45 protein-coding genes and 1 pseudogene (1 of these 46 cut by a window edge) are annotated in these 57,671 nt (G+C 64.3%); 18 read left to right on the top strand and 28 right to left on the bottom strand.

Annotated elements, in window-relative coordinates; all coding sequences use genetic code 11:
- Positions 1-311: 311 nt before the first annotated feature.
- The gene (locus C1A30_RS25720; protein ID WP_101951138.1) at positions 312-1,235 is read right to left on the bottom strand and encodes a LysR family transcriptional regulator; all 924 of its coding nucleotides are present in this window, start codon (positions 1,233-1,235) and stop codon (positions 312-314) included.
- 598 nt (positions 1,236-1,833) lie between these two features.
- Here C1A30_RS25720 and C1A30_RS25715 point away from each other — a divergent pair.
- Positions 1,834-3,261, top strand: a complete 1,428-nt coding sequence (locus C1A30_RS25715; protein ID WP_142392662.1) for an ATP-binding protein — start codon at positions 1,834-1,836, stop codon at positions 3,259-3,261.
- Positions 3,262-3,458: 197 nt separating this feature from the next.
- Here C1A30_RS25715 and C1A30_RS25710 read toward each other — a convergent pair whose 3' ends face one another.
- Positions 3,459-4,859 (bottom strand): phosphatase PAP2 family protein, encoded by a 1,401-nt coding sequence (locus C1A30_RS25710; protein WP_101951136.1) that lies wholly within the window; start codon positions 4,857-4,859, stop codon positions 3,459-3,461.
- A gap of 513 nt (positions 4,860-5,372) precedes the next feature.
- On the opposite strand from C1A30_RS25710, the gene car reads away from it, so the two are divergent.
- Both car and C1A30_RS25700 read left to right on the top strand, forming a co-directional pair.
- On the top strand, positions 5,373-8,885 hold the full coding sequence (car, locus tag C1A30_RS25705) for a carboxylic acid reductase (protein WP_101951135.1): 3,513 nt from the start codon (positions 5,373-5,375) through the stop codon (positions 8,883-8,885).
- 68 nt (positions 8,886-8,953) lie between these two features.
- Positions 8,954-9,979, top strand: a complete 1,026-nt coding sequence (locus tag C1A30_RS25700) for a methyltransferase (RefSeq protein ID WP_101951134.1) — start codon at positions 8,954-8,956, stop codon at positions 9,977-9,979.
- 52 nt (positions 9,980-10,031) lie between these two features.
- Here C1A30_RS25700 and C1A30_RS25695 read toward each other — a convergent pair whose 3' ends face one another.
- Positions 10,032-12,071 (bottom strand): AMP-binding protein, encoded by a 2,040-nt coding sequence (locus C1A30_RS25695; RefSeq protein ID WP_160112791.1) that lies wholly within the window; start codon positions 12,069-12,071, stop codon positions 10,032-10,034.
- A gap of 353 nt (positions 12,072-12,424) precedes the next feature.
- Positions 12,425-13,141 (bottom strand): SDR family oxidoreductase, encoded by a 717-nt coding sequence (locus tag C1A30_RS25690; protein ID WP_101951132.1) that lies wholly within the window; start codon positions 13,139-13,141, stop codon positions 12,425-12,427.
- 331 nt (positions 13,142-13,472) lie between these two features.
- Between C1A30_RS25690 and C1A30_RS25685 the strand changes: the two genes are divergently transcribed.
- The 3 genes from C1A30_RS25685 to C1A30_RS25670 all read left to right on the top strand — a co-directional run bounded on the left by C1A30_RS25685 (position 13,473) and on the right by C1A30_RS25670 (position 19,845).
- Positions 13,473-14,486 (top strand): LysR family transcriptional regulator, encoded by a 1,014-nt coding sequence (locus C1A30_RS25685; RefSeq protein ID WP_101951131.1) that lies wholly within the window; start codon positions 13,473-13,475, stop codon positions 14,484-14,486.
- A 333-nt stretch (positions 14,487-14,819) separates the two neighbouring features.
- Positions 14,820-17,660, top strand: a complete 2,841-nt coding sequence (locus tag C1A30_RS25680; RefSeq protein ID WP_369974180.1) for an AAA family ATPase — start codon at positions 14,820-14,822, stop codon at positions 17,658-17,660.
- A gap of 934 nt (positions 17,661-18,594) precedes the next feature.
- Positions 18,595-19,845 (top strand): cytochrome P450, encoded by a 1,251-nt coding sequence (locus C1A30_RS25670; protein ID WP_101952877.1) that lies wholly within the window; start codon positions 18,595-18,597, stop codon positions 19,843-19,845.
- A gap of 147 nt (positions 19,846-19,992) precedes the next feature.
- Here C1A30_RS25670 and C1A30_RS25665 read toward each other — a convergent pair whose 3' ends face one another.
- The 3 genes from C1A30_RS25665 to C1A30_RS25660 all read right to left on the bottom strand — a co-directional run bounded on the left by C1A30_RS25665 (position 19,993) and on the right by C1A30_RS25660 (position 23,040).
- Complete coding sequence (locus C1A30_RS25665) at positions 19,993-21,252, bottom strand: TetR/AcrR family transcriptional regulator (protein ID WP_235010197.1); 1,260 nt, start codon at positions 21,250-21,252, stop codon at positions 19,993-19,995.
- Between the two features lie 414 nt (positions 21,253-21,666).
- On the bottom strand, positions 21,667-21,831 hold the full coding sequence (locus C1A30_RS35850; protein ID WP_200828432.1) for a hypothetical protein: 165 nt from the start codon (positions 21,829-21,831) through the stop codon (positions 21,667-21,669).
- 306 nt (positions 21,832-22,137) lie between these two features.
- Positions 22,138-23,040, bottom strand: a complete 903-nt coding sequence (locus tag C1A30_RS25660) for an SAM-dependent methyltransferase (RefSeq protein WP_101951128.1) — start codon at positions 23,038-23,040, stop codon at positions 22,138-22,140.
- Positions 23,041-23,205: 165 nt separating this feature from the next.
- Between C1A30_RS25660 and C1A30_RS36185 the strand changes: the two are divergent.
- Positions 23,206-23,299: pseudogene (locus C1A30_RS36185) on the top strand (dUTPase); the annotation flags it as partial.
- 177 nt (positions 23,300-23,476) lie between these two features.
- On the opposite strand, the gene C1A30_RS25650 reads toward C1A30_RS36185, so the two are convergent.
- Positions 23,477-23,860, bottom strand: coding sequence for a nuclear transport factor 2 family protein (locus C1A30_RS25650; protein WP_101951127.1), 384 nt, complete (start codon positions 23,858-23,860; stop codon positions 23,477-23,479).
- A 146-nt stretch (positions 23,861-24,006) separates the two neighbouring features.
- Here C1A30_RS25650 and C1A30_RS35675 point away from each other — a divergent pair, with 146 nt between their 5' ends.
- Positions 24,007-24,165 carry a hypothetical protein gene (locus C1A30_RS35675; RefSeq protein WP_160112790.1) on the top strand — a complete coding sequence of 53 codons (159 nt, stop codon included), beginning with the start codon at positions 24,007-24,009 and terminating at the stop codon, positions 24,163-24,165.
- A 389-nt stretch (positions 24,166-24,554) separates the two neighbouring features.
- Here the strand turns inward: C1A30_RS35675 and C1A30_RS25645 are convergent, their stop codons facing one another.
- The 12 genes from C1A30_RS25645 to C1A30_RS25590 form a co-directional block, all read right to left on the bottom strand.
- Complete coding sequence (locus C1A30_RS25645; protein WP_101951126.1) at positions 24,555-26,012, bottom strand: MCE family protein; 1,458 nt, start codon at positions 26,010-26,012, stop codon at positions 24,555-24,557.
- Between the two features lies 1 nt (position 26,013).
- Positions 26,014-27,147 carry an MCE family protein gene (locus C1A30_RS25640; protein WP_101951125.1) on the bottom strand — a complete coding sequence of 378 codons (1,134 nt, stop codon included), beginning with the start codon at positions 27,145-27,147 and terminating at the stop codon, positions 26,014-26,016.
- A 2-nt stretch (positions 27,148-27,149) separates the two neighbouring features.
- Positions 27,150-28,427, bottom strand: coding sequence for an MCE family protein (locus C1A30_RS25635; protein ID WP_101951124.1), 1,278 nt, complete (start codon positions 28,425-28,427; stop codon positions 27,150-27,152).
- 1 nt (position 28,428) lies between these two features.
- Positions 28,429-29,730 carry an MCE family protein gene (locus C1A30_RS25630; RefSeq protein ID WP_101951123.1) on the bottom strand — a complete coding sequence of 434 codons (1,302 nt, stop codon included), beginning with the start codon at positions 29,728-29,730 and terminating at the stop codon, positions 28,429-28,431.
- Positions 29,727-30,755 (bottom strand): MCE family protein, encoded by a 1,029-nt coding sequence (locus C1A30_RS25625; RefSeq protein WP_101951122.1) that lies wholly within the window; start codon positions 30,753-30,755, stop codon positions 29,727-29,729. Before C1A30_RS25625 ends, C1A30_RS25630 begins: the two co-directional genes overlap by 4 nt.
- Positions 30,756-30,783: 28 nt before the next feature.
- Positions 30,784-32,160, bottom strand: coding sequence for an MCE family protein (locus C1A30_RS25620; RefSeq protein WP_235010195.1), 1,377 nt, complete (start codon positions 32,158-32,160; stop codon positions 30,784-30,786).
- A 2-nt stretch (positions 32,161-32,162) separates the two neighbouring features.
- Positions 32,163-33,008, bottom strand: coding sequence for an ABC transporter permease (locus C1A30_RS25615; protein WP_101951120.1), 846 nt, complete (start codon positions 33,006-33,008; stop codon positions 32,163-32,165).
- Between the two features lie 10 nt (positions 33,009-33,018).
- Positions 33,019-33,789: an ABC transporter permease gene (locus C1A30_RS25610; RefSeq protein WP_101951119.1), complete on the bottom strand. Its 771-nt coding sequence runs from the start codon at positions 33,787-33,789 to the stop codon at positions 33,019-33,021.
- Positions 33,790-34,195: 406 nt separating this feature from the next.
- Positions 34,196-34,687 (bottom strand): VOC family protein, encoded by a 492-nt coding sequence (locus C1A30_RS25605; RefSeq protein ID WP_235010370.1) that lies wholly within the window; start codon positions 34,685-34,687, stop codon positions 34,196-34,198.
- 73 nt (positions 34,688-34,760) lie between these two features.
- Positions 34,761-35,075, bottom strand: coding sequence for a 2Fe-2S iron-sulfur cluster-binding protein (locus C1A30_RS25600; RefSeq protein ID WP_101951117.1), 315 nt, complete (start codon positions 35,073-35,075; stop codon positions 34,761-34,763).
- A 132-nt stretch (positions 35,076-35,207) separates the two neighbouring features.
- A complete protein-coding gene (locus C1A30_RS25595) occupies positions 35,208-35,885 on the bottom strand; it encodes a response regulator transcription factor (RefSeq protein ID WP_101951116.1) in 678 nt (225 codons plus the stop codon).
- On the bottom strand, positions 35,882-37,093 hold the full coding sequence (locus C1A30_RS25590; protein WP_101951115.1) for a sensor histidine kinase: 1,212 nt from the start codon (positions 37,091-37,093) through the stop codon (positions 35,882-35,884). Before C1A30_RS25590 ends, C1A30_RS25595 begins: the two co-directional genes overlap by 4 nt.
- A 166-nt stretch (positions 37,094-37,259) precedes the next feature.
- Between C1A30_RS25590 and C1A30_RS25585 the strand changes: the two genes are divergently transcribed.
- The 9 genes from C1A30_RS25585 to C1A30_RS25545 all read left to right on the top strand — a co-directional run bounded on the left by C1A30_RS25585 (position 37,260) and on the right by C1A30_RS25545 (position 46,495).
- A complete protein-coding gene (locus tag C1A30_RS25585; RefSeq protein WP_101951114.1) occupies positions 37,260-38,120 on the top strand; it encodes an NmrA family NAD(P)-binding protein in 861 nt (286 codons plus the stop codon).
- 65 nt (positions 38,121-38,185) lie between these two features.
- Positions 38,186-39,265: an aromatic ring-hydroxylating dioxygenase subunit alpha gene (locus C1A30_RS25580; protein ID WP_101952876.1), complete on the top strand. Its 1,080-nt coding sequence runs from the start codon at positions 38,186-38,188 to the stop codon at positions 39,263-39,265.
- Positions 39,262-40,272, top strand: a complete 1,011-nt coding sequence (locus tag C1A30_RS25575) for a PDR/VanB family oxidoreductase (protein WP_101951113.1) — start codon at positions 39,262-39,264, stop codon at positions 40,270-40,272. The genes C1A30_RS25580 and C1A30_RS25575 overlap by 4 nt, the downstream gene beginning before the upstream one ends.
- 24 nt (positions 40,273-40,296) lie before the next feature.
- Complete coding sequence (locus C1A30_RS25570) at positions 40,297-41,820, top strand: aldehyde dehydrogenase family protein (protein WP_101951112.1); 1,524 nt, start codon at positions 40,297-40,299, stop codon at positions 41,818-41,820.
- Positions 41,817-43,058: a flavin-dependent oxidoreductase gene (locus C1A30_RS25565; protein WP_101951111.1), complete on the top strand. Its 1,242-nt coding sequence runs from the start codon at positions 41,817-41,819 to the stop codon at positions 43,056-43,058. The genes C1A30_RS25570 and C1A30_RS25565 overlap by 4 nt, the downstream gene beginning before the upstream one ends.
- Positions 43,055-43,837, top strand: a complete 783-nt coding sequence (locus C1A30_RS25560; RefSeq protein ID WP_101951110.1) for an SDR family NAD(P)-dependent oxidoreductase — start codon at positions 43,055-43,057, stop codon at positions 43,835-43,837. The genes C1A30_RS25565 and C1A30_RS25560 overlap by 4 nt, the downstream gene beginning before the upstream one ends.
- An 88-nt stretch (positions 43,838-43,925) precedes the next feature.
- Entirely contained in the window at positions 43,926-44,945 is a 1,020-nt protein-coding gene (locus tag C1A30_RS25555; RefSeq protein ID WP_101952875.1) for a cupin domain-containing protein, read from the top strand.
- 3 nt (positions 44,946-44,948) lie between these two features.
- Positions 44,949-45,782, top strand: coding sequence for a fumarylacetoacetate hydrolase family protein (locus tag C1A30_RS25550; RefSeq protein ID WP_101951109.1), 834 nt, complete (start codon positions 44,949-44,951; stop codon positions 45,780-45,782).
- An 11-nt stretch (positions 45,783-45,793) separates the two neighbouring features.
- The gene (locus tag C1A30_RS25545) at positions 45,794-46,495 is read left to right on the top strand and encodes a maleylpyruvate isomerase family mycothiol-dependent enzyme (RefSeq protein WP_235010193.1); all 702 of its coding nucleotides are present in this window, start codon (positions 45,794-45,796) and stop codon (positions 46,493-46,495) included.
- Between the two features lie 19 nt (positions 46,496-46,514).
- Here C1A30_RS25545 and C1A30_RS25540 read toward each other — a convergent pair whose 3' ends face one another.
- The 7 genes from C1A30_RS25540 to C1A30_RS25510 form a co-directional block, all read right to left on the bottom strand.
- Positions 46,515-50,009 carry an indolepyruvate ferredoxin oxidoreductase family protein gene (locus tag C1A30_RS25540; protein ID WP_101951107.1) on the bottom strand — a complete coding sequence of 1,165 codons (3,495 nt, stop codon included), beginning with the start codon at positions 50,007-50,009 and terminating at the stop codon, positions 46,515-46,517.
- Positions 50,009-50,875: a fumarylacetoacetate hydrolase family protein gene (locus C1A30_RS25535; protein WP_160112788.1), complete on the bottom strand. Its 867-nt coding sequence runs from the start codon at positions 50,873-50,875 to the stop codon at positions 50,009-50,011. Before C1A30_RS25535 ends, C1A30_RS25540 begins: the two co-directional genes overlap by 1 nt.
- Before the next feature lie 65 nt (positions 50,876-50,940).
- Positions 50,941-52,227 (bottom strand): NAD(P)/FAD-dependent oxidoreductase, encoded by a 1,287-nt coding sequence (locus tag C1A30_RS25530; RefSeq protein ID WP_101951105.1) that lies wholly within the window; start codon positions 52,225-52,227, stop codon positions 50,941-50,943.
- A gap of 117 nt (positions 52,228-52,344) precedes the next feature.
- Positions 52,345-53,499 (bottom strand): acyl-CoA dehydrogenase family protein, encoded by a 1,155-nt coding sequence (locus C1A30_RS25525; protein WP_101951104.1) that lies wholly within the window; start codon positions 53,497-53,499, stop codon positions 52,345-52,347.
- Positions 53,500-53,519: 20 nt separating this feature from the next.
- Positions 53,520-54,785: a cytochrome P450 gene (locus tag C1A30_RS25520; RefSeq protein WP_101951103.1), complete on the bottom strand. Its 1,266-nt coding sequence runs from the start codon at positions 54,783-54,785 to the stop codon at positions 53,520-53,522.
- Between the two features lie 122 nt (positions 54,786-54,907).
- Complete coding sequence (locus tag C1A30_RS25515) at positions 54,908-55,762, bottom strand: NAD(P)-dependent oxidoreductase (protein ID WP_101951102.1); 855 nt, start codon at positions 55,760-55,762, stop codon at positions 54,908-54,910.
- 720 nt (positions 55,763-56,482) lie between these two features.
- The gene (locus C1A30_RS25510; protein WP_101951101.1) at positions 56,483-56,935 is read right to left on the bottom strand and encodes an Lrp/AsnC family transcriptional regulator; all 453 of its coding nucleotides are present in this window, start codon (positions 56,933-56,935) and stop codon (positions 56,483-56,485) included.
- A 79-nt stretch (positions 56,936-57,014) separates the two neighbouring features.
- On the opposite strand from C1A30_RS25510, the gene C1A30_RS25505 reads away from it, so the two are divergent.
- Positions 57,015-57,434 carry a DUF2000 domain-containing protein gene (locus C1A30_RS25505; protein ID WP_101951100.1) on the top strand — a complete coding sequence of 140 codons (420 nt, stop codon included), beginning with the start codon at positions 57,015-57,017 and terminating at the stop codon, positions 57,432-57,434.
- 194 nt (positions 57,435-57,628) lie between these two features.
- Here C1A30_RS25505 and C1A30_RS25500 read toward each other — a convergent pair whose 3' ends face one another.
- Positions 57,629-57,671, bottom strand: the end of a protein-coding gene (locus C1A30_RS25500; protein ID WP_101951099.1) for a VOC family protein. The gene runs 386 nt beyond the window's last position; only the last 43 of its 429 coding nucleotides appear in the window; its start codon lies beyond the right edge, outside the window; it ends in the stop codon at positions 57,629-57,631.

Below are 57,671 nucleotides of genomic sequence, written 5' to 3'. Positions count from 1 at the left end.
GCCTTTCGTCGAATGACCACTCAGGCGCGATCCGCACGGCTTTGTTATGGCGGGCTCGATGTGCCGAATTCGTTCGTAGCAAGGTTGCGATCGTCGTTCACCTCTGGCTCTTCTCCCGCCCGCTTGAAGAGATCAGGCTGCAACTGACTTGGCCGGTGCACGCCGCGTCACCAGTTCACGACTCACATCAACGGGGCCAGGCATCCGTTCATAAAGGCGTCCGACTGCGAGGCGCCCGTGATGGATGTCGTTCGTCGCGTCTGGCTCCTGACGAGGTCGAGAGTTCCTCAAGCGCCACCGCCGGAGAGGGATCAACTGGCGCAGGCAATCTCGCCGCCGTATGTGGATTGGTCCTCTAACAACGCGACCAGGTGCCCGAGATCGCGCCGACGCGACGACGCTGACCATGCCGCCCACGTGCGTCGGCGAAGGGGATTGCCCAACAGCGGTCTCCACGTCAGTGGCGCTGGCAACGTATCTTGGCAACCTGGTGGGGCGAGCGCAAATGATCGACCGAGGCTCACAGCGGCGTGGACAACTTCAGGCATGAGCCGTTCGGTATACGACGACAATGGTTCGATGTGTAGTCCATAACTGCGCAAGGTGCATGTCAATTCGTCGTACCAGATCGGACTGCTTTCACGGGAGAATCCCTGCCAGTCCAGCCCAACGAGGGCTTCCAATCCCACCGGTTCAGACGGGGGGCCCAACCGCTCGGCTTGCGAGACGCTGACGATGATCCCTAAGGACTCGTCGGCAACCAACGTGGCATCGAGATGCGGTTCGGGCGGTCGATGGCGAAGCAACCCGAGGTCCAACTCCCCCGCCGTCAGCAGGTCCAGCTGACGGGCAGTGCAAAGGCTGCGCACATCGACGGCCACCGATGGATACGCGCGGGCAAGAGCGGCCAAGGCGCTGCTCGGCATTCCCATTGGCATCCCGACCGGCACGCCGATGCGAAGAAGGGTGTCTTCGGCCCAGCCACGCGACATCACTTCGACAGTCTGGTCGTATCGCGCTAGCACCGCCCGCGCTTCCGACAACAACACCTTGCCTGCCGGTGTCATCACCACACCGGCATTCGTACGCTCGAGAAGCACTGATCCGCATTGCTTTTCGAGTCCGCGTATCGTATGCGACACTGCCGGCTGACTGAGATTCAACCGTTGCGCTGCGCCTGCGAAACGGCCCTCCTCCACGACCGCGACGAAGGTTCTCAATTCACGCAGGTCCACGATGCGCGCTCCAATCGGCCGTCACCACGAGTAAGAGTGGAAGAACTGCCATACCTGTCCAATATCGGACCGGCTTCGTCTCGGAGCACCCGGCCGAGCACAGCCGATTCGAGAATTGGCGTGCATCGCTCGCCGCATCAGATGACAAGCACATTGCACAACACCGCGATCCGGACAGCGCGCAGACTTTTGACAACCGTCTGGAATGTGTGGCGATATGGGCCATACAACCCATTCTGCCCACGGCGGCAGATTTGTGCCACGTGGACTCGATTTGCCGCATTAAACGAACCGCAATCGTTTGAAACGTGATTCTTCACCCGATATCAACGCAGACGCAGCACGTGAAACACCCAATGTGGAAGTGCAACGCAGGCGGGCGCATAGCGTCTTCAATCGCTTCCGGGCAGAGCAGAGCGCCGGGCTCAAGCGCTCCGGACTGCCGTCCTATCTTGACTCGACGGCGGAGAGCTATGGACGCCCAACACCAGTGACGCTGGCCAGGTGCCGCGCTGCGGGCTAAGGTCTGAATTGGGCGGCACAACCCAATGAGAGGTCAAAGCGCGTGATACTCCCACCCAGCACAGCGGCATCAGCCGTGGATCCGCAATTGCTGCAATCTCTGTTCCTGTTCGAGGCGTTGCCCACGGAACATTTGCGTTTGGTGGCGGCCAACAGCGTCGTCATTGACTATGCGCCGGGCCTGATATTCGCCGAGGGGGATCCGGCGTGTTACTTCTATGTGCTGGTCGCCGGCGAGCTTGTGCTCAGCAAGCGTGCCGGCGAGCACGATGTCGAGACGAGCAGAACGGCCCACCGCGGAGCATACTGCGGCGCGACGGCATCGTTCATCGACAATCCGCCGGAGCGCTACACCTTCTCGGTTCGAGCCAGCCAACAAACCAGCCTGTTACGTATCGATGCCGATTTCTTCGGTCGCTTCGTGCGCGCACAGTACCCGATGGCCGTACATCTGCTCCAAGGCATGATCGTCGATCACGAAGGCGTCCATCAGATACTTGGTCAACAGCACCGCATGCAGGCGGCGGCGACGCTGACAGCTGGTCTGATGCATGGGTTGAACAATCCCGCCGGCGCGATCCGCCGCATCGCCGCACAACTGCGGACCAGTCACGAGACTGCGGACCTGGACCATACGAACGGCGCCCTGTCACCAAAAGCCAAGAAGGTGCTGGATCGACTTCGTCACGAGTCGAGAGTTCGGCTACAGGCCGCGCAGCCACGCTCTTCGCTGCAGATGGCCGACGACGAAGATCAGATCGGCGACTGGCTCTCGTGTCGGCGGGTGGAGCAGGCCTGGGACGTCGCACCGATCCTGGCAACGGCGGGGCTGGACATCGGGGTGCTTAACGATGCAGCGCAGGCCCTTGAGCAGGGGGACGCATCCGCCGAAATAGGAACTGTCGTCACGGCGGTCGCGGTGGAGGTGGAGAGGCTGCTGTTGGTCGATGAACTCGCCAGCGCAAGTCGCGAAGTGACCGCACTGGTGGAGTCCGCGCAACAGTACTCACAGCTGGACAGCACGCCGCTGGTACAAGCCGATGTGCATGAGTTGCTGGACAGCACCCTCACCGTGATGTCTGCCGTCATCGGTGAGGGTATTGCGGTGAAGCGAGACTACGCGCGCAACTTGCCCGTTCTAATGTGTTACGCGGCTGAGCTCAATCAGGCATGGACCAACATCGTCCACAATGCCGTCGACGCGATTCGGGCAACTGATGCCAAACAGGGAGTCGTCACGATCAAAACCTCTCAAACCCGCCGCGGAGTGATCAGGGTTCAGATTTGCGACAATGGAATCGGCATTCTGCCGGAAGTCCGCGACAGGATCTTCCTGCCATTCTTCAGCACCAAGCCGGTCGGCCAAGGCGTGGGTATGGGTTTAGATCTGGCATGGCGTGTCATCGTCGGGAAACATCGCGGGACACTCGGTGCCGTCTCCGGTCCAGGCGACACCAGGATCACGGCGTGCCTACCGGTGCACGGAGCCGAATCGAGGGAGTGACCACACCGCGAACCGGCTCCGGAGTTACGACCCAGCAGACTACCCTCGAGTCAACACGGTGCGTAGCGTGAGCGGCTCGATTAGTGCCACGTCACCGATCGCTATTGCCATTGTGCGGGATCGAATACACATCAAAGCCGCAGCCTCACCGCTCAATTGGGGAATGCTAGTCGTGGCGGCCGGATGTGCGGAGGCCACTACGCCGATGGGACAGTCGCGGCGGCGTCCAGGCCTGGTGCCTGCGCGATGGCTTCGCTGGCCGCGCGATACAGATCCAGGCGCGAATAGATCCCGAAAGCACCGCCGTTGTCAAGGAAACCACCGCCCGGCCCGAGCGTCGACGTCAGGATGGCGTCGGCCTGGTCCAAGGAAAGATAAGGATAGGCGGCCGTCAGCAGATACCCGGCCTCCGGCGCCAGCTTGCCAACGTCGGAATCAGCGTCAGCAGTGTGGGTGTATACCGCTGGCAGATCATATGTTTGGGTAGTGGCGACAAACTTCTCGTCGGCGCCCGGATCGGCGAAGCGGCCGTGATCGTCGCTCGCGCACGCCACCACAGTGTGGCCACATGCACTCGACAGCGCCTCGTCGACATCTGATCGCGCCTGAGCCAATGCCTGACGGAAATCGTCAATGCGTACGTCGCCACGCTGCACACCGACATACCCTGTCGAATTCGCCAGAAGGTGTGCCAGGTCGTAGATGGCCAGCGTACGGCCGCCGAGCACATCCATGGCGTAGTGCGCACCAAGGATGATGCGGTCGTTGCCGTATTCGGCGGCCCGCGCCATCATCTGCGGATACCGTTCGGGTATCAGCAGCGCCAACAGCAGCGACTCGGTGTAGCCGTGGGTCGTGTGACCACTGGGATAAGACGGGCTGTCGATCAGGTTCTGCGACGGGCCACGCAGCCAGGCAAGACTTTCAGAATCCGCGCCGAAGAAGTCCTTGCCGCTGTAGGTGAGCAGATGCGGGAGGGTTTGGAACGGACGGGGATTGCCGTAGGCATCGCCCTTTACGCTGCCGGCCGGCAGGTCATAGGCCTTGCCGAAAACGTCTGTGACGCCGCCCGCCTCGGACAGCACGGCCGCCACCTCCGCGGGGGCCGACGTTTTCCCATCCGTCGTCGCGTTGGCAAAAAGGAACTTGCCTGAATTGGCGTCAGCTTTGGTGGTGGCCGAGGTGAAAGCAATCAAGTCGGCCACTGCCGGCGACACGTTGGTGTAGTCGGTCTTGCCATCGGGGCGACGGGTATATGACGTCAACTTCTGGTAGGCCTCACCGAGGCTGGTGCCCAAGCCGTCAGCCAACTCATAGGCGTTGCCGTCGGTGATGAAGGCATCACGCAGCGCCAGTTGCTGCTGCTCGTCGAACGGCAACAAAGTCGGCTGCCCGTGCGTCCCGTTCTGGATCGCTCCGGTCACCGCAAGATTGCTTGTCAGCGCCGCACGGCCAGCCGCCGTGGTGTTGAGGGAGCTGACCGCGGCCAGCCCACGCTGCACGTCAAGGTTGGGCAGATTTTCAGCCCCGGCGATACCGGCCACGGTCACCGAGCCGGCGCAAACGATCGCGACCGCCAAACACGTCTGCAATTTCATTGCCGTAGCAACCCCTGGGACTGTCGTAGGTGAGAAGTTGTATGACTCTAACCCAAACCCTGTGCAGCTTGGCGATCAAACAGGTGCCGAAATCGTTGTGCTGCAAGAAATGACAAGAGTTGCGCTACGGTGCCGCCACCACTCGGGCATGGTAATGCCATGCTGCGGCAGCGAGAGGGAAGCGAACTGCAATCGATGACAGTCCCGAGTGCTGCAGACAGTTTGGGAGTCGGCTTCGACGGTCCGGTGAAGGACGCGGCCGGTGCATCACCACGTCCCGTCGAGTATTCGCCGCGCTTATAACACGCGGTCGCGAAATGGTCGCCGACTCTGGACCGCCACGCCTTCGAGTCCACGATGTGCCACTGAACTGGGCCGCCCGCAGCGCACATGCACGTAATCCCATGACCGCCATTCACGGAGCGAATTTCGCCGCCGGTACTGTGGATTTCATCGACCCGCGTCGATGCGCATCTTTCTTTCTCCCTCAACGCAATTCGGATGATTACATTTATGCCTACGCCCGCTGACGATCGTGAATTGCGGAGTGAACGCCGCTTCGAGACCCTGATGGCCACCGACCCGCAGCTCATCGCGGCCCGCCCTGATCCGGCCGTCACGGCCACGCTCGAAGCAGCCCCGACCCTCGTCGAAGTGATGAGTGCGGCCGTCGCCGCATACGCCGACAGGCCCGCGCTCGGCCAGCATGCCGTGAAGTACGTGACCGACGCCGGCGGTCGCACCGTCACCGAACTTCAGCCGCATTTCGACACCCTCACCTACGCCACAATGTGGGGGCTTGTGCATGATCTCGCCGCAGCCATCGCCGGCGACCCTGTCCAACCCGGAGACCGGGCAACCATTCTCGGATTCGCCAGCGCCGACTATGCCGTAATCGACATGGCGCTCGGCCTCGTGGGCGCCGTTTCGGTACCGCTGCAGACCGGCGCGTCGGCGACAACTCTGCACCCGATCATCGTCGAAACCGCACCCGTGGCCATGTTCGCCAGCGTCGACTTCCTCGACGAGGCGATCACACTGGCCGAAACCGGCCATGCGCCAGAACGACTCATCGTCTTCAACTACCACCACCGCGCTGACGACGAGCGCGAGGCGGTCCGGCGGGCCGCGGACCATCTTGCCGCGCTCGGTGTCACCGTTGAGCCTCTCCATCTCGCGATCTCCCGCGGCGCCTCGCGCTGCGACGTACCCACCCGCCCAAGCGCCAACCCCGACGATCTTCGCCTGCTGATCTACACCTCGGGGTCGACCGGGACACCGAAAGGCGCGATGTACACCGACCGCTTGGTGGCCAACAGTTGGCGCAGTTGGTTTCCCCCCGCGTGGGACACCGAGAACAGACTGCCCGCGATCACGCTCAACTTCATGCCTTTGAGCCACGTCATGGGTCGGATCACGCTGTACGCCACGCTGGGCGTCGGCGGAACCGCATACTTCACCGGGCGGGCCGATCTGTCAACGCTTCTCGAAGACTTCGCCCTCGTCCGACCGACTCAGCTCCTCCTGGTCCCCCGCATATGGGAGATGCTTTACCAGCACGTGCAAAGCGAAGTGAACCGCCGCGCCGACGGCACCAGCGACCGGCAGGCGCTGGAGGCTCTGGTGATGGCCGAACAGCGCGGCACGCTGTTCGGCGGCCGGCAGTTCTCGGCGCTCAACGGCTCGGCGCCGCTCGCGCCCGAACTGCGCGACTGGGTCGAGCGTCTCCTCGACGTCCCGCTCATCGACGGCTACGGATCCACTGAGGACGGCGTCGTGCTCATCGATGGGGTCATCCGACGGCCTCCGGTGATCGACTACAAGTTGATCGACGTTCCCGAACTCGGGTATTTCCTCACCGACCGCCCACACCCGCGCGGTGAGCTGCTGATCAAATCGACCGACGTGATCCCCGGTTACTACCAGCGACCTGAGGTGACCGCCGAGGTCTTCGACGCCGACGGCTGGTACCACACGGGCGATGTGATGGCCGAGCTCGGACCCGACCAGCTGCGCTACGTCGACCGCCGCAACAACGTCATCAAGCTGTCCCAGGGAGAATTCGTCACCGTCTCCACGCTCGAGGCCGCTTACAGCGGACACCCCGCCATTCGCCAGATCTACGTCTACGGCAACAGCGCCCGTTCCTATCTGCTTGCTGTCATCGTGCCGACCGAGGACACCCTCACCGCTAGCAGCATCGACACGCTCAAACCTGTTCTCAGTCAAGCTTTGCAAACCGTGGCCGCGCAGAACAGGCTGCAGTCCTACGAGGTGCCACGCGACTTCATCGTCGAGACAACGCCGTTCACCGTGGAAAACGGTCTGCTGACCGGGATCCGGAAATTAGCCCGGCCCCTGCTGAAGAAACAGTACGGCGCCGCCCTCGAGCACCTGTACAGCGAGCTGGCCGACAGTCAGGACAACGAACTGCGTGCCCTGCACAGCGGCGCGAAGGACGCCCCGGTGCTCCATACCGTCATCCGCGCTGCCGCTGCTCTGCTCGGCGCGGCACAGTCCGACTTGCGGGCGGACGCCCATTTCACCGACTTGGGCGGCGACTCCCTTTCGGCATTGACCTTCGGAAACCTGCTCGCCGAGCTCTTCGAGGTCGACGTGCCCGTCGGGATTATCGTCAGTCCGGCCAATGATCTCCAGGCCGTCGCCGCCTACATCGACGCTCAACGCAGCGGCGCGCTCAGCACACCAACCTCCGCCGCCGTGCATGGTCCCGGCGTGACCGAAATCCGCGCCGCCGACCTCACACTCGACAAATTCGTCGACAACGCGACTCTGGCCGCCGCGCCCGCACTGCCCCATGCGAACAACAAGATTCGCACGGTGCTGTTGACCGGAGGCACGGGATTCCTCGGGCGCTTTCTGGTGCTGGAATGGCTGGAACGGATGAACCTGGTGGACGGAAAGGTCATCGCGCTCGTGCGCGCCAAGTCTGATGACGACGCGCGCGCACGCCTCGATGCGACATTCGACTCGGGTGATGCGACGTTGTTGGCGCAGTACCACGCGCTGGCCGCTGATCACCTCGAGGTGATCGCGGGTGACAAGGGAGTCGCCCATCTCGGACTCGACCATGTCGCCTGGCAGCGGCTGGCCAACGACGTTGACCTGATCGTGGACCCGGCCGCCCTGGTTAACCACGTGCTGCCCTACGCTGAACTCTTCGGCCCCAACGTCGTTGGCACCGCTGAACTCATCCGCCTGGCGCTGACGGCGACAGTCAAACCGTTCGTGTATGTTTCGACAATCGGTGTCGGTGAGGGCATCCCGGCCGGCACGTTCGTCGAGGAAGTCGACGTGCGACAGATGAGCACCACTCGCGCGGTCGACGACAGCTATGCCAACGGCTACGCCAACAGCAAGTGGGCCGGCGAGGTCCTGCTGCGCCAGGCTCATGACCTGGCGGGGCTTCCGGTCTCGGTGTTCCGGTGTGACCTGATCATGGCCAGCACCACGTACACCGGACAGCTGAATGTTCCGGACATGTTCACCAGAGCGGTTCTCAGCCTCATCGCCACCGGTATCGCACCCGAATCGTTCTACGAACTCGACGCCGGCGGTGCCAGGCAGCGGGCACACTTCGACGGTCTGCCTGTCGAATTCATCGCTGAAGCAGTCTGCACACTGGGCGCCGCCGTCCAGGACGGCTACCAGACGTATCACGTGATGAATCCCCACGACGACGGTGTCTCGATGGACACGTTTGTCGACTGGCTCGTCGATGCCGGATACTCCATCAGCCGGGTTTCCGGTTACTCCGACTGGCTGGCACGGTTCGAAACCGGGCTGCGCAGCCTACCCGAGCAGCAGCGCCACGCGTCTCTGCTGCCGCTGCTGCACAGTTACCGCGAACCCCAGCGTCCCGTCAACGGCTCGCTGGCGCCCGCCGATCGCTTCCGAGAAGCGGTGCAGGAAGCGAAGATCGGGCTTGACAAGGACATCCCGCATCTTTCGGCGCCGATTGTCGTCAAGTGCGCGACCGACTTGCAGCTGCTGGGGCTGCTCTGAGAAGCCCGGCGGCTCAAAGTGTGATGAACGAACAGAATCTATTGCCGTCGAATACGAGAGGACCATAGATGATCGCCAACGACCCGTCCGATCCATTCGAGGCGATGTGGACGCTGCTCTTCGACACACGAAGCCGGGCAGCCCTTTTGCACAGCGCGGCATCATTACGACTCGCCGATCATCTGGCCGAGGGGCCGCGTAGCGCGGAGCACATCGCTCGCGAGGAGCAGCTCGACCCTGGCGCCACGGCACGACTGCTGCGCGCATGCGAGTCCTTCGGCCTTGTCATCGCCGACGGGCAGGGGGGCTACAGCACCACCCCGATGCTGGACACGTTGCGAAGCGGCGAACCGCACGCGCTGCGCGACGCCGTGTTGGCCCAGCTCGGCTACGCCCACTGGGTCAGCTGGGGTCGGCTAAGTGAAGCGGTCCGCACTGGACGGCCACAACTTGGTAGCGTGTGCGGCCAAGAAATATTCGAGTATTACGCCAGTACCGAGGGCGCGGCCGAGGCGACGGCGTTCAACAGCTTTCTGTCCGGATTCAACGCCGAACTTTGCAGTCAAGTCGCGGAGTTGGTCAGTACGGATGGAGTGAGGTATGCCATTGACGTCGGAGGCGCCAACGGCTCTATGGTCGCAGCGCTGATGGCGGCCAACCCCACTCTCACCGGCGCGGTGCTCGATCTTGCGCACGTCGAAGCCGACGCTCGTCGCCTCGCCGAGGAGCAGGGTCTGACCGACCGGTTCGACTTCATCGTCGGCGACTTCTTCGCCGCAGTGCCCACGGCTGATCTCTACCTACTCAAGCAGGTCTTGCACGATTGGCCGGACGACAAGTGTGACGAGATACTCGCGCGGATCCGCGCCGCCGCAGTACCGGGCACCCGCCTGGTCATCGCAGAAGCCGTTCTCGACGATGAGGCCATCACACGATTTGAAATCGCATTGGATCTAACCATGCTCGTTCTTTGCGGCGGTCGCGAGCGAACCAGGAGCGAGTTCGGAGAGTTATTGTCGCGCAACGGTTTCAAAGTGACCGCTATTGCGGCTACCACGACGCAGTTCTCGTTGATTCACGCCGTTGCCGTGTGAGCTGGCAGCTGACCTGGCTTCGTCGCAGCGATCCGATTTGATTTCAAGACGCTCAACCGGCCAACGCGGCGTGGACGTCATCGGAGCGACGGTGGCAGGCTACGACTCCGATCGAGGCGGTGTCCTCGCTGAGAATCCAGATGGTGTCCGCGTCGTCGTAGTAGGCCTCCACGCCGGTGGCGAACCACGTCCGGTGGGGGAAATGCGACCAGTACGCTTCGCGGAAAAGGCTGTCGTTGCCCCAGATTCCGCGCGGCATCGATGGCCAGGGGCGGTCGATGACGAGCTGACCTCGTTCGCCTGTCGACACGAGATCGCCATGTCGGTCGACGATGTGCGCGCTGATTCCCGGCAACGGTGCCACGGGCGAGCCGGGTATCGCCGCGGTCAGACCCGGTACAGGGGCGATCATCACCGCGCCGGTCTCGCGCTGCCACCAGACGTCCACAACGGGACAGCGTGGGCCGCCGACCATGTCGCGATACCACTGCCAGGACTGCGGGTCGCTGCTGTCGCTCATCACAACGAGCAGCCGCAGTGAGGACAGATCGGGGCCGCCAGGCATCGCGGGCTCCCACTTCCTCGATGCCGTGATCACCTGCGGCGCCGCGCAATAGATGGTGACGCGGTAGCGCTCGATGATGTCCAAAGCCCTGCGCGGATGAGAAGTCGCCGCCGATCCCTCGTAGATCACCGACGTGGCGCCGTCAGCCAGCGCCCCATATATCAGATGGTGTCCGACGCCGCTTTCAATCGGCGCGTCGGCCCAGAACACATCGCGGTCCTGTCCGTGGTCGAAGACATGATGAAAGCTGAAGCGCGCGTGCGTCAGGTATCCGCCGCTGGAGTGGACGATGCCGCGCGCTTGCGCGTGTTCGTCAGCATCGTAGAGCAGGAAGAGCGGATGCTCGGCGTCATACGATGGCGCTTCATGGTGTTCGCCTGCCCGCTCCACTGTGTCATGCCACCAGACATCGCGACCGTCAACCCAGGGTACGTCCGCGGCTGACTGCGTGTGGCGCACCACGAACACGGTTTGCACACCCGAGCCGGCGGCGGCCAACGCGGCATCGACGACCGGTTTCACCGCGGCCACCGTCTCGCGGTGATACCGGCCGTCGGAGGTGATCACCGCTTTGGGCTGACAGTCGCTGATCTGCGCGCCGAGCGCGTCGGCAGCGGAATCGGCACGAAGAACGACGTGCACGGCGCCGATTCGCGCGCAGGCGAGCATCGCGACGATGGCTTGTGGAATCGCCGGCATGCAGATGGCAACCCGGTCACCGGGCCGCAGACCGCTGTCTGTGAAGCAGTTGGCTGCCTTGGCGACCTCGCGCTGCAGCTGGCGGTAGGTGATGTCGCGCCTGTGGCCATACTCGCCTACACAATGAAACGCGATGCGTTCGCCGTGGCCCGCGTCGACGTGACGATCAACGCAGTTGATCGCGACATTGATTCTGCCGCCGACGAACCATCTCGCGAAAGGCGGGCTCGTCCAGTCGATGACTTTGGTGAAGTCGTTGTCCCACAGCAGTTCGCGCGCCTGCTCAGCCCAGAATTCCAGACGGTTCTCCGCGGCAAGCTCACGCAGGTCCTGGCCCGCGTTGCCAGGCGCGGCGCTGACAGTCCAGACGTCATCGACGATTTTTTGCAGGTATTGCGCGGCGGCCACACGAAGCTGGCGTGTCTGCGCGAGACTGCACCCCATCCGTTCTGCTGTGCGCGGGACCGTCTCCCCGTACACGAAAGCGCTCAGCACCGCCGGTTGCAGCCTGTCGGGGCAATCGCGCAGCCACCGTTCGATAATGTTCCAGATGCTGGCCGGGCCCGCCGACAGCTGCGGAGTTTCTTCGCTCAATAACAGGCCCGCCGCCGCGACCATGCGCTCAGAGTAGCTCCGGCCGTCCACCCGAAAGGTGTTGGGCTGCTGCAACATATCAAGCAGCAACCGGCCAGAGACGCAGTCGAGCAGACGATGGCTGTGGGTCCCGCCGCTGTAGGCGCACTGTACGGCGTCGCGGGTGTCCAGCACGCTCGTCACCCACGCCTGGTACTCGCGACGCAAATCGGTGGTCAGACCATGAATCGCCATGTGCGCTCCCTGTTTTCGAACTGCGCGTCCGCGGCACGCGTACAACCCTGGCCAGCCTGACAGCGGGCCGGGCGCCCCTTGCCGGCACGCCGATCCCGCAACGATGGCCAGCGACGCTGGTGCACAGTGCCACACGGCATGGGGATCCTCATCGTGTTCTCCCTTCGTACCGTCCACTCCAGGCTGGGGGCGGCGACACGAATTCAGGCCTATACGCCATCCAGGATGGCAGTAGCCGCCCGTCCGAACCATCGAGCGGCGAACTATTTTTAACGCCACATGGAGGTAGGCGTAGCGCGTCTCAGGCTGCCGTATGCGCAGGGTGACCGAGCCGATCTTCGGGCGGCCGACCGCTACACCGCGACCCGCCCGATCGACGCGCCGCCGTCTGCGAACACCGTTTGACCCGTGACGAAAGACGCATCGTCGGACAACAGGAAAGCGATGACGGCAGCAACTTCGGCATCCCGACCGAACCGCTGCATCGGCACCGAGGACAGGTAGCGCGATGCGTCGTCGCTCACCCTGGCGTCGATGTCGCGCACCAGCTGCGATTCGGTCGGCCCGGGGACCACAGCGTTCACCGTGATCCCCATCGCGGCCAACTCCAATGCCCACCCGCGGGTGCAGCTGATCAAGGCAGCCTTTGCCGCGGCGTACGAGGTGCGTCGCGGGGCGCCGATGGCCGCCATGTCGGTGATGTTGACGATTCGTCCCCAGTGGCCGCGACGCATCGCAGGCACTACTGCTTGGGTCACCTGGACCGCAGTACGCACATTGAGGTCCAGCACCTGATCGAGATCGTCTAACGCCACATCTTGCAGTGACTGTGGCCGCACCAGTTCAGCATTGTTGACCACGGCATCGATATGCAGCCGCGAAACGATGTCGTCGAGGACCGCGGATGTGGCTGCCCGGTCGGCGAGATCCACGGTGCACAGGTCTCCCGGGAAACTCGGATCGCGCGCCTTCGACAGACCCACGACGTGTTCGCCACGCGCGGCCAGGAGTTCGACCAGCGCACGGCCGATGCCTTCGCACGCCTCACTGACGAGCACCGTGCGGGTCATGGTGGTTCCTTTACTCTCCGGGCGCGGCCACGGGCGACGGTGGGTCTATCAACAATTAGACGCGCGACGCCAACGCAACAAGGGCCGCCGGATAGCACCTCCTTTGAGCGGCATAGGCAACGCTTATGTCCACGACCCGTACTACGGAAACCGGTCCTGGACAGGGGCTGCGGCGCGTTACCGCTAATCCCTTCCACCCTTGAACATCAGCCCGCGGACGATGGCGCACGATCGGTCGCAGCCACCATCATGGTTGTGTGATTGAGCGGTGTAAATCCGGCGCCGTGGACAACGCAGGCGTACAGCGCCGCGCGCGGGTGGCGCGAACGCGATGACGCCCGTACACGCGGTTGCGCTCGACCAAGGCGTCTGTGCCGCTGGTGAGACTGCCACCACTGGCGTCGGCGCAGCGTCGCCCTTGACCGGGTCGCCGCCCGCTGGCCGCGACTTCATCACCCCGGCCAAACTGGAGGCGTTCGTCGCCGTCGTCGAAGAGGGCAGCATCTCGGCGGCGGCTCGTCGGCTGCATGTCAGCCAGCCAGCGGTATCGCAGACCATCAACGCCCTGGAGCGCCGCATCGGCGTCGAACTGTTCCTGCGCAGCGCGTCGGGTGTGGTGCGAACCGAGGCGGGCCAGGCCCTGCTCGACGAGGCCAGGGCCATCCTGTCCCGGTTGGACCAACTGATGCCGGCCATCGTCGGAAACCGCGGCGGCGACGCCGACACCGCTCTGCGCGTGGGGATTCCGCCCGACCCGGCCCCGAACATTTACGCCGCTATCGCCGGGTTCAGCGAAGCGCACCCCGACATCCCGGTACAACCGCGCTACCTCACCGCCGACGAGCAGGTCGCCGGCTTGCGCACCGGTGACCTCGACGTGAGTTTCATGCTCGAGGTCCCAGCCGGACGTGACCTGGACACCCTCCGAGTCGACCGTGAGGAACTGGGCGTCCTGCTGCCGAAATGGCGCGCCCACCGGCTATCCGCCGATCACGGCGTTCGCCTGCACGCCCTGGCCGGATTGCAGTGGCTCGCATTCCCTCGCGCCGATAGCCCGGCGTGGTATGAGGAGATCGTCGCAGTTCTCAAGGTGCGCGGCGTCGGCGTGAGCGCGGCGAATGACGACCTCGAGAACCGTCGGGCACCCGCGTTGATGGCGGCACTTCTAACCTCGGAGAACGCCTTCGCACTCACCCCGGCGCCCTGCGCGCACTGCCTTCCCGCCTCGATCACCTGGCTCCCTCTACGCGGTGATTGCGTGGCGCGAAATACCTGGGCGGTGTGGCCGGCCGTTTCACGACGACGCGACGTGGCCCACCTGATCGGAGCGTTCGAAGCGGCCTGACGCAGACGACACGTGGCAACACAGGGCCGTGGACTGGCTATGGCGCTGCGGAGCCACGCTGTGCCATAATGGGTTGCTTGTCCCATAATGGGGGTGCCGAAGACGCGGCGCCCCACCGGTTGTGCGAAGTGGGACATCTCAGCCTGGGAGGGCCGCCGTGGCCGTGGACGACAGTTCGGACGTCCGGCCTTCAGCACGCACGGCGCCGCACTGCGCGCATGGTCCCGTGTTTCTTTGCGTCGGTCCACTCAGGTCGGCACCGTCACCTGCCAGCATCCTCGATGATTTTTCGCCCCGCGTCACCGTCACGCGGGCCGCGCGGTAGGACTAGAGGTGTCAGCCATAGACGACCCCGTCGAACCGGGCGCCGCAATCGTGACCTCTTCACCACACTGCGGGTCACCCACCCGCGGACGTTCCGCGGAACTGACTGTGCTCGACACGGCCATCAGCGCCCTCCTCGACGGGCGCGCCGGCGTAGTCGTCCTCGAAGGGCCGCCCGGAATCGGTAAAAGCCACTTGCTGGCCGAAGCGCAGATGCGCGCCGAGCAGCGCGGCGTACGGACGCTGCGCGGACAAGGATTCGAATACCGGCAGTCCGCCCCCTTCTATCCGTTGTTCTCCGCCACGCTGCATGCGGACCCGCCGGTCGGCGACGCGGCCGCACTGCGCCGCCTCGGCGACACCGCAGACCTGCGGTACTGGGTGATTCATGATCTGCGCGCGGCCATCAACGCAGCCGCCACCCAACAGCCGATTGCGATTCTGCTCGACGATATCCATTGGGCCGACAACGCCACCCTGCTCGCATTGCGTGTGCTGGCTCTGCAGAAATCCGCGCCGGTGCTGTGGATCCTGGCCGCCCGACAGCATTCCGGCGACGCCGCGGCTCGCCAGACCATGGCCGAATTGCGCCGCGGCGGAGCGACATTCGTTCAGGTGCGCCCACTATCGCCGGACGATGTTGTCGAGGTCGTGCAGGACTCGGTGCGTGCGAGCGCCGACTCGTCACTGCTGAGCCTGGCAGCCAAGGCCCACGGCAGCCCGTTTTTGCTCATCGAACTGCTGCGCGGCCTCGAAGAAGAGGGCCGCCTGCATGTCCGGGCCGGATGCGCCAGTGCTGCCGGTGAGGGGCTGCCGCGTCGGCTCGCCATCGGCATGGAGCAACGACTCGACGAACTGTCCGACGAGGCGGCTGAGATCGTACGGGTTGCCGCGACACTGCCTGACCGCTTCACCGTCACCTTGCTGGCCGCGATCTTGCAGCGCCCTCCAGCGGCTCTGATGGCCGCGGTGCAGGAAGCGGTGCGAGCCGATTTGCTCGCCGAACGCGGTGACAACCTCACCTTCCGGCACGATCTGCTGCGCTATGCGACCCGGGCCTCAATGCCCAGGTCGTTGTGCCGGGCCATCGAACGCCAGTCGGCGGCCACGTTGCTCGAGCTCGGCGCTGCCCCCGAAATGGTTGCCACCCAGCTTGCGCGCAGCGCTGAGCCCGGCGATCAGGCCGCCGTCACCGCCCTGCGCCAGGCCGCGACGTCGGTAGGACGAAGCGACCCCGGCGCTGCAGCCGATCTCGCCCAGCGCGCGTTGGAGCTGCTCGCTCGGGATGATCCCGCCCGCGAACCGCTCGTTGCCGAGGCCGTCGCGCTGCTCAACCGGGCGAACCGCTATCGGGAGGCGCAGCAGCTCGCGGGCACCGTATTGCTGTCGAGCGCATCGCAGGAGGGCGAAGCCGAAATCCGGCTGCGCATCGCCTCGGGCACCGAGGCTCCCGAAGAGCGCATCGCCGAAAACCGCAAAGCCCTCGAGTTGGTCACGGTCAACGACGTGACACGCGCCAGGCACCTGGCGTGGCTGGCTTACTTCGAGGCGGTCAACGGCATGCAGGCTGACGCCCACACCGCTGATCAGGCGTGGGCCACCGCCAACGCTTGCGCGGACCTGGAAGCGCAGATCGTGAGCGGTACTGCTCTTGGTATGGTCGAACTCCACGGGGGGCGAGTGAGTCAGGCCTGTCAGCGCATGGAATCCCTTGCGGTGCTGGCCCATTCGGCGGACACCACGCTCGGGCACGTCATCGCAGACATCCACCGGGTGCGCCTGGTCGTCACATTCGGCTGCCTTGAGAAGGCGCGCGAAGAGGTCGCCGGAGGCATAGGACGCGCTCGGCGCAACCAATACTCGATGGCGCTCATGCCGTGGGCGGTCCTGGACGGCATGACCAACGCCGCCGCGGGCAGGCTGGCCGCCGCCCGCGCGGCCATCGAAGCGCTGCCGAACAGCGAGTGGGGAAATGTCACCGAGAACAACATGATGCGCATGCTGGTGCTCGCCGAGGTGGCAGTGAGAACCGACGATCGCAACCTGCTACAGCACGTCATTGAAGACGCCCGGGCACTGTGTTGCAGCGCGTCTCCGCTGGTAGCAGGAGGAGCCTCGTATGTCATCGCGCAGGCTGCCTGGCACCGCGGCGACGTTGCCGAAGCGCTGCGGCGGTTCGCCCATGAGTCGGCCGGCTTGATCACCCCGCTGTGGCTCAACGTCATCGACCAGCTCGTGCTGGCGGCTCGGGTGGCGGCCGCAGCCGACGACGCCTGCCTACGTGCCCGCGTTGAAGACAGCATCGGCCTGCTCACCTGTGAACGACCTGCGACGCCGCTGCTGGACGCCGCTGCGGTTCACGCTCGCGGGCTCCTCAGCGGCGACCCCGACCTCTTGACCGACGCGGCAGCCGCGCTGCACACCCGTCGCCCGCTGCTCTACGCCGGCGCCGCGGCGGACGCCGGCTGCGCCCTGATCAGCGGTGGCCGGCATCCCGAAGCGATCGAGCACCTCAACGCCGCCTTCGAAACCTTCACCCGATGCGAAGCCGTCGCTGACGCCCGCCGTGTCGGGCGGGTTTTGCGCACCCTCGGCGTCCAGCGACGCATTGTCACCCGACCCCGCAGCCGCACCGGCTGGGATAGCCTGACCGACGCCGAGCTGCGCGTCATCAGCGTCATCCGCGACGGCGCCACCAACCGCGAAGCCGCCGAGCAATTGCACCTGTCGCTGCACACCGTCAAAGCCCACGTCCGCAACGCTTTCGCCAAATTGGGCATCAAATCCCGCGCCGAGTTGGCCCGCGTGGGCGCTGAGGTCGACACCGTCGGCGAGGAAGAAACAGGCTAGCCACCGCATCACCCGCGCAGGTTCCCACTCAGTGGTCCATCACTCACGGGCTCTCGTGTTCACGGCGAACCAGTGATGTCTGCCCGCCCCTTGGTTCCTGTACAAATCCGCTGACACCGCTATTGTGGGTTTCACAACCCAATAATGTGAAATGCATGCACGAACCGTGCTGCTCGGGCCGACGGAGAACACCGAGCTCAATCCAATCAGAGTGTGACGTGCCGCTGCGCCTTTCTCACCGCAACCAGTCCCGAACCGTCCGATAAGACCAGCTTCCAACAGATTTCAGGAGGGCTGACAGCATGAAGACAACCCCAGCCCGACGACGGAGGTTGGGTATCGTTGCTGGCGTAGCGGCATTCACCATGGCCCTGGGAGCTTGCGGCGACAATCGCACTCCTCCGTCGGCGCCGTCGACCAGTCCGACAACGACGACAACCCCGACCACGGCGGCACCGGCGTTGCCCACCGAGAAGAGCCTGGATCCCCACGGGGGAAACCGTTTCACACCTCCGGTGCTCGCTACACCGGCACCGAATGTCCCGCCCGGACAGCATCCTGGCATCAACGGAGTCCCATGACACGCCGAGCTGTCGCGCTCGCGCCGACGATCGAACTGGACTGAGCTTCGCCGCAAGAAGCAGATCCGATCACGCCGCGCATCAAAGCCGGCCAACTGCTTGCTCCCGCATCGACAGGCAGCACGAATTCATAGGTCGCGACCACACCGATCACTGTGCACGCTCAGTTGACCGACATGACGGGCACGGAGCCGGAGGCGGTAACCCTACTGGCACATGACAATTTCGAAACACCGCCTTCGACGCCGTTTGTCGACATCGCGACTGCAGTCCGCGCACCATCGCCAGTGCGGTCACAGCCCGCGGAAACGCATCGACCCGACGGCGACTGCTCACTTCGAGTGGAGGTAGGCATGCCAACGATCACCGTCGAGGACGTCTCCCGCCGGCTGATTGAGCCCGCGTTTTACGCGGACGAAGATGCATTCCACGAAGGCATGACGCTGTTGCGTGACCATGCGCCCGTCGTCCGCGTCGATCACGACCCGCGATACCAGCCGTTCTGGGCGATCACCAGCCATGCCGACGTCCTGCGTATCGAGCGCGATCACGATCTCTTCACCAACGCCCCCCGCACCATTCTGGAAGCCGCAGAAGTGGGGCTGAAGCTGCGCGAAATGCGCCTTGCGGGCAAGGGAACCCGCAACCTCGTGCACCTCGATGGCGCCTACCACCGATCGATGAGGGCCGTCGGTGCCGAATGGTTCCGCCCGAAAGTCATGCGTGAACTTCAGAGCACGATCCGCGCCCTTGCCAAACGCTACGTCGACCTGATGGCCGACAGCGCAGAATGTGAATTCGTCCACGAGGTTGCCGTCGCCTTCCCCGGTTACGTCATCATGTCTTTGCTGGGCCTACCTGAGGCCGACTACCCGATGCTGCAGCGCTGGACGCGAGAACTGTTCGGGCACAATGACGAAGACACCCGCCGCGGGGACACCAGCGCGGACATGGTGCGGGTCCTGGCGGACTTCACGGCCTATTTCAATGAGGTGACGGCGTATCGGCGCGCAGCCCCCGCCGATGACCTTGCCTCTGCGATAGCCAACGCACGCATCGACGGCCAATTGCTCTCCGAGGAAGAGGCGTCGTCGTACTACCGCCTCATCGCGTCTGCCGGTCACGACACCACCAAGGCCTGCATCGCCGGCGGTCTGCTGGCCATCATCGAGCACCCCGACCAGCACCGTCGACTGCGTGCCGATCTAGGACTGCTGGCCACCGGCGTCGACGAGATGATCCGGTGGACCACGCCCGTGAAGTCCTTCCTGCGCACAGCCAGCGCCGACACGGTCGTGCACGGCATCCCGCTGGCCGCGGGCAGCACTGTCGCCATGATCTACCCGGCCGCCAACCGCGACCCCGGTGTCTTTCACGAGCCGAACCGATTCGACGTCGGCCGGGTCGACAACAAGCACTTGGGTTTTGGCGCCGGTGTCCACTTCTGCCTCGGAGCCGCGCTGGCACGGATGGAGATCTCGATATTCTTCGAGGAGCTCATTCCGCGCCTCAACCGCATCGAGCTGGCCGGCGAACCCTGTTACTCGTCAACGCTTTTCGTCGGTGGACTCAAGCATCTGCCGATCCGCTACCGGATGCGTTGAGGACAGACAGGCACTGCGCGTTCCCCCCAGGTTTGCATGCGCTTGGCCCCATCGTCGGTGCCGTCATCGCTCGCGGCAACCTTGTCTGCAGAAGCTCCGAGCGTTCACACCCATGTCGAGTCGGTGGTGATAGTGCGCGTCGCAAGGTCAAGACGCGATGCGCGCGCCGAGGTTTCGGGGACCTGACTTCCCGGGACCGGACTTCGTGAACGACTCGACATAGGCCAAGGCCGCGTCGATCGCAAACTTGAACGGTTCGGCGGTTTGGGTGATGTGGGTCAGCATCGTGCTGCCCTGATGCGCGGCGACCAGGATCGCCGCGAGATGGCGGGGGTCGAACTCAGCCACGACGTCCTCGTGTTGCGCCATCCGTGACAGACCGTCGCGGAACAGGGTGAGCCATCGGTCGTATCCCGTGGCGAGATCGTCCAGGACGACATCATCAGCTTCGAGAAGTTCCGCCGTCAGCGACCCGTACACGCAGCCGTTTTCAATGTAGTTCTCTCCGGCTTGTGCCCAGCACATATCCGCCCATCGGTGCAGCGACCGCAATGTGTCCAGACCCGCCATCTGGGGCTGACGGTGGAAGTCAATGACGAAATCCGTGCGCGCAGCGATGACTTGGCGGATCAGATCCCGTTTGTCACCGAAATAGTGCGACAGTTGCGATCCACTGACGCCGAGCGCGAGTCGGACATCCTCCAGGCTGGTGCCGCTGACCCCGCGCTGCAGGATCAATTCGGCGGCTCCCTCGACGATCCGCTGCCTCGTGGCCATGCCTTTGCGGGTAAAACCCGGATCCGGCAGCGGTTCAGCGTGAATGGGAGTCGGCCGGCGGCTGCGACGATGTCGTCGCGGAGCGCGTTCTGCGGGATCCTTGGCGAACCCGCGTAGGTAGGCGACGACGAACCGGGTGACCTCGATTAGGGGCCATTCCTGACGGTAGGCGAACGCCAGAATCCCCGCGCCTTGATGCAGGCTGACCACGACGGTCGCGAGGCGGCGCGGATCGGCCGTCTTCACGAGCAGACCGCGACTTCTCATCCGTGCGAAAGAGTCTTCCAGCAGGGTGATCCACCGCCGGTAACCGTCGGCGAATATCAGCCGCGTGTCTTCGTCGGACTTGGCTAGCTGACCGGCCAGCGCGTGATAGGTCGCCGTCCCGCGGAACCCAATTTTCCGAAGATAGCGGACGTTGAGGTCGGCCCAGTTCTCCCAATCGGCGAAGGTGTCCAGTCCGCCCAGTTTGGGTTGCCGATGGAAGTCGAGAACGGTGTCGATCTGGCGCGCAACGACGGCACGGATCAGGTCCTGCCGGTCCTCGAAATAGTGATTGAGTTGAGAACCACTCACGGAGGCCGCTTGGCGAACCTTCTCGTGGTTGAACGCGGCCAATCCACCTTGCATCAGGACATCTGCCGCACACCGCAGAATTCTCTCTTTGGTCGCAAGCCCTCTGGCTGTGAAACCCCGCTCGTTGGGGGCATCCGCGGTGGTCATCTTGTTAACCAACGATACCCTGTCGGCGCACTGAAATGGGCAGAGCAGCCCAGACAACAGGCGGCGGATGTCGGCGACCGCCGGCCGGCGTGTCCGTGACAGGCCCATCGCTGATTACCGAAAGGTGGGTTGCACCGCCCAGTGGGCGGCTGCCGAGGCGGACGTCACCCGGGCCGTCTGGGGTCTCGGCGGCGCTCCGCTCTGAGCGGGCGTCGGACGCCGGTGGGCGGCGAGGGTGGTCTCACCGCCGGCGTCCTGCTTGCTCGCCAGATACAGGAAAGGGCCCCACGTCGGGGGCCCTTTCCTGTATCGAGCGGCGGTCTAGTGATGCGGGCTGGTGTCGACGTGCGGCACGTAGGTGTTGTTGGACGTGATCGTGTTCACCCACAAGTGGTGGCCCAGATCGGCCTGCGCCGGCGCGGCGAACCCGAGGATGCCTGCGGTAGCTGCAGCTGCGATCAGCGAGGCGAATCCGAACTTCTTCATGACCGATCTCCTTTGTCGTTTTTGACCGGCGTCGTCGTGACGCGGTAGTCGCCCCGGTGATCTTCCGTGTTGACCTACTAATGGTAACTATGGCCTCGAACCATTAATTTCGGAAGGACGGTGTGATCGTCGCCACGTTCGGCGGCCGGTGTCACGCGCCACCGCCGGACGGCGCCGACTTGAGGTGAGGGCACCGGATCGTGTGCTTGTGAGCAGATTTGGGCGGTGGCGCGGCCCTTGCCACTGGCATCGATCAGCCTCACCGGCGCGCATTGTTTGCGTGTTTCGGGAGTCAACGCCGATGACCTAGTCGAGATGTGCGGTGACGGCCACGACGCCGTGTAGCTCGGAGTCACGTTGCGGAGTGGGAAGCCCGTATGTCTTGAACAGGCTCAGAGAGGTCCGCTCCAATACACTCCACCGCTTAGCCGTCAGATAGCTGCGCACGGCGGTGCGGTGACTACCGTCGATCAACGCTGCCGTGTCCTCGTCCACGCCGTGGGCCTTCCACCGCGCACTGATTCTCGTTCGCCTGACGTCTTCTCCGGAGCTTTCCGCGTGGTACTCGGTGCACAGGCGCGATCCCACCGCACTCAGGTCCGTGATGCTGTCGAAAAGGCGCTCCTGCCACTCGGTCGGTCGGTGCACCAGAAGTTCCTCAGCGCTCCAGGCGGTCGGCTCTGATCGGTCGAATCCGGATTGGCACAACACTTTTGCCCAATCCTCGCGCAGGTCACACGAGACCCTCCGATGCTCAACAGCCGGTTTCACGCCGAGTCGGGAGAACACGTCCGCCTTCAGCGACAACACACTGGGCAGATCCACTTCGTAGATGACCGTCTTTGGCGGCCACCACAGTCGGTAGGCACGCGCATCCAGTCCGGCCGCCAGTATCACGACCTGGCGGATTCCGGCGCCCGTGGCACCGACGAAGAACTCGTCGAAGAAGCGGGTCCGCACCGCGAACGAGTCGATCATCGGTTGGAGTCGCTTTTCGGGGGCGAGTGTGTCATCGGCCGGGGGCATGCCGAGTTCGACCATCCGAGTCAGCGGCGTGATGCCGACCGCTTCGACGAGCGGTGCTGCCCACGGGTCGTTGATGATGGATTGCGGTTGTCGACTCGCGATGGCGCGCGCGGCGGCGACCATGGTAGCGGCCGTTCCGACACTCGATCGGAGATCCCAGCTGTCGTGCTCAGTTCGGGTCATGTTGGGGTCCTTCTCGCGCCTCGTTGTGCAGGCCGCAATCACGCAGTCTCGACAGGCAACGACGCCTACGCAAAGGCACACAGTCCATCTGTGGCATGAGAATCGCCTATGTGACCCATAAGCTGCGGTGGCATGCGCCGCCCGCCGGCGCTCATCTGACCTACGACGTCGGTTCTCGATGTCGATGACGCCGATGAGTCGTTCGAATTGCCCGACGCAGACCTGTCTGAGGTGGAACTGACTGTGCGGGCCGTGCCTGTGACCGAGAGATGTGCGCCGACTGCGCTTGACCACGATGCCCTGCTGACAGCGTCGCGGGACGGTTATGCGCGTCGGTATGACTGTGTCACAACAGAATTGGCGCCCGCTACTATGGCGAACACCTGCGGGCCGGTCCAGCGTCCGTCACCAGGCTTCGGCGCAATGCCATGCATTTTCAGGATGGCCGGCGTTCCAACAGACCGTCCACGACCGCCGGGTCGTAGAACTCCTCCATCCGAATCAGTTGACCGTCGACGAACCGCAGGTACACGGCGGCATCGAGAGTAAAGCGCACGCCGTCGACCAGTGTCCCCTCCAATGCATGTATCTGAAAAACCTCGTCGCGGACGACCATCCGATGCCGCACCACGAAGGTGAATTGTTCGAACAGAGAATGCAGTGTCCGCAGGCTGGCGATGGTCTCCTCGAGGTCCTGCTCGCCCGACCCGTTGTTGTGCCAGATTGTGAAGTCGGCAGAGAACTGCTCTCGAATCCGGTCGAAATCGGCGGCGGCGAACGCGCCGAAGATCGCATCTACCCGCTCGCCGTGATCTGTCATCAACCATCTATCCCTTCTGCGGTCGGCCCGTACTTTCGCCCCCACCCACGTTGGCGTTCCGTGTCGGCTAGCGAGGGTCTCGTCCGGATTGTTTCAACCGCGAAGTCCGCTCCGCCGAACCTCTGTCGGTCGGCAATGGTCGAGTCATGCGTCCTGCCCTGGCGGTGTTCGCGTACGCCCATCCCGGTCATCGTCAGATCGGGCCGAATCCGAATATCAGCCAACGCCCGTCGATCCTTTCCAACGCGACGCGCAAGATCGATGCAGTGCGGCTCGGAGCATTCGTGCCGATGGTGGTGCTCTAGTGAAGAAGACGCGCCCGCACCGCCGATCACCACATCGTGGTCAACTCCATTGGGGCGCATGCGTTTCGCCCTTTCAATGTTGGATACGTCGGGAGATGTGCTGCCTGGTCGTGAGGTTACCGACGGGTGAGGCCTCTATTCTGCAGACGGCATCACGCAGGCGGTGGTATTCATTGCGCCGCATCCCGCGGTGACGTGACGAGGTTTGGCGCCCGGATGGCCGGTGTGGCGCCGAGCCCGCCAGGAGAAGCCCCGCAGACCGACGATAACGCACGAGGCGCATCCTGGTACCACGTCATTTGAGGTATTTAGGGTCCGGAAAATGTTGTACCTCTGCTGCGCCCGTGGTGTGTCGCCATGCGGCGTCGAGCGGGACGCGACCCCCGGACTCAACCTGTGGGCGGCAGCAACATCTGCTGCCAGGTCTGTCCGCTCTTGGCGGTTCCGGGCATGTCGGACCGGCTGTGGACGGTGCCGTCGGGGGCCACGTAGTCAGTAGCGCCGGGATCGATGTCGGCGGCCGTCGGTGCCGGATTCGAACCCTGTTGAGCGTCAGGCCCTTCAGGTAAGGCTCCGGGGGCACGCTGAGGTACGTCCTGGCCCGACAGCGTGGCGTTGGGGTCACCCTTCCAGTTGTAGCCGTCGTTGAGCGGCACGTAGCTTTCATCGCTTTCGCACAGCTTCACCGTCGGGGCACGCTTGCCGGGCCGGGTCTGGCAGGGGTAGTTGCGGGCGCCGCGCACATTGAACGGCGAGTCCTGCGGAACTCGGCAGTACAGATCACCGGCCGGCCGGTCCGGGCTGTCAACCATCGCCGAGGAGCGCCGCTGCTGTGGCGGCAGAAAACCCGTCGAGCACACTGGCGGCAAGTTCAGGTTCAGCCCGAGGTCGAGATAGACACCTTTGTACGCCTGTTTGGTGTTCAGGTTGGGAAGCAGAATCCCCTGCAGTTCGGCGACGTTCTGCGGCAGCAGAACCAACGACTGCTCCAGAGAAGAGTGATAGTCCACCGCAACCTGGCCGACGCTGACGAGGTTGGCCAGAAGGGTTTCGATGGTGGGCTGCACACGTCCGAACAGCGCGCGGCCCTCGTCAAGGGCACCCGGAGCATGGTCGAGAACAGCGGAGACAGAAGCGTCGTGCTCGGCGAGTTGACCGCTGACGTCGGCAAGGTGGTTGGCCCATGCGGCGATGTCGTCGGACGAGTCGGCCTGAGAGTCAAGAATTGGCTTCGCCTGCTCGATCAGCGTCACCAGCGGATCCAGGTTTCTGCTCGCGTCGATCGCCAGTTTCGTCGATCCGTCGACGATTCGCGACAGCTCTGGACCGAGTCCACCGACCGCCGCATAACTCTCGTCGATGACGGTCGACAGATTGTCTTCGGGTATCGCCTCTAGTCCGCGGTTGGTGGACTCCAACAGTGTGTTGATGTCGGCGGGGACGCTCGTCTGGTCCACGGCGATGACATCACCGTCTTTCAGCGATACCGGGTCATCGCTGCCCGGCAGCAGTTCGACGTACTGCTCGCCGAGAGCGGTGACACTGTGCACCTCGGCACGCAAGTCAACGGGAATGGGGATCCCGGAGGTCAACGACAGTTTGGCTTGGACGCCGGCGGAGGTCAGTGACACGTCGGTGACACGGCCCACCTGCGATCCCCGATAATTCACCACACTGCCTGAATAGAGTCCGGCTGACTGACCGAGGTCCAAAGTCACCTCGTAGCGCCCTATTCCGAACCAGTGGGCCGGCAGGTCGGCGTAGCCGAACGCGAGGACAGCCAGAAACGCCACGGACACCGCGGCGAACGCCGCCAGTTTGACCTTGATCTTCGCCGTCAGATACATCCTAGGGTCCTTGGTCGAAGCGATACGGCACGGTGAGCGGGTTGCCGTTCGCAGCCGGGCTAGGCGCCTGACCGATGGTGCGTCCCCACTGCATTTCCAGCTCGGTGAGATCGCCCTCGAAGCGGGTGCCGGTGAACAGGTTGCGATCGAGTCGGCTCAGGGTGAGGTCGAGGATCAGCGTCATGTTCGCGTAGTCGCCGCGATACCACTTGTCGATATTCTCTTTGGGCCAGGGGAAGGTGGAGAACAGGCTCAGCGACCGGGTCAACGCGGGGCCGGCGTCAGCCAGTGAACTCAACACCGGCCCCAGGGTGGCGGTCTCGGCCACGAGGTCGTCTCTCGTCTTATCGACTGTGTCTGCGGTGATGGCACTGACCTGGCCGAATTTGGCGGCGGCGTCGGCAAGCTCGTCACGACGCTCGGATAACACCTGCAACGCGTCGGGGATCAATTGAATTGCCCTGTCGAGCAGTGGTTTCTGCGACGCGAACTGTCCTGCCAGCCGGTTGAGGCTCTCACTTGCCGCGATGATGTCGTCTTTCTGGTCGTCGAGGCGGCCGCTGAACTCGTTGAGCTGATCGATGAGTCCGCGCATGTCGCCTTCCCGCCCGGCGAAGGCCGTGCTCAACGCGGCGGTGATGTCCTGCACCTGGCCGAGTCCGCCCCCATTGAGCACCAACGACAGTGCGGCAAGCGTTTGTTCGGTGCTGGGGTAGGTGGCGGCGTTGGACAGTGTGACCACCGAGCCGTTGTGCAATCGCCCCTGTGGCGGCGCGTCGGTGGGTGGGCTCAGCTCGATGTGCAACGACCCGAACAGACTTGTCTGGGCCAACTTCGCGGTGCTGTTGGCGGGCAGGTCGACGTCGCCGTCCAACCGGACAGTGACCAGCGCATGCCATCCCTGCCGGGCGATGCTACTCACGGTTCCGACGTTGACATCGTCGACGCGTACGCGGGAGTTCGGCTGCAGATTAGTGACATCGGGCAGCTGCACCAGAACCTCGTATGACCCCTTACCCCAGCCGTGGGTGCCGGGCATCGGTAGCGAGTTCAGTCCACGCCAGCCGCAGCCGCTGGCGCTGAGCGCGACGAGTCCGGCGACTGTCACCGCAGCGCGAAATCGACGTTTGGTCACGGCTATGACCCACTTCCGGTGGGCGCCACCATGATTCCCGGCAGGCCGTCTGCCGGATCGGTCATCAGGGGCGGGTTGGGCATCGGCGCCTCGGCGGCCAGCGGAGCCGGCTGGTAGTCGGGTCGCAGCCAGTCCTCGCTGTAGGTCAACTCGTTGGGCCGCGCCATCACACCGACGAACGGGTTGAGTCCCAGAGGCGGAAAGTTGTACTGGCGGTTCTTCACGATAGGGGCCAGATACTGTGTGCACAGTTTGGCTGACTGCTCGGCCCCCAGCCGCGAGGCGGCTTGTACCGCACCGCAGATGAAGTCGATCGGGTTGGCGAAGTTGTTGGCGGCCAAGACGCCGGTCAGGGAATCGTGTGCCGGGGAGTAGACGTTGCTGAGATTCTGCAGCACGTTGGGCGCGACATGCAGGATTTGTTTGACGTCGTCGAGACTGGCCACCAGCGCGCTGCTCACTGACGTCAGTTTGTCCGAGGTGCTGCCCAACGCCTCTTTGTTGGCGCTGATGAACGCCGCGAGATCGGCAGTCGAGGAGTCGATGTCGGCGACGGCCTTGCCCACCTCGTCGGGGTCGTCCGCCAGCGCGGCGGTTACCGAGGCGAAGTTCGCGTTGAGTTGGCGCATCAACTCCGCGCTTGACTGCAGCGCAGAAACCAGGAGGGCCAAATCTTTGGCGCTGCTGAAGATGTCGTTGCTGTGGCCGCCCAGTGCTGATAGCGCGCGTGAGAGCTCTAGCACTGCCTGGTGGATGCTGTTGCCTTGCCCACGCAGATTGTCAGCTGCGGTGTTGAGGAGGCTGCCGAGCGGGCTGGTGCCGTCGGGCTGTGTCGGCGCGAGGGCGTCGGAGAGCTTTTGTAGCTGCTTGCGAACGTCGTCGAATTCGACCGGCACGGCGGTGCGGTCCTGGGCGATGACGGCGTTGTCGCCGAGTGCGGGGCCGGTCGTATAAGCGGGCACAAGCTGAATCGCTCGCGCGGTCACCAGCTGCGGGGAGATGATCACGGCGCCGGCGTCGGCCGGCACTTTGTATTTGGCATCGACCCAAAAAGTGATCTTGGCTCGGGTGGGCTGCGGCTCGATGGTGTCGATCTGGCCGACCTTCACGCCCAGGATCAGCACCTCGTCACCGGGATAGATGCCGTTGCTGTTGCTGAAATAGGCGGTGATTCGGGTGCGCGAATTGACCGGTTGCGCTCGCGTCGCCGCGACAAGTCCGCCTGCCAGCAGGACTGCGAAGACGACGCAGAGGACACGTCGGGTAGGGGACCGTGTCATCTCACTGTCCGGCCTGTGCGTCGGGCGGCGCCGGCGAAGGGGTGAGCGCGGCGCCCGTCTCGGGGGATGTCGGTGGTGACGACGCGACCCCGGGTCCCGGCGCGCCCGGCGGGGGGCCACCCGGGGGCGGAGCCGGCAGCGGCGGTCTGTACGGATATCTCGGGTCGCCCGGATGTCCCGTGATCGCGTCGGGCAAGGTGAGGTTCGGCTCCCCGCCCTGTCCGGTGCGCGGATAGGGCACCGGCAGCGCCGGTGTGCCCGGCTGCCCCGTCTGAGGATCGGTGAGCTGCGAGGGCGCCAGTACGTTGGGGTCGAGTCCAAGGTCGGAGAATGCGGCGTCGACGAAGGGCTGAATGAATTGACCAGGCAGCAGGTTGGCCAGGTACGGCTTGAAGAAGGGACCCGCCGAGACCGCCTCCCCCAGCGCCAGCATGTAGGGCGCGACCTTCTTGATCGCCTCCTGCACTTTGTCTTTGCGGCCGTCCACGATCGCCAGGACAGCGTTGACCTTGTCAAGGGCCGCTGGCAGCTGCTGGTGGTTGTCCTGGATGAAGCCGCGCAGCTGCTCGGCGAAAGCGGAGATGTCTGCTGAGATCCGGTCGAGTGCGGCGGATTCAAGCTGCAGTTGGTGCAGCAGCGCGTTGGAGTCAGCGATCAGCCGGACCACATGGTCGCTGCGCTCGGCGAGGACGCCGATGGATCGGCGCGCGTTGGTGAGCAATTGACGCAGGGACTCGTCGCGTTCGGCCAGCGTCTTGGAGAAGCGCGAGACACCGTCGACGGCCAGTCGCAGTTGCGGTGGGGTCTGGGCGAACTCGTTGGCCAGCGTCGACAGTGACGCATTGAGTGCGTCACTGTTCACGGCATCGACGGTGTTCGACAGTGACTGCAGCGCGTCGGTCAGTTCGTAGGCGGGTGTGGTGCGCTCGAGCGGGATGGTCTGCTGCAGCGTGTTAGTGCCGCGCGGGGTGATCTCCAGGACCTTCACCCCGAGAAGGCTTTTGGTCTTGACCGCGGCTTCTGTGCGGTCGCCGAGATGGATGTCCTTGGTGACGTCGAAGGTGACAAGCACGCGTGCTCCCTGCAGGTCGATGTCGGACACCTTGCCGACTTTGTATCCCGCGATTTGGACGTCCTCGCCGGTCTGTAAGCCACCCGCCTCGGCGAAGTAGGCCGAATAGGTGGCTTTGGAGTTCCAGATGGGCAGCTTGTCGAACTGCAGCGCCGCCGCTATCACACCGACGGTGACTCCGACGCCGACTGCGCCGACGACTCCGAGATTGCGTTCCGATACGGGCTTCATTTGGGCGTGCACCGTCCTGAACTCTGACCGGCTAGCTTGACGTAGACGGGTTGTCCGCCTTTGCCGTTGACTTTGAGGACCACGTCGCACAGGTAGAAAGCGAAGAAGTCGCCGTACAGGCCTTGGCGCCCGAGTCTTTGGTAGGCATCGGGAAGAGTTTGCAGAAGGGTATCGAGGTACTCGTGGTCTGCTACAGCGATGCTCGCGGTGCGATCTGCCTGTGTGACTGCCGCCGCGATCGGCTGCCGTGACTGGCGCAGTAGCTCGGTCACCGATCCGGCGGCCGCGTCGGTGGCCGCGACCGCGTCACCGATGTCGGTCTTACGTGCCGACAGGCCGGCGACGAGATCCGAAAGGGAGGTGACGGCTTTATCGAATTGACCGCTTTGGTCGCCCAACGATCCGAGCAGCGTGTTCAGGTTGGTGACGACTTGCCCGATCAGCTCGTCGCGGTCGGCCAGCGTGCTGGTCAGCGACGCCGCTTGGGCGAGGAACGTGTTGATCGCTCCTCCTTGACCTTGAAATGCCTGCACGAGTTGAGCACTGAGCGTGTTGAGCTTGTCGGGGTCAAGCGCCCGGAACAGCGGCCGAAACCCACCGATGAGTGCGTCGAGGTCCAGCGCCGGTGCTGTGCGTTGCAGCGGGATGGTGTCGCCGGCTTTCATCGCGGCCGGATTACCCGGGCCCTCTTGAAGTTCCACGTAACGGTCGCCGATGAGGTTGTCGTATCGGATGAGCGCACGCGTGCCTTGGGTGAGGACCACCGAGTCGTCGGCGCTGAATTCGACGATGGCGGTGGCGGTTGGCGTAACGGTGATCTGCTTGACCTTGCCGACCTCAACGCCTGCGATCCGGACGAATTGTCCGCTGGCGAGCCCGCTGACGCTGGTGAATTCGGCGCGGTAGACGGTGCGCGATTCGAAGCGCAACTGCGCGAACACCATCAACAGTGCAAACGTTCCGAGTGCGCAGACGCAGCTGAACACCGCCAGCCGAATGATCGTGCCTCGCAGGCTTTGTCTCACCGTCGTGTCCTTTTGCCGTCCGCACCGATCACGGTGCGACCGGCTGCGCTGGTGTGGGTGGGGTGTCCGTCACCGGGGGTTGCGGCGGTGCCCCGCCAGGGTCGTAGGGCGGCGCGCCGTAGGCGGGTGCACCAGGATAGGGCACCGGCCCGATCGCGGGTGGTCCTGCAGAACGGATGCTGGGCGGTTCGGGCGCTGCGCGGGTGGTCGGGAAGAAGTTGACGTACCAGGGGTGCCCGATACCCGGGTTGGGCCGAAAATCCAGTCCTGTGCCGAATCCCGTGTCGGTGATCAGCTGGCGCACAGGAAAGTTCTTGGACGCATCGGGCAGTGAGCCGCAGCCGGGTTTACCGCCGGGCCCGCCTTTGGCGGCCACCCTCGGGAGGTTATCGGGGTAGCGATAGGGGTCACTTCCGAAAAGCGCTGAACCATCCAGGATCGCGGAGTATCCGTTCCCGCCGGTGGAGGCGTAGCCGCCGTTGTCGAGGAACCATTTCGCGCCCAGCAGAAGGCAGGTGTAGATGGGATTGTATTTCATCAACAGGTCGGTGGTGGGTCGCAGAATGTTCAGCGATTCAACGAGGTTGGTTTGGTTGGGCCCCAACAGTTCGATACCTGCGTTCGAGAAGCCGACGGCACTGAGCAGCAGCGCGTCAAGCTGGCCGCGCTGGCCTTTGATGGTCGAGCTGGTTACGTTGAGGTGATCGAGGGCGGCCAGAATGTCGGGCGCGGCAACGCTATAGGCGTCGGTGGCCGCTTTCAGCGAGCGCAGGTCGGCACGCGCCTCGTCCATGAGTGGGTTGAGGGTCCGCAGTACGTGGCTGGCGCTGGTGATCGCTTCTCCGATGGTGGCCCCTTTCCCGCGCAGCCCGTCGGCCAACGCAGTCAGCACGGAGTTCAGTTTTGCGGGATCGACGTGGCTGAGCAGGTCGGTCAGATTCTGGAAGACGGTGTTGAGTTCACTTGTGACGTGCCGGGATTCGATGATTGAGCCGGCGGTGAGTGCGGTGCCGCTGGGTTGTGCCGGATACTGCAGGTCGACGTACTTGCTGCCGAACAGTGTGGTGGAGCGGATCTGCGCAGCGACGTTGGACGGGATGAACCGCATGTCGTCGCGGGACAGCCTCAACTGCAGGCGTGCCTCGGTGCGGTCCAGCTCGACACCGACCACGACGCCGACCTGCACTCCGCGCATCTTGACCTTCGCACCGGGCTCCATCATGAGACCGGCGCGGCCGGTGGTCAGCGTCACGGGGACATCGGAGTCGAAGACGCCGGCAAACAGTGCCGAGCACACCGCGACGATGCCGGCGATGGCGAGCGCCAACGCCAGCGTCCACCACGCCGGCCGTACCGGCCGCCGCCTTGGGCGACGGTGGGCGGGTTTGTACCCGAAGTGAACCACCATCAGCCGGTGTAGTTGAAGTCGCCGGATTGCCCGTAGATGGCCAGCGAGACGAACATGGTGATGAACGTCGCGACGATCAAGGAGAGCCGCACGGCCCGTCCGACGGCTTCACCGACGCCGGCGGGCCCGCCTGAGGCGTTGTAACCGTAGTAAGTGTGGATCAGCATGATGACAATGCCCATGGCGATTGCCTGCAGGAACGACACGACCACGTTGTCGGGGTTGAGGAAGGTGTGGAAGTAGTGGTTGTAGACACCGCTGGACTGGCCGTAGATGGCCGTTGTGCCAACTTGTGCGGCCACGAACGCTGACACCAGAGCCACGCAGTACAGCGGGATCACCACGATGAGGCCCGCGACAACCCGCGTCGATGCCAGATAGGCGATGGACCTGATGCCCATCACCTCCAGTGCGTCGATTTCCTCGTTGATGCGCATCGCACCCAGTTGAGCCGTCGTGCCGGCTCCGATCGTCGCCGCCAAGGCGATGCCGGCGATGAGCGGTGCCGTGAGTCGAACATTGAAGTAGGCCGAGGCAAAGCCGACAAGGGCCTCGATCCCGATGTTGGCAAGCTGGTTGTAGCCAAGGACAGCGACCAGCGCACCGACAGAAAGATTGAGCACAGCGACGATGACGACGGTGCCGCCAACGACGGCCAGGGCACCGACGCCCAAACCCATTTCGGCGATCAGTCGCAGCGCCTCGGCCTTGTAGTTGACCGCGACGTCACCGACCGCGCGAAGTGTGTGACCGTAAAACTTGGTCTGCAGGCCGAGGCGATCCAGCTCGTCGGCGCATCGCGCCGTGTAGCGCCCGATCCTGGACCGGGAAGGAACGGAGGTCACGTCGGCGCCGTCATCGAACGGTCAGTTTCACTGCCACACTTGAGGCCAGCAGATTGATGATGAACAGCGCCACAAATGTGTAGACGACCGTTTCGTTGACGGCATTGCCGACACCGGCCGGCCCACCTTTGACCGTGGTTCCTTTGTAGCAGGCGATGAGGCCCGCGCTCAGACCGAACAACGCCGCCTTGATCAGGCAAGTGAGCACGTCGACGGTATGGGTGATCAGGTTCATGCTGCCGACGAATGCCCCGGCCGTGACATGCTGAACGAAAACTGAAAACAGAAAGGCGCCAACGATTCCGACGAGCACAACGACGGATGACAACATCACCGAGACGAACGTGGCAGCGGCGACCCGTGGCACGACCAGCGTCTGAGTCGGGTTCAATCCCATCACCCGCAGTGCGTCGAGTTCTTCCCTGATCGTGCGTGCCCCTAGGTCTGCGCACATCGCTGTCGCTCCCGCTCCTGCGACGACCAGCACCGTCACAATGGGGCCCAGTTGGCTGACCATCGCGTATGCCGCGTTGGTGCCGGAGAAGTCGGCAGCGCCGAACTCCAGCAGCACGAGGTTGAAGGTGAAGACGGTCAGCACGGAAAACGGTATCGCCAAGAAGATCGTGGGCAGAACTGACACTCTGGCCACGAACCACGACTGGTCGAGAAATTCCTGCCAGGCAAACGGCCGACGCGGGAAGGTCAACAGTGTGTCTGCTGCCATGGCGAAGAAGCCACCGGCTGCGCGCAGCGGTTTGGCCACCACACCCGCTGCCGTCATGCCCGGCCTCCCCGGGGCACACGCGGTCGCCGGCAGCTCTGACGGCTGTTCGCATTCGGCAAGTTGTTCTCCGTCTCGTCTTCAGAAGACCGTGTGTAGTTCTCTGCGGCAACATATTTCATCGACCGAGCAGTCCGCGAAGGCTGACCTGCCGAGTCGATCACCACCGACGGTATTGTCACGGCGGGCCACCGCACACGGTCTATTGACGTAGCCGCGCTCAGTCAAATGACGTAGTGGTCCGCAGCGTTTCGACTGTCCCGAGGGGGTCGCCACGACCAGTGTCGCCGCCTGGCGTCAGGAGTCGGTGAAATCCTCTTTCTAGTAACGGGCTTGCGCGATTCACCAACTGCGTGGAGTGCAGGCGAGGGGTCCGCTGAATCAGCCGGTATCCCTGCGGCGGATTTCATTCGGCGCCCGATTCGCGCAACGTGTCGGCGTATCCGTCATCGTAGGAGTGGTTGAGGTCTTCTAGCGCGATATCGGTTCTGCCGGTCAGATCACGCGAGGGATCGTCGTAGAGCGAGCTGTAGCCACCGGGGCGGCCGTTGAGGATCTCCCACCAGTTGCCGTCAGGGTCAGCGAAATAGAATGAATAAGCTCCATGCTGCTCCTGGGGGCGGTTGATCCGCTGGATCCCGTAGGCGTCTTTGACGGCGACCAGCACCCGGTATGCGGCGTCGACGTCCTCGCGGCTGGCGACATCGATGCCGTTGTGATCGAGCAGTCCCATCCGCCCCGGCTCACGGGTCTCCACGACCACGTAGGTGTGGTGGGTGCCCTTGCGGATCTGCATCGACACCGGACTCACCTGCATGACTTCGAACCCGAGCACCTCTTCATAGAAGCGGCGCGAGGCCTGCAGGTCGAGGGAGTTGAGCGTGCCATGGGAGATCATCACCGTGGGGATCAAAGGCTTGTCAGTCTTGCAACTCGTCGTAATCTGCATTGCTGGTCCGTTCCTGGAATGCTCAGTAGTGGGTGGCGACAGTGACTTCGAGACCATCGAGGCCGGCGTGATAGGAAATCTGGCATGCCAACCGCGAATTGGGCTGTCGGTTGTCGAGTTCAGCAAGAAGTTCCTCTTCGAATTCGTCAGGCTCGCTGAGACGATCCGCCCAACCCTGTCCGACGAAGACGTGGCATGTTCCGCAGGCCATGTTCCCGCCGCACAGCCCGACGATGCCGACTTTGAGCTTGCGCAATTGAACCATCAGCACGGTGCCCTCGACCGGCTCCAGATCGTGGATATCACCCTGGCGGTCAGTCACTTTCACTACCGGCATGCCGACTCCCCCTGTGGCTTTCCGGCAGGCCACTGCGCGATACTCACGGCAGAAACGCTATGCCCTCCGTGGCGTTGACGACACGGTCGAATGACCGACGTTTCCTACGTCAAACGACGTAGAGCGCGCGGCTTAGCAGCTCTCGGATTCGGACTCGGTGAGCCCAACGTCTAACGCCCATAACGCAATCTGGGTGCGCGAAGCCAGCCCCAGCTTGGCCAGCACATTGCTGACGTGCGTGCGCGCTGTGCGTTCGGTGATCGTCAGGTGCTTGCCGATCTCGCGATTGGACAGCCCCTTGGCAACCAGCGCCGCGATCACTCGCTCGCGTGGGGTGATGAGGGCCACGGGTTTGTCGGTCGCCCTCCACGCCCTGCTCAATGCGCTGGTCACCGCCGGATCCACGGGCATCTCGCCGGCATACACCGCGCGCAGCGCCGCTACCAGTTCGTCGGGACCGGTGTCCTTGAGCAGGTAGCCGTTGGCTCCGGCGGCCAGCGCGTGGCGGGCCCGGGCGGCGTCGCCGAAACTGGTCAAGACCAAGGTCCGAATCTGCGGATAGTTGGCGGTGATGTGCGAGATAGTTTGAGTCCCACTCAATCCCGGCATCTGCAGATCCACGACGGCGACGTCGGGAAGCTGGCCGAATGCCGTCAGGCGGGCAAGGGCGTTCAACGCGTCCTGGCCGTCGTGGGCTTCGGCGACCACGTCGATGTCCTCGTGCATCGCGAAGAACGCTCGCATCCCCTGCCGGACGACGGCATGGTCATCGGCGAGGAGAACCCGTATGACGCGGCGTTGGTGCGTCATAGGTGGACCTGATCGAGCGGTATCCGGATTTCAATCATGGTTCCGTTCGCCGAGCTCTCGATCCTCAGCCGGCCGCCGAGTTCCTTACAGCGGCCGCGCATGTTATCCAATCCGAGGTGACCGGGTTTGGCCGCTTCCGGGTCGAAACCGGGTCCGTCGTCTTGGATCCGAACGACCATCAGCTCCCCCGCGCAGTCGCTTTCGGTCCTCAGCGTCACCGAGATGCGCCGGGCCGCAGCGTGGTTGATGGCGTTACCGATCGCCTCCTGCACGATCCGGTAGACGTGTTCGTCGTAGGGCCGAGCAAGGGCCGGGATGTCGTCGGCGGCATCGACGAAGACGTTGGCTCCTGTCCGGCTGCCGACGGCCTCGGCCAGACGGCGCAACGCCGGTGCGAGGGCATGTTCGCGCAGCTCGGTGGGGCGCAGATGCAGGACAAGAGTTCGCATCTCGTCGACCGCTGCGGTGATCAGACCGTTCAGCTCCCTCAGCCCGGTTTGCAGCGGCCCGGCATCGCCAAGGAGACGATCAGCTTCGAGTTCAAGTGCGCGGGTACGCAGCTGCATCGAGAAGAGCAACTGGGATACCGCGTCGTGCAGGTCCCGGGCCATGTGAGCTCGTTCCTCGAGCGCGGCCTTCTCCCTGGCCTGGGCGAGCAGATGGGCGGTGTGCACGGCCAGCGCCCCATGGTCGGCCATGGCGGTGAGAAACGACAGGTCTGAGGCGTTGGGTTCATTGCCGCGGGCGTAGAAGGCCGTCATCGCTCCGACTGTCTCTTCGCGCACCGTCAGCGGAACGGCGACCAACTTGCTCCATCCGACCTCTTCGGCCAATTTGACCAGCGGGGCGAAACGCTCATCAGAGGCGAACTCTGCGTCGATGTCGGCGACGAGTCGATCGCCGGTACGGAATGTCTCGACGGTCAGCAGCGGCGCTCCCAGCGAGCGCGCCTGTTCCAGGCCGTCGCGGTAATCGCCGGGACAGCCTGCCGCACCGACCATTTCGAAGGTGTCACCGAAACGCGAGCGCAGGCTGACAGTGCACATGTCGGCACCGCTGACGGTGCGCGCCTCATCGGCCAGCTGGTCTAAAACGATTTGCAGGGGGCCCTGCCAGGCGATGCTCGAAGCCGCCCGCGCGAAAGCCGAGATCATCCGGTCATGCCGCCGGTCCGCCGCGGAGGCCCCATCGGCCAGCTGCTCCGCCATGGTGGGAATGTACGCCGGGTGCGGCTCGGGCCACGCCGGTTTCTGACCTCGCCAACAGCAGATACGTCATTTGACGCAGCGAAAACAGGTCAATTGGCGCTGTGTGGGCCAGGGCGGGCCGACTTAACGTCAGGGCTAATCCTCGCCGCAAGACGAAAGAGATGACATGCTCCTGATTCTGGGTCCGACAGGTCAGGTCGGAACCCACGTCATCGCGGAACTCGGGCGTCGGGGAACACCGTTTCGGGCGGTCGTGCGCACCGCGGCCGCTGCGGCGCGGGTACGCGAAGCCGGCGGCCAGCCCGTCACCGGTGACCTCGCCCACCCTGAGACGGTCGCTCCGCATATGGCTGATGTGTCCCGAATGTTTCTTCTGACGCCCGGCAGCCCCGATCAGCTCCGCATCCAGAACCGACTCGTCGACTCGGCTAAACAGGCCGGCGTCGCGGCCGTCGTCAAACTGTCTGTCTACACCGCCGCGGAGGATTCTCCGTGCTCGTTGAGCCGATGGCACTGGGCCAACGACGAATACCTCAAAGCCAGTGGGCTGGCGTGGAGCATCCTGTATCCGCACACGTTCATGCAGAGCATCGCTCTGCAGTTCGCGCGCGCCGTCCGCGACACCGGCGTCATACAGGCCGCAGTCGGACCTGATAAGGCCATCAGCATGGTCGACGTGCGCGATGTCGCCCACGTGGCTGCCGCCGTGCTCTGCAGCGATGCCCATCATGGCCGGGAATACTTGATCACCGGACCTGAACCGCTGACCTACGCCGACTGCGCGCGCAAGCTGTCGCGGTCGCTGGGGCGACACGTGGACTACGTCCGGGTCGCCCCGCAGACAGCACACGATCTGTTCACCGCCGGCGGGTTCCCCGAATGGCTCGCTGACGCCTTGGTGGCGCTATTCGCGATGTATGACACCGGCGAACTGAATCCGATCAGCGACGTCACAGCGACTCTGGTGGGCCGCCCTGCCCGCACATTCGACGACTTTCTCGCCGACGACCTGGCCCTGTTCAGCTGACGTGTTCACTCGTGTGCGCCGTCCCGGCCGGCGAGCTCATCGACGAAGGGATCGACCACGTGGAAATGCCGCAACCGGCAATGGTGATGACACCAGCGGCTCCGCTGGACGGCTGGTATGCAGCTGCCTGGGACCGGGAAGTCGGGCGCGAGCCTCTCGCGCGCCGAGTGGCCGACGAACCAGTGGTGCTCTATCGCACCCGAGACGGCCGTCCGGTGGCTCTAGCGGACGCGTGCTGGCATCGACTGGCGCCGTTGTCGATGGGCGCGCTCATCGGCGAGGAAAGTATTCGCTGCCCCTATCACGGGATCGTCTACAACGCGAACGGACGATGCGTCGGCATGCCGGCGCAGGAGACAATCAATCCGAGCGCGATGGTGCGTTCTTTTCCTGCGGTGCAACGCCACAGATTCATCTGGGTGTGGCTGGGGGACCCCTTCTGCGCCAACCCTGACCTGATCCCTGACATGCATCAAATGGACGATCCGGGGTGGGCCGGCGACGGCGAATCTATCGAATTGAGATGTAATTTCGCGCTGGTGCTCGACAACCTGATGGACCTCACCCACGAAGAATTCATCCACACCAGCAGCATCGGTGGCCGCGACATCAGTTCCTCGGAGTTCGTCGTCAGCTCCGAGGGAGACTCAGTCACCCTCTCTCGCTGGATGATCGACATCGAGCCGGTCCCGTTCATGGGCGCTCAGCTGCGCACTAGGTTCCCCGCATTCGCGGGCAATGTCGACCGCTGGCAGATCATCCACTACCAGTATCCCTCCACCATCTGCATCGACGTCGGGGTGGCCAAGACCGGCACCGGCGCCCCCGACGGTGACCGCTCGCAGGGGATCAACGGCTACGTGATGAATACCATCACTCCGGAGACGACAACGAGTTGCCGATACCACTGGGCCTGGATGCGCAACTACGAGTTGCGAAGTCAACTGTTGACCACCCAGATCCGTGACGGCATCCGCAACGTCTTCAAAGAAGACACGGCAATGCTGCATGCCCAACAGCAAGCCATCAGCGCGAACCCCGGGTTCGCTTTCTACAACCTCAACATCGACGCCGGCGGCATGTGGATACGCCGCATATTGGGGCGTCATCTTCGACAGCGCGAACCCGCCGGACGTGGATCATGACCGCGGCTGTCGCTCATCGGGTCTGGCGAGACGCCATCGTCATCAGCTCCACACCCATTGCCGCGCGGGTACGGCGCATCGAGGTCGAGATGCCCGACCCGGTGAGCGCACCGCCGGGCTCACACATCGACGTCGCCATTTCTGCCAACGGCACGCAGCTGATTCGCTCGTACTCGATCGTCGACGTGTCCGCAGACGGGCGTCGTTTGGCGATCAGTGTGCTGCAGACGGAGTCTTCGCGCGGCGGGTCAACGCAGATGCACCGACTGTGCGCCGGTCAGCCGATCCGGTTACGCGGGCCCGTGCAGAACTTTGCGCTGACCGTCGGCGCATCGCGATACCTGTTGGTAGCGGGAGGAATTGGGATCACCGCGCTAATCGGCATGGCTGCGGCGCTGCGGCGGGCGGGTGCGGACTACCGCCTGGTCTACCTGGGCCGCAACCGATCGCGGATGCCCTATCTGGATGACGTGCACAGAATGCACGGCGAGCGACTGACCGTGCATGTCTCCGAGGACAGCGGGGTGATGGACATCGATGATCTGCTGTGCTCGGTCGACGCGGCCACCGAGCTCTACATGTGCGGACCCGCCGACCTGATGCAAGCCATCCGGCTGGCCTGGTCGCAGCGCCGCCTACCCGAGGCGAATCTGCGTTTTGAAACATTCGGTGCGGGTGCGGCCACCGCGCCGTTCCTCGTACGGGTTCCGCGGCTGGGCCGTGAAACCGTCGTGTCGCCCGAGCAGACGATGTTGGAGGCACTGACCGGGATCGGCGTCGACGTGATGTCGGACTGTCTGAAGGGCGAGTGCGGGCTCTGCGCGGTCGACGTACTGGCCGTGCAGGGCGCTGTCGAGCATCGTGACGTCTTCTACAGCCGCGACCAGCAGCTGAGCAATCGCAGATTATGCGCATGCGTTTCGCGTGTGGTCGCCGCGCCACACGTGACGCAGGGCGACGCGCAACGCTCAACGGCCCGGCCGGCGATCTCGATCGACATCCGTTGACGCGACTACGACGCGAGGACACCTGTGAAACCACCGCCGGCACCACCAAAGCCGACCGCCACCACCGTCATCGGCGGCCAGCAACTACACGGTCCGCACGTCGAGATCGTCAACCCAGCCGACCCGCTGCAGGTCGTCGGCACCCACTGCCTCGGCAACCCTGATGACGCACACGCAGCTGTGATGTGCGCCCACGCGGCCTTCCCGGCTTGGAGTACCCACCCGCCGGCGGCGCGCGCCGAACGTCTGGTGTTCGGCGCGCAGGCCATCGACAGCGATTCCCTGGCGTTGGCCACGCTGCTGACCCAGGAGCACGGCAAGGTACTCGGCGAAGCCACCGCTGAGATCGCCAATGCGACCGCGACACTGCGCTATTACGCCGGACTAGCCGCAGCGTGGTCGGTCGAGAAGGTCAACGTCGATCATCGCGGGAAAATCATCGAGCGCCGCGTGCCCATGGGTGTGGCCGCGGTGATCGTGCCCTGGAACTTTCCGGTGCTGTTGGCCATGCTCATGCTGGCGCCGGTGCTGGTCGCGGGAAACACAGCCGTGGTCAAACTGCCCGACTATGCACCGCTGGCGTTGTCTTCCGCACTGCACCGATTGGCCGGCTCACTGCCCGTCGGCGTGCTCAACGTCCTCAGCGGCACAGGGCCTGACGTGGGTATGGCCCTGACTCGGCACCCGTTGGTCCGCAAGATCAGTTTCACCGGCAGCACGGAAACCGGCCGAACCATCATGCGTGACGCCAGCGTCACCCTGAAGAATCTGAGTCTGGAACTGGGCGGCAATGACCCTGCAGTCCTCCTCGCCGACGCCCACCTCGACGAAGACCTCATCGACCAGTTAGCCACGGGCTGCTTCACCGCGTCGGGCCAGGTCTGCTACGCACCGAAGCGACTGTATGTCCACCAGCGGCTGTTCTCCGACTTCGTCGAGGCATTCACAGCGCATGCCGCGAAACTCGTTCTCGGCAACGGATTGCACCGTGCTGTCACGATGGGGCCGGTGTGCAACCAGCGGCAGTTCCAGCGCCTCAGTCAGCTCATCGAGTCGTCGCGCGACGACGGCGCCGACGTGGTTCAGGTCGGGCAGATACACGAATCGGCAAGTAGCCGCGGATATTTCGTGCGCCCGACCATCGTCACGGGCCTTTCGGAGGATGCTGCTCTGGTGACCCAGGAACAGTTCGGTCCGGTCGTGCCGATCCTTTCCTTCGCCGACGACGAACAGGCGGTTGCGCGTGCCAACGCCACCGAGTTCGGTCTGGCGGCGTCGGTGTGGTCAGCCGACATCGACCACGCGCTGGCTGTCGGCCGCAGGATCCAGGCCGGCTCGGTCTTCATCAACGTCCACCGTGTCGGTGCTTCTGACGTCACGATGCCATTCGGTGGCTTCAAGCAGAGCGGGATCGGCAGGGGTCACGGCGTGCAGGCGCTGGAAGAAGCCAGCGAACTTCAGATCCTCGCCCAGCGCAACGACATGCGCTACCGGCCGCAGGCTTCCCGGCATCGCGAACCGGGCCTCAGTAGTGAAGGACTCACATGAGCTCTCCATCGCCTGTCACGATCGTCGGCGCAGGGATTGGCGGCCTCGTCCTCGCACTCGAACTGCACTCGGCGGGGATCCCGTGCCGCATCTATGAAGCCGCTCCGGCACTCGCCCCGCTGGGGGTGGGGATCAACATCCTGCCGCATGCATGCGCAGTGCTCGCCGAAGTCGGGGTCCTCGATCAGTTGGCCGCTATCGCAGTCACCACCCGGGAGTCGGTGTTCTTCAACCGCTTCGGCCAACTCATCTACACCGAGCCGGCAGGCCGTTTCGCCGGTTACCCGTATCCGCAGTTGTCTATACACCGGGGCGATCTTCAACTGGCGTTGGCCGAGGCGGTGGTGGACCGCATGGGCGCAGAGGCGATCGTGCTCGATCACACCTGCGTCGGCGTCACCGACGACGGCGCAGTCACGACAACCCGGTTCAGATCCACCAGCACCGATCGAGCCTTGCCGTCGGTCGCCTCAGGTGTGGTGATTGCCTGCGACGGAGTCCATTCCGCGATTCGCAAGCAGTTGTTTCCCGACGAGGGCTCACCGCGGTACTCCGGTGTGTTGATGTGGCGGGGAACCAGCGTCCATCCGGCCTTCCTCAGCGGAGCAAGCATGGTCCGGGCCGGTTGGCTGGCCACAGGCAAGATGGTCATCTATCCGATCCGCGACCACGTCGACGCGGCCGGTCACCAATTGATCAACTGGGTGGCCGAGATCGAGCGCCCCTATTGCGGGGACCGCGACTGGGGTCGACCCGGCCGGTTCGATGACTTCCTGCCGGCGTTCGCCGACTGGCGTTTCGACTGGCTGGACGTCCATGAGCTGATCCTGCGCGCCGACGCGGTTCTCGAGTACCCGATGGTCGACCAGGAACCGTTGCCGCGATGGACTTTCGGTGGTGTGACGCTGCTGGGGGATGCTGCTCACCCGATGGTGCCGCGCGGCTCCAACGGCGCCGGGCAGGCGATTCTCGATGCGCGTAGCCTGCGCAGCCATCTGCAGAACCACGATGATCCGCGGACCGCCCTGCGCGCATACGAGCACGAGCGCCGGCCACAGACGCAGGCAGTGGTCCTGGCCAATCGCACCGCACCGCCGGATGCCATTCTTCGCGAGGTGTGGGAGCGCAGCGGGGATCGGCCCTTCGACAGACTGGCCGACATCATCACCGACGACGAGATCGCGTCGATCTCGCAGCGCTACAAAGACATCGCCGGCCTCCGCGGCGGCACGACGTGAGTACCGCCGGGGCGCCGTGTGTGCCGGCTCGCGACGACGTCATCGTCGTCACCGGAGGGGGCCGCGGGATCGGCGCCGCACTGGTGGGGCACTTGGCGGCGCTGGGTATCCGCGTGGTGATCGCAGACGTGCTCGACACTGAGAGCGCGGCGCTGGCTGAGAGGTCGCAAGCAGAAGGGCACAGCGTGGACTTCGAGCACACCGACGTCGCGTGCCCCTCCTCGACGCGGGCGTTGGCGGCCGCAGTGCTGGCCCGCTACGGGCGCATCGACGCGCTCATCAACAACGCCGCCATCTACGCCGGTATCGGCGGCAAGAAGCATTTCACTGACATCTCCACCGAGGAGTGGGACCGGGTGATGGCCGTCAACACCAAGGGGGCCTGGCTGATGACTGCCGCCGTCTTTCCTGCGATGAAGGCCCGCCACCAAGGCGCGGTGGTCAATGTTGCCTCAGCGACAGTCCATGCCGGAGTGCCCTTCTTCGCCCACTACACCGCGTCGAAAGGTGCCGTCATCGCGCTCACCCGATCGATCGCCAAAGAGGTGGGCCGCGAAGGCATCACGGTCAATGCAGTCGCGCCGGGGCTAGTTGACAACGAATCATCAGCGCTGCTCAACGAATCGGCGTATCTGCCGGCGGTCGCCGGCGCGCGGGCGATCCCGCGGAACATGACGCCCGCGGACCTGTGCGGGGCGGTGAGCTTCCTATGTTCACCGGCGAGCCGGTTCATCACCGGCCAGACCGTCATCGTCGACGGCGGCCTGAGTTTCACCTGAGCGCCCGATCCCACTGCCCGCACCGCCGAGGAGTACCGAATTGACAGCACAGCACGCCGCGGACACGCCCGAAAAACTGTACGCCGATATGCGGGCCACTCACCTGAACCCGTTGTGGACTCAGGTCGGCGACCTGATGCCGATGACGCCTACCCCCAAGGCGATTCCGTATGTGTGGCGGTGGGATGACTTGTCCCCCATCGCCGCCCGCGCCGGGGCTTTGGTGCCGGTCGGCCGCGGCGGGGAGCGGCGGGCCATCGCTTTGGCGAATCCCGGTCTGGGCGGGCTGCCTCACGCCACGCCGACCTTGTGGGCAGCCATCCAGTACCTCGGCGGTATGGAGACCGCACCTGAACACCGCCACAGCCAGCATGCATTCCGGTTCGTACTCGAGGGCCAAGGCGTGTGGACGGTGGTCGACGGAGACCCGGTCGCCATGAGCCGAGGCGATCTGCTGGTCACACCGGGATGGTGTTTTCACGGCCACCAGAACACCGCTGATCGACCGATGACATGGATCGACGGGCTCGACATTCCGTTCGCCGGCTACAGCGACACCGGGTTCTTCGAGTTCGGCCTCGACGGGCTGACCGACGACTCAACCCCCTCTACATCGCGGTCTGAGAGGCTGTGGGCCTATCCGGGTCTGCGTCCGCTGCGGTGCGTGCAGGACACGGCAAGCACACCGATGTCGGCCTACCGATGGTCGTTCACCGACGCGGCACTGCGTGCGCAGCTTGAACTCGAGGACGACGGCTACCCCGGCACACTGGAGCCTGGCCACGCCGGTGTGCGGTATACCAACCCGTCCACCGGCGGGGACATATTGCCCACCATTCGGGCCGAATTCCACCGTCTGCGCGCCGGAGCACGCACCCGTTGCGTTCGGGAGGTCGGCTCGACGATCTACCAAGTCTTCAGCGGCAACGGCGTGTTCACGCTCAACGGTGTCGACACCGCAGTCTGCCACGGCGACCTCATCGCGGTTCCGTCCTGGGCGGCATGGTCGATCCAGGCGATCGAGGAACTCGACCTCTTCGCCTTCTCCGACATTCCGATCATGGAAGCACTGCGGTTGTACCGCACTGAATTCTGCGGTGAGGCCTGACATATGAGACTTGCCACCATACGTCTCGGCGGATCGACTGCAGCAGTGCGCGCCGATTCAGACACCGCAGCCACACTCATTCCGGGCTTCGCCGACCTGTCGGGCTTACTGGCCGAGCCGAAGTGGCGCACGATCGCCGCAGCGGCCGACGGAGCTCAGGTCGATCTCGCGACGGCGGAGTACGCTCCGGTGGTACCCAGCCCCGGCAAGATCATCTGCGTAGGCCTCAATTACGCCAGCCATATCATCGAGATGGGGCGCGAGATTCCGCAATATCCCACACTTTTCGCCAAGTTCAAAGAGGCGTTGACGGGTCCGTACGACGATGTTCACGTTCCCGGTTACGCCGCAGCCGAGCTTGACTGGGAAGCCGAGCTCGCGGTGATCATCGGCGCACCCGCATTCCGGGTGAGCGCCGCCGAGGCCGAGGACCGCATCGCCGGCTATTCGATTCTCAACGACTACACGATGCGTGATTTTCAATATCGGACTCCACAGTGGGACCAGGGCAAGACATTTGAGAAAACCAGCGGTTTCGGCCCCTTTCTGGACACCGAGTTCCAGCTGGGCGGCACCATCGAGACACGTCTGGACGGCGAGGTGATGCAAAGCGCATCTACCGATGACTTGGTGTTCGGGCCTGCGGCACTGATCGAATACATCTCACACATCGTGAGCTTGCAGCCCGGCGATGTGATCGCCACGGGCACGCCAAGTGGGGTGGGGCACGCCCGGTCCCCGAAGCGCTACATCGGTCACGGCCAAACCGTCGCGGTCCGCATCGACGGCCTGGGCACTTTATGTAACACCACGCTGATTGGACCCGAAGGTCGATGAAGTTCCACGCTATGACGCTCGCCGAACGGATCGAAAATGTCCGCAGCGGAACCGCACACTGCATGGACCATGTGCTGCAACTCGACGACAGCGAGTTCGATGCTGCGACGCTGCTGCCGGGCTGGAACCGCCGTCACGTCATCGCCCATCTGGCGTACAACGCTGCCGCGCTGGCACGGTTGCTGGACTGGGCGGTCACCGGTGTCCAGACGCCGATGTACGAGTCGGCTCGGCAGCGCGGCGAGGAGATCGAGCGAGGCGCCGACCTCGATCCCAAGATCCTGCGTGAGACCCTCGACCAGGAGATCGTCGCGCTGGATCGCAAGTGGGTCGGTATGCCCGATGCCGCATGGTCGGCGCACGTGAAAACGGCGAAGGGCCGGACTGTGCCGGCCTCGGAGACCATCTGGATGCGTGCACGCGAGGTCTGGATCCACGCGGTGGACCTGGCCAACGGCGCCACCTTCGCCGCGGTGCCCGATGCGGTACAGAGCAGCCTCATCGCCGAGATCGCCACCGGGTGGCGCGCGCAGGGATGGTCGGTCGAGGTGAACGCGCAGTCCGCGGGCAATGTCACCGTATCGCTGCACGGTCCGCACGTCGACGCGACGACGGTCAGCGGCGCCTCAGATGCGGTGCTGCGCTGGATGACTGGTCGTGGCGCCGAGTCCCTTCACGCAGCGCGTCCGCCCGCGGCGCCGCACTGGCTGTGACATCACCCGGAGTGGATCCCTAGCCGGTGGCCGGTCTAGCCTGCGCACGTACGGCATCGACAAGCAGCGTCATGCGCTCACGGTAGGTGACAACGTTATCAACCTTTATCTGCTCGTAGCCGCGGATCAAGTCGGGCAGGGCCGCGGCCTCTGCGACCATGGCGGCGTTGCGTGGCGTCAGATCTGCGGCGAGATCGCTCATATAGTCGATGTATTCGTCGATGAGCCGACGTTCCAATCGCCGCAGGCCCGTCCAGCCAAAGGGATCCAGCGGAGTACCCCGCAGAGGGCGCATCCACACCAGCGCCGCATAGACATATCGGAACCAGGGACCCAAGCTGATCTTGTGCCGCATGCCGAGCATCCGCAGCAGCGGTGGGTGCAGTCGGTAGGAGACACGAGCGCCGGCGCCGAACGCTGCCTGTATCGACTGCGTGAACGCAGGATCGAGAGACAGTCGGGCCACCTCGTATTCGTCCTTATAGGCCATCAGCTTGTACAGGTTGCGTGCCACAGCTTCGCTGATGGCTGAGTCACCAGGGAGCACCTGGCCCTCGACGCGCGCGATCTGGCTCACCACTTCCACGTAGCGCCTTGCATATCCGACGTTCTGATAGGCGATCAGGTCGGGCACCCGGATGGTGAGCGACTTGTGCAACTCAGAGGCCGGTGCCGCGCCCACTGACGCGATAAGCTCGGCGGCTTGCGACGAGACCGCCGGGGTGACGGTGTGCGCTGCGCGCCGTCGTACCGCCTCGGTGAAGCCGTGAGGGTCGGCGACGAACTGCCGCCCGCGGCGAAACGCCTGGATGTTGTCCTCGACGGCCACGCCGTTGAGGCCGATGGCGTATTCGATCTGGGCAGCTGGTATCGGTAGCGCTCCGGTCTGGTAGGCCGCACCCGCCAACAACAAGGTGGCGAACTGGTCTGAGCCGAAAAGCGTTTCGGCGTGGGCTCGCGCATCGAGCTGCACCATCGCGGCGGCCCGAGTTCCCTGTGAGATTGCGTCGGTGAGCTCCGCGATCTGCGGATAGGACGCCGATGTGTCGGTGACCATGTCGCCGGTGGGCACCTTGCTGGTCGAGATCACCGCGACCGTCCTGGCTGGGTCGGCGGCGCGCAGATTCTTCGGCTCGGCGGCGACCAGTAGGTCGGCACCGAGGTATAGGTCCACCTCGCCGTCGGCGGCGCGGGACGCGAGCTCCATTGGGGAGCGGGTCACCTTGATATCGGAAACCACCGCCCCACCCTTCTGGGCGATGCCGGTCTGGTCGAGCGACACCACGTGCAGCTGCGCGGCCGCGGCCGCGGTCCCCAGAATCTGGGAAAGGGTCACCACGCCCGAACCGCCGACGCCCAGGACTCGGGTGGTGTGACTGGTCTGAAAGAACTGCCGCGCCGGTTCGCAATAAGCGTCGGCCGAAAGCGCTTCCAATGCTGTGCGATTGGGCTGTTCGCCGCCGGCTGGGACTACGCTGACGAACGATGGGCAGTCTCCGGCAAGGCATGAGTAATCTTTGTTGCACGACGACTGGTCGATTGTGGTTTTGCGGCCGAATTCCGTGTCGACGGGATGTACGGACAGGCAGTTTGATTGGACCCCGCAGTCGCCGCAGCCTTCGCAGACGCGTTGGTTGATCGCGATGCGCATCGGTGGCTCGGGGGCGGTACCGCGCTTACGTTTGCGGCGCAATTCGGTGGCGCATTCCTGGTCGTGGATGAGGAACGTGACGCCCCGAATCGTCGCCAAATGCTGTTGGGCTTCGACGATTCGGTCACGAGACCACACCTGCACATTGCGGGGCAGGCGGCGACGGTATGCCTTGGCATCCTCCGTTGTGACGATGATTTTGGCAACACCCTCCGCAGTCAACGCCCGACAGATGCGGGGAATGCTCATCTGGCCGACGGCGTCCTGGCCGCCGGTCATCGCGACCGTCGAGTTGTAGAGCAGCTTGTAGGTGATGTTGGCGCGCGCGGCGATGGCCGCGCGTACGGCCAGGCTCGCAGAGTGGTGAAACGTGCCGTCGCCAAGATTCTGCAGAATGTGCTGGCGTTCGAGGAACGGCTGCATGCCCAGCCATTGCGCGCCCTCCCCGCCCATCTGCGTCAAACCGGTGACGTCGCCGACCATGTGAGGCCGCATCCCGACGATCAGGCCGTGGCAACCGATCCCGGCACCCACCAAGGACCCGGGGGGCGTCTTGGTCGACGTGTTGTGCGGACACCCTGAGCAGAAGTAGGGACTTCGCGTGGCGAGGGGAAGCTCGACGCGGCGACGTGATTGCGGGCTGGAGGTGACCGCGAGTTCGGCCAGGCCGGTGTAATCGGCGAACCGTTTGGACAGGGCGTCGCGGACGAGGTCGACAGTCAGTTCTCCGTCGTCACGGAGAAGTACTGAGCCGTCGAGATTGCGTTTGCCAGTGATGCGAAGGTCGCTGCTGACTCCGTATAGGCAGTCCTTGACTGCCATTTCGATGAAGGCGCGTTTCTCCTCGACGATGATCAGCTCGCTCAAGCCGGCGGCGAATCCGCGGAGAATCGTCGGTTCGAGCGGGTAAATCATGCCCAGGCGCAACAGTCGGATTCCGCGGCGCGTCAACTCGGCGTCGTCGATATTCAGCGCGAGCAACGCTTGGCGGACGTCGAGATAGGTTTTGCCGGCGGCGACGATGCCGATCCGGTCGCTGGGGCCGCGGTCTGTTATCCGGTTGAGCCCGTTGAGTTGTGCGTAGCGTCTGGCAAGGTCCAGTCGGGTGCTGTTGCGACTGTGTTCAAGCTCAGCGAGCCTGGGCTGCAGCAACTTACCCGTAACGCTGTGCCGAAACGGCCGACCGTCGATCTGCGGCAGGTGTGGTGAAAAATGCTGCGGGCAGATCGTGACGGGCCCGGCGCCGTCTGCGACCGCGGTGGCGATCTTCACCGCGCTCCACAAGCCGCATGACCGTGACATCGCCACGCTGTGCAGACCGAGGTTGTAGAGATCCTGCGGATCGGCTGGCGACAGTGTCGGCACGCCCAGATCGGCTAAGAGCACTTCAGAAGAGCCGGGGACCGTTGAGGACTTGGCGCCGGGGTCATCCCCGACGAATAGCACGGCGCCGCCATCGGGGTGGGTGCCGGCAAGATTGTTGTGCCGCAGGGCATCGGAGGCGCGATCCAGTCCGGGTGACTTGCCATACCAGTAACCGACGATGCCATCGACGCGGCAGTCGGGAAGTTGGGCCGCGAGTTGGGTTCCTTGGACGGCGGTGGCGGCGAGCTCTTCGTTGACCGCAGGGGCGAAGACGATGTCGTGATCGTCGAGTAGCTGCTGCTGGCGCGCCAGTTCCAGGTCGTAGCCGGCCAGCGGCGAGCCCTCATACCCGGAGATGAACGCTGCCGAGGAGCGGCGGCGATGAATGTCGCTGCGGCGCTGGTCGATCGGCACCCGAACGAGTGCCTGGATTCCGGTGAGCTGAACAGTTCCTTCGATAGCGCTGTACCGGCGCGCCAGCGGGTTCGACTCTTCCATTAGGCGGCTGCGCGCACGGTGTTGGTCAAGGCGCCGATACAGTCGGCCGACACGGAGACGACGTCACCGGGCCGGAGGAAGACGGGCGGGTCTTGGCCCGCACCGACTCCGGCGGGGCTGCCGGTGCTCAGCAGGTCACCGGGGCGAAACAGGTAGTACTGCGACATCGCGGCAATCAGCCCGGGTATGTCGACGATGAGATCTGCCGTTGACGAGTCCTGCATTACGGTCCCGTTGACGGTGGTTTTCAGATGTATGCGGGCCGGGTCGGCGATTTCGTCGGCGGTGACGACTTCAGGTCCCAGGGGAGCAAAAGTCGGAAACTGCTTGCCCATCAACATTTCTACGATCGCCCACTGCGGGCCGTCGCCGTCGTTGTTGAGGGTTGCGGCGAGCTTGTCGCGCGCGGAGACGTCGTTGAGCAATGTGTAGCCGGCGACGTAGCACATCGCGTCCTCGGCACCGACGGCGTGGCAGGTGCGGCCGAAGACGACGCAGATCTCGCCTTCGTAGTCGACGTGGTCTGGCGCGGCGGCCGGCAGCACGATGGCCTCGCCCGGGCCGATCACCGCCGACGCGCTCTTGACAAATGACGGCGGGGCCGGGGGTGGTGCCGCACCGAACTCGGCAGCGTGTGCGGCGTAGTTGCCGCCCACGCAGACGATCATCTCGCGCTGACCGACGGGGCTGTGTAGCTCGACTTGTGCTGCGGGGATGAGCCATCCGCGGGCAATGGCGTCCTCCGGGTCTGCGGCGATGGCGTCCAGACGGTCTTCCATGACCGGGCGGAGATCGGATATGCGTGCCAAGGCTTCCCCGACGGTGCGGGGCGCGTCCACGCCCGGCAATGCGGCGAACGGGGCCACGGACCAATCTGGCCGACGAGCGCCGACAATGAGCTGGCCTTCAGTGTTCTTTAGTCGCACGAGTTTCATCGTTTTCTCCTCATGGGCAACAACGGCTGTGTGCATCGCTTCTCCGTGAGTACCGGGGACTTCGCCGCGGGGTCAGTGCCGATCAAGCGCTGCGCACGCCGGAAACCGGCCCCATCGTCGAACGCGACTACGCCTGCTATCTCGTCCCCGCGTCTGCAGACCGCGACGTAGGGTTCATTGATCCCGCCGCCGGTGAGGAATTCGGTCTCTACGCAGGTGTCGCCCGCCAACTGCAGCCGGTGACCGAATTGGTCGGACCATACATAACTGTGTTTTGTGTAGGGCTTGTCGCTGCCCGCCGCCAGATTGGCGGCAACCAAGCGGCCCGCGTCACGAGCGGCAGTCCAGTGCTCGGTGCGCACACCGCGTTCGCCGTGGTTATCCCGGCGCCGGGCGACATCGCCGACGGCGTATACGCCAGGCACGGTGGTTCGCATCGCCGAGTCGGTGAGCACACCGTCGTCGAGCGCCACTCCGCTATGGGCCAGCCACTTGGTGTTCGGCGATGCGCCGACCCCCACGACGACCATGTCCGCGTCGATGATGGTGGTGTCCCTCAGACGCAGCGCCAGCCCCTTCCGCAAGGGTGAAAGGCCGACAACTGCTGCCCCGCAGCGAATTTCGACTCCGTGGCTTCGGTGAAGCTGCTCGATGGGGGCTGCCAGCTGTTGCGGCAGCGCCCGGGCAAGCAGGTGGTCGACGGTGTCGATGACAGTGACCTGCAACCCAAGCCGGCAGGCTGAGGCCGCGACCTCACAGCCGATGAATCCTCCCCCGACGACGGCGAGTTTGGGCTGTCCCCGGCGCATCCGCTTCCCGATCATGCGCGCATCGGTGACGTCGCGCAGGGTGTACACGTGTGAAGGTCGGCGCAAAGGCCGGGGCATGCGCGCGCCAGCACCGGTGGCGATGATGACGGCGTCGTACGCCAGTCCCCCGGCGGGCAAGCGAATCGTTCTGGATTTCGGGTCCAAGCGCAGCGCTGGTTGTCCCAGGGCGAGTTCGATGTCCAGATCGCGCGCTCGATGCTCGCTGAGCAGCGTGATGTCGTCCTCGTCGAGTTCACCGGTCAGGATCTCCTTCGACAGGGCTGGCTTGTCGTGGGGGAGTTCAGCGCTCGCGTCGGCGAGGATGACGCGTCCGGGGAATCCGTTGTCGCGTAGCGCTGTAGCTGCGGCAACGCCGGCGACGCTGGCCCCGACGACGACGACTGTGCCGCTGGAAGCAGCCGCGCAGACCGTGCCGGAATCCCATCGGACGGCGTTCACGAACTCATCGGCCATTCATGAGACGCTAGACGTAGACATCGTCTCGCTCGCCGGTCGAATGACCGACGCCCGTTAAGCCAAATGACGTAGCAACGTGCAGCGTGGTGCCAGCCATCTGCCATGCTGGGAGCATCATTTGGATAGCAGATCGCGGTGGATGATCTCTTTCATGATCTCGTTTGTCCCGCCGTAGATCCGCTGTGCGCGTGAGTCGATGAAAGCACGCGCGATGGGATAGTCGAGCATGTAGCCGTAGCCACCGTGCATTTGCACACCACTGTCGATTACCCGCGCCTGCATCTCGGTTGCCCAGTACTTCGCCTTGGCCGCATCGACAGCGCTGAGGCGCGCAGCGTTGTGCTCTCGCACGCACCGGTCGATGTAGGCACGTGAGGCTTCGATTGAGCTGATGAGATGTGCCAATTCGAAACCTATTGACTGGAATTCGCCGATGCGCCGACCGAAGGCCTGCCGTGCGGACACATAATTCAATGTCGAGGCGAACGCGGCCTCGGCGCAGACCTGTGCGGTCACCGCGATGCTGAGCCTTTCCAGCGGGAGACTCTGCTTGAGGTAGTCCAGGCCGGATCCCACTTCACCGAGCACCGAGGTCGCCGGCAGCTTGACGTCGTCGAAGAACAGCTCGGCTGTGTCTTGTGCGTGCAAGCCGACTTTGTCCAGCTTTGGGCCTTTGGTGAATCCGGGAACACCGTTCTCGGCGACGAACAGGGTGAAGCCACCGCGTACGCCCGGCGCCGCTTCGGTTTTGGCGAAAACCACTGCCAGGTCGCACGAACTGCCATTCGAGATGAAGGTCTTACATCCGTTGAGGACCCATTCGTCACCGGCCTGCGTCGCCGTGGTGCGCATTGCGCGGAGATCGCTGCCGGCACCGGGTTCGGTCAGCGCGATGGCTGCGATGGTGCTTCCCGTCGCGAACCCCGGCAGCCACCGGGCTTTCTGATCGGCGTCGGCGTGTCGCAGAAGGTAGCTCAACGCCATGTCGTCGTTGGCGGCGAAGCTGGCCTGAAGAGAGTTGGCGCCGGCGCGAGCGATCTCTTCCTGGACAACAAATCTGAACCGGTAGTCGGTCGTGCCCCCACCGCCGTACTCCTGGGGCACGGCAAGTCCGATCATTCCGTATTCGCCAGCGGCCAGCCACAATTCGCGGTCGATAAAACGCTGACGCTCCCATCGCTGCATGTTCGAAACGACGTGACGCGCCACGAACGCTCGAACGGATTCCCGGAAGGCCTCGTGGTCGGGCTCGAGCAGATCGCTATGCACTGAGTGGCCGGTCGTCGCGGTCAGGCGCCATGAAGTACGACAGGGCGTGATTGCCAGCCGCGGAGAGCCACGTTGGACGTTCGCCGTACCGGCGGTGTTGAACCGGGTTCGATGGCCGGGAACCGACTGAGCATCTTTCGGAAGATGACGTCGCTTTCCATCCGCGCCAGCGGCGCACCGACACAGAAGTGCAATCCGTGGTTGAAAGCCAGATGTTTGTTCGACGCTCGCCCGATGTCAAAGGTCTTGGGCCTGACGAAATGTCGTGGGTCGCGGTTGGCCGCCGGCAGCACCTGGTAGACGATGGCGTCTGCCGGAATATGCGTGTCGCCCAGGGTCGTGTCCTGAGTGGCGCGACGAAACGTGAGGTGCAGCGGCGGGTCGTAACGCAGCATCTCCTCGATAGCCGAAGGCATCTGGCCGGGGTTGTCACGCAGGTGCCGGCACGCCTCGGGATGGTCCAGCAGCAGCGTCAATCCGTTGGTCACCAGATTGGCGGTGGTTTCGTTTCCCGCGCTGAGCAAGAAGAAGACCTGTGCCACAAGGTCTTGCGGGTCAACAGCCTCCCCGTGAGCTTCACTGTTGACGATCATGCTGGTGAGGTCGTCACCGGGGTGGCGGCGTCGGTCCTCGGCCAGGTCGGACAGGTAGTCGATGAGCAGAAGACTGTCTCGGATCGCCGCGTCCCGCGCTTCGCCCTGGATGTTGAAATCGAAAGTGGATCCGAAGCTGAACGACCACCTGTGCAGGCTGGCCCGATCATCGGCTGGTACACCGAGGATCGCGGCCACTATCGCGACGGGCACCTCATACGCGAAATCGCGGACCAAATCGATTTCCTCGCCGGACTTCACGCGATCGAGCAATTCGTCGGTGGTCTGTTCCACCGCCTCCCGCCAACGCGCGACAGCCCGCGGCGTGAATCCCGCGCGCACGGCGTTACGCAGCCGAGTGTGCGCGGGCGGATCCTTGAACACCATCAGGCGCGAATTGAACGCGACGAAGCGGCGGTGCTCGGGGTCGTCCGGATTGTGATGGCTCGATGGCGACTGCCAGAAAATGTCGCTGGAAAAGTGCTCGTGATCGGAGTTTGTGCGCTCGATGTCAGCGTAACGGAACACGAAGTAGGCGTCGATCGGGTCGAAGCGGTGCACACCACCTCCGAGTTCGCGCAGCTCGTCGTAGAGCGGAAAAGGATCCGGCGCGCCGAACATCAACTCGGCGAGCGCTTCTGCACTGCGTTCGGCAACCGGCATCGCTGCGCCTTCCTGCGTCATTGGTGACATGGCCACATGGTGCTGTCGACATCTGCCGGGTCCAAGGCTAAGCCCGCCGCGGTGTGTCGCACAGGGCCTTTTGACGTGTCGTCCCTACGTCAATTGACGCACTCACCACCTCCGTGGGGATCTCACGTTGAAGGCTTTTGGTATCCGGGTGGGTTGGGGGTGTCGACCCAGAGGTCGACGCCCAACTCGCCGCCGGGCACGCAGTCGTAGACCGAGAGGTCGGTGACACCGGAATCCAGCAGGACGTCCTCGCACAGCAGCGCGTTGCCGGTGTACTCGCGGGCCGGTTTGTTGAGGATGACGTAGGCCGCGTCGGCGTACACGTCGGGCTTGCGCGCGCGGCCCATCGCCTCGTCGCCGCCGAGCAGGTTCTGCACCGCCGCGGTGGCCACCAGCGTGCGCGGCCACAGCGTATTCGAGGCGATGCCGTCCTCCCGCAGTTCCTCGGCCATGGCCAACGCGCACAACGACATTCCGTACTTGGCCATCATGTACGCCGTGGGTTTGAGCCATTTGGGCTCGAGCCGGACCGGTGGCGACAGCGTCAGGATGTGCGGGTTGTCGCGGCCGATCATGTGTGGGATGCAGGCCTGCGAAACGGTGTACGTGCCGCGCACCTGGATGCCGTTCATCAGGTCGAAGCGCTTGAGCGGCACCTCTTTGATGGAACCGAGGTTGATCGCCGAGGCGTTGTTCACACAGATGTCGATGCCGCCGAACTGCTCGACCGTCTGCGCCACCGCCGCCGCGACCGACTCCTCGTCCCGGATGTCGCCGACGATCGGCAACGCCTGGCCGCCGGCCTGCTCCAGTTCCTTGGCCGCGGTGTACACCGTGCCGGGCAGCTTCGGGTGCGGTTCGGCGGTCTTGGCGATCAGCGCGATGTTGGCGCCGTCAGCGGCCGCGCGCTTGGCGATCGCCAACCCGATACCACGGCTGGCGCCCGAGATGAACACGGTCTTCTGCGAAAGCGACATGGGCTCACCCTAAACACATCACAATCGCGGGTCCGATAGACGCCTACGCAGAAGCCGACGAATGTGCGTACTTTTGACCGTCTCGGCCTACTGCAGGCATGTATTTCTCTCGGCTTCAGCGGACTTCGCAACTCACCGAGACGCGGATAGCCGATCTCACTACTGGCCGTCGGCATAACGATTCGAGATTCACCACTGTGCCTGCCGCAGTCGATGCCCAGCTCCTTTTTCCTCTCCGATCACGGAACTCGGCCAGCGCATTGCTCGCCTCTGTGAATAGCCCATCCATACACCAGTTTTCGCGTGCTCGGCTTCGGACGAGAGCGCATTCTCGGATGGGAGCCGGTCAGGGTAGCTCTTCGGCGGCGGCGTCAAATGCTTGCAGCAGTGGGTTGACAACAACTGCGTCCGGACCGCTGCGGCGCATGGATTTTCGAACTCGACACCCGGGCAGCCGCCGTCAGCCTCGACCGCCGGCGTTTAGCCAGCCTGCCGCCGATCCCGTTCTGGCGGCGAGGCCGTGCTTTCCTCCACGGCCGACGATGGCGATTGCGCTGACCTCCACGAGCGATTCCTCGCTCACGTCGGCGTCGCGCGAACCGCGCTTACTGCGGACTCGTCGAGCGGTCAACCTGGGGGTGGTCCGTCGCTGAGCTCAGCTGATTGTCCTGACATCCGGGCGTGGCAGAGATCGGTCGCCGATTGGCACGATCTTCGGTTTCAGGCGGAACCGACGACGTGATTCTGCAGGTGGTCGAACACCACTTCGGTCCGCACACCCGCGACTTCTCGTCGCTTGGTCAGCGAGTCGAGGACGAAATCCCGCAGCGCCTCGGTGGACTCAACAGCCACCAGGATGAGCAGGTCCTCGGGGCCGGTCGTGACGAACACCTGCAGGGTCGGCGGTAGCCCGATCACGAAATCGCGGAAGCCTTGCACGACCTCGCGGGACTGCGGGCGAAGCCGGACGGTGACCATGCCCTTGACCGGTCTGCCCATCTTGGCCATGTCGGTGCTGGCGTGAATGCCGGTGATCACCCCACGCGAACGCAGCGCGCGGACTCTTTCCAGCGTGGTCGAGGGAGCGACACCGAGCATCTGGGCGAGGTCCCGATTGCTGCGCCGACCGTCGCTCTGCAACGCGGCGACAATCGCCGAATCAAGTTCGTCCACGGCGCTCCCAACAGTGATTTGCCGAATTATATTCGACGGCCGAGGCGCGACAGCCTATCTTCAAATACCTTTTATCGCTGTGAGCGAGCAAACGTTCGATACCAAAATCGTCGTCGTCATCCGCGACGACCTCCCGATCTGGCAGAAGTTGAACATGACCGCGTTCCTGTCCAGCGGCGTTGCGGCCAGCGCGCCCGACGCCATCGGCGAGGACTACTCCGACGCGGACGGCACCCGCTACGCGCCGATGTTCGGCCAGCCCGTCATGGTGTTCGAGGCCGCCGCGATCCGACTCGCTCGCACGCTCGAGCGCGCCCTGTCACGCGGGGTCGTGCCGACGGTGTTCACGACCGACCTGTTTCTGACGGCCAACGACACCGCGAACCGGACCGCGGTCGCGGCAGTGCCCCGCGAGAAGCTGGACCTGGCGGGTATCGCGCTGCGTGCCGACCGCAAGACCGTCGACAAGATCACAGCGGGGCTGCGACTGCACCCTTAGCGAGTTGTCGGGCAAGCGCCGGCAGATCGTCGGGCACGTACGCTGGCTGCGGCGCGTTGCCCGCGCTCTCGGCCGACCGAACTACGTCCGCACCATCTGCCCGTCACCGAATATCTGCTCGAAAACTGGTGCCGGCGAATCGCGTTGGATCAGGGCCTCGTTGGCATCGAATACCACCACCGACGGTTTCGCGGTCATCGGTGTCCCACTTCCTGTATGACCCAGCCGTTGCCGTCG

The organism is Mycobacterium sp. 3519A (assembly GCF_900240945.1).
In the GTDB taxonomy this organism is placed as follows: domain Bacteria; phylum Actinomycetota; class Actinomycetes; order Mycobacteriales; family Mycobacteriaceae; genus Mycobacterium.
The sequence above is the reverse complement of the archived record's forward strand: the minus strand, read 5'-3'. Positions and strand labels throughout refer to the sequence as shown.

Bases quoted from the DNA above. Each gene is read 5' to 3' on its own strand.
- C1A30_RS25600 (WP_101951117.1), bottom strand. From the start codon at position 35,075: ATGCCGGTAGTGAAAGTGACTGACCGCCAGGGTGATATCCACGATCTG.
- C1A30_RS25520 (WP_101951103.1), bottom strand. From the start codon at position 54,785: ATGTCACCAATGACGCAGGAAGGCGCAGCGATGCCGGTTGCCGAACGC.
- C1A30_RS25610 (WP_101951119.1), bottom strand. From the start codon at position 33,789: ATGACGGCAGCGGGTGTGGTGGCCAAACCGCTGCGCGCAGCCGGTGGC.
- C1A30_RS25585 (WP_101951114.1), top strand. From the start codon at position 37,260: ATGCTCCTGATTCTGGGTCCGACAGGTCAGGTCGGAACCCACGTCATC.
- C1A30_RS25575 (WP_101951113.1), top strand. From the start codon at position 39,262: ATGACCGCGGCTGTCGCTCATCGGGTCTGGCGAGACGCCATCGTCATC.
- C1A30_RS25550 (WP_101951109.1), top strand. From the start codon at position 44,949: ATGAGACTTGCCACCATACGTCTCGGCGGATCGACTGCAGCAGTGCGC.
- car (WP_101951135.1), top strand. From the start codon at position 5,373: ATGCCTACGCCCGCTGACGATCGTGAATTGCGGAGTGAACGCCGCTTC.
- C1A30_RS25580 (WP_101952876.1), top strand. From the start codon at position 38,186: ATGCCGCAACCGGCAATGGTGATGACACCAGCGGCTCCGCTGGACGGC.
- C1A30_RS25590 (WP_101951115.1), bottom strand. From the start codon at position 37,093: ATGGCGGAGCAGCTGGCCGATGGGGCCTCCGCGGCGGACCGGCGGCAT.
- C1A30_RS25545 (WP_235010193.1), top strand. From the start codon at position 45,794: ATGACGCTCGCCGAACGGATCGAAAATGTCCGCAGCGGAACCGCACAC.
- C1A30_RS25650 (WP_101951127.1), bottom strand. From the start codon at position 23,860: ATGACAGATCACGGCGAGCGGGTAGATGCGATCTTCGGCGCGTTCGCC.
- C1A30_RS25605 (WP_235010370.1), bottom strand. From the start codon at position 34,687: ATGATCTCCCATGGCACGCTCAACTCCCTCGACCTGCAGGCCTCGCGC.
- C1A30_RS25540 (WP_101951107.1), bottom strand. From the start codon at position 50,009: ATGGAAGAGTCGAACCCGCTGGCGCGCCGGTACAGCGCTATCGAAGGA.
- C1A30_RS25690 (WP_101951132.1), bottom strand. From the start codon at position 13,141: ATGACCCGCACGGTGCTCGTCAGTGAGGCGTGCGAAGGCATCGGCCGT.
- C1A30_RS25665 (WP_235010197.1), bottom strand. From the start codon at position 21,252: ATGCAAGGTGGATTGGCCGCGTTCAACCACGAGAAGGTTCGCCAAGCG.
- C1A30_RS25530 (WP_101951105.1), bottom strand. From the start codon at position 52,227: ATGGCCGATGAGTTCGTGAACGCCGTCCGATGGGATTCCGGCACGGTC.
- C1A30_RS25555 (WP_101952875.1), top strand. From the start codon at position 43,926: ATGCGGGCCACTCACCTGAACCCGTTGTGGACTCAGGTCGGCGACCTG.
- C1A30_RS35850 (WP_200828432.1), bottom strand. From the start codon at position 21,831: ATGAAGAAGTTCGGATTCGCCTCGCTGATCGCAGCTGCAGCTACCGCA.
- C1A30_RS25670 (WP_101952877.1), top strand. From the start codon at position 18,595: ATGCCAACGATCACCGTCGAGGACGTCTCCCGCCGGCTGATTGAGCCC.
- C1A30_RS25635 (WP_101951124.1), bottom strand. From the start codon at position 28,427: ATGACACGGTCCCCTACCCGACGTGTCCTCTGCGTCGTCTTCGCAGTC.
- C1A30_RS25595 (WP_101951116.1), bottom strand. From the start codon at position 35,885: ATGACGCACCAACGCCGCGTCATACGGGTTCTCCTCGCCGATGACCAT.
- C1A30_RS25515 (WP_101951102.1), bottom strand. From the start codon at position 55,762: ATGTCGCTTTCGCAGAAGACCGTGTTCATCTCGGGCGCCAGCCGTGGT.
- C1A30_RS25700 (WP_101951134.1), top strand. From the start codon at position 8,954: ATGATCGCCAACGACCCGTCCGATCCATTCGAGGCGATGTGGACGCTG.
- C1A30_RS25685 (WP_101951131.1), top strand. From the start codon at position 13,473: ATGACGCCCGTACACGCGGTTGCGCTCGACCAAGGCGTCTGTGCCGCT.
- C1A30_RS25710 (WP_101951136.1), bottom strand. From the start codon at position 4,859: ATGAAATTGCAGACGTGTTTGGCGGTCGCGATCGTTTGCGCCGGCTCG.
- C1A30_RS25565 (WP_101951111.1), top strand. From the start codon at position 41,817: ATGAGCTCTCCATCGCCTGTCACGATCGTCGGCGCAGGGATTGGCGGC.
- C1A30_RS25660 (WP_101951128.1), bottom strand. From the start codon at position 23,040: ATGACCCGAACTGAGCACGACAGCTGGGATCTCCGATCGAGTGTCGGA.
- C1A30_RS35675 (WP_160112790.1), top strand. From the start codon at position 24,007: ATGCGTCCTGCCCTGGCGGTGTTCGCGTACGCCCATCCCGGTCATCGT.
- C1A30_RS25630 (WP_101951123.1), bottom strand. From the start codon at position 29,730: ATGAAGCCCGTATCGGAACGCAATCTCGGAGTCGTCGGCGCAGTCGGC.
- C1A30_RS25695 (WP_160112791.1), bottom strand. From the start codon at position 12,071: ATGGCGATTCATGGTCTGACCACCGATTTGCGTCGCGAGTACCAGGCG.
- C1A30_RS25645 (WP_101951126.1), bottom strand. From the start codon at position 26,012: ATGTATCTGACGGCGAAGATCAAGGTCAAACTGGCGGCGTTCGCCGCG.